This window comes from Sporosarcina sp. P7 (genome assembly GCF_002743425.1).
In the GTDB taxonomy this organism is placed as follows: domain Bacteria; phylum Bacillota; class Bacilli; order Bacillales_A; family Planococcaceae; genus Sporosarcina.
Genome location: NZ_PDZF01000003.1, coordinates 173014 through 224039, shown reverse-complemented (window position 1 = coordinate 224039; position 51026 = coordinate 173014). Strand labels below are relative to the sequence as shown.

Below are 51026 nucleotides of genomic sequence, written 5' to 3'. Positions count from 1 at the left end.
AAAGGAAACTATCTGGAACGCCTATTGCGTACAGAAACAATCAGGTTGCATGATAGATAAGAGATTACATACGGATTGTAGAGTACTTCTTCATGTGCGTTTTATCGAGTGTCTACTTGACAGGGGGTAAGTCAAATTTATGAGCGGATAGCGTGGAAGTATGAGCGCTTGACCATATTGTGAGCGTTTCCTTCTGAAAATTGATGGAGCAGTCGCCTCGATCGACATTGAGCGGTTAACTAGGAACATAGAGCAGATGCCGAGATATATTGAGCGATTAAATGGATGGATAGAGCGCGTTCAGGAATTCATTGATCGGTTGAGGAAATGTATGAGCGGATAGCGTGGAAGTATGAGCGCTCAGCCATACATATAAACGACTTCAATTAACGAAAACGGTGCTCTCCCCATCCTCCACGCATAAAAAAGAGGAACCCGTCACGGATTCCCCTCCCTTTATTCATTACAAATCATCAAAGCCGTTCAAATCACTAGTCTTCACATATTGACGGCTCGTTTGTTCGAAGAAGTCCGTTTTCGTATCGTCGAAGTTATCGACGTACGCACGGATCCACTTCATTGGATTATCTGTGAACTCTGGATAGATTTCGCTTAAGCCAAGCATGCGTAACATTTTATTGGCGCGATACTTCACGTAGCCTTCCATCTCATCCAACTCAAGGCCATCGATCCCTGCTAATACATAGCGACTCCAGATGACTTCTTGCTCGACGGAGTGGTGGAATTGGTCATAGATCCATTCCGTGAACTCGTCTGTGTTGTACTCTGGATTTTCAGCTAAAGCTGCACGGAAGATATCGCTGATGGCTTTACCGTGCTGTAGTTCGTCACGGTTGATGTACGAAATCATTGTGGAGGTGCCGACCATTTTTTGATGGCGTGCTAAGTTATAGAAGAATGCGAAGCCACTGTAGAAAAATAGGCCTTCTAGTAATGTCGTATACACCATCGCTTTTAGAACCGTTTCAATTGTCGGGTTCTCCGCAAATTCATTGTAGACATCTACAATTCGTTCATTTCGCTTCATTAATACTTCGTCTGTACGCCCCATTTCAAAGGCTTCCATTTGCTTGTCCAAGTTCGTGACTGATGAAAGTACGTACGCATAGCTGTGATTATGCTCACTTTCCTGGTCTGCAATGGTCGCGAGAATCGACTTGACGGAAGGATCCGTTGTGAAGTCGGCGATTTTCATTGCGATGACAGTTTGTGGACCATCAAGTGTAGCCAGTAGGCCGATAATTTTTAGGAATGCGGATTGTTCTTCTTGCGTCAGGCTCGAGAACTGCTTGACGTCTTGCGTCATGTCAACTTCATTCGCTGTCCAGAACAGGGAACGGATTCGCTGACGTAATGTATAGAAATGGGGATGCGCGAGGTCGTTCCAGTTTAGAATGCCGCTTGCTTCCCCACCGAAAATAGCTGTTGCCTTGTTCGGGTTTGCAGGATTTAATACTTTTACTCTTGTAAGTGTCGCCAATGTTCGAGCACTCCTTTCGTCCAATTCGTAACGGTTTTTTCTTGTATGCCGCGTGGGCTTTGCTCAATCTTTAATGGTTCAAAAGGTGAATGATAGAATTTCGCCAGCTTGTCTGCGGCTTTGCAAAATAATTCATCACCGCCAAACTGGGTATCCCCTGTTCCAAAGACATAGACGAGCTCGGGTTTATAGCCGATGTCCGCCACGAAATCTTTGACTTCATCCGGTGTTGCACCTTTTTCCCATGTGAATGAACCGATACAAAACGCGTCGTATTTTTTAATATCAGGGAGGACACCGATGCCGATACGATGAGTATCGACTTCGACGCCTTCACTTTGGAGACTTTCTGTAATCAATTCCGCTACTTCCTGCGTGTTGCCGCTCCAGGAAGCATAGGCGATTAAGAATGACACCACTCACACTCCTCAATTTCCGCTGCAGTTGAACGCATATAGTACGTGGTTTTCATGCCCGATTTCCATGCCTGCAAGTGCAAATCCAAAATCACAGATGCGCGGATCGAGTTCGGTACATAAATATTGAATGAAATCGACTGATCGATATGCTGCTGACGAGCGGCGTTTTGCTTGATCGACCAACGCTGGTCGACGATGTAAGCTGAACGACGGTAGATGTCATACGTGTTGTGATTCAAATCCGGTGCAATGACCGGTAATTTATAGTCTTTCTTCTCTTCATGGTAAAACGGCTTGAATACTGGGTCGATTGACGCTGTTGAGCCTGCGATAACCGATGTCGAACTGTTCGGTGCGACTGCCATTAAATAGCCGTTACGCATACCGTTCATTGCCACATCCATGCGCAGTTCACGCCATTTATTTGAATCGTATTCGCGTTGCTCAAAGTATTCACCCGTTTGCCAGTCCGATCCATCAAATAATGGATACGCGCCTTTTTCTATTGATAATTCCATTGAGGCTTTAATTGTCAAATACGCAATATTTTCATATAGCTTGTCTGCGAAATCCACCGCTTCGTCCGATTCCCACTGAATGTTTTTCAACGCGAGTAAATGGTGCCAGCCGAATGTGCCGAGTCCAATTCCACGATAGCGTGCATTGGTGCGTTGCGCTTGTACAACTGGGATTTGGTTCTGATCGATGACGTTGTCGAGCATACGCACTTGAATTTTGATCAAACGGTCTAGCACGTCTGCCGTTACTGCTCTTCCAAGGTTAATCGATGACAGGTTACATACGACGAAATCACCTGGCTTTGTGCGTGTGACGACCATATCGTCTTCTAGTGTTACGGATTCATGTGTACTTGCTGACATATTTTGCAGTATTTCAGTCCTCTTCTTCAATTAAGCTCGCAAAGCTTAATCCGCAATTAATTGCTGCTGCATGTCACCATGCAGAGGAGACTATATCATCATCCCCAGCACGACCTGGTAGGATGCTCCGCTTTTCCCTTTATGAATTATCCCTGTTTTTCATCAGGGCCTCGCTTGAGGGGTACTCTACTCGCTTCTTCACTAGTGCTATTTCAACTAGCTATGCTTTCGATAGTCGTTAGGCATTTACTCAACTATAATATGATGGTCTGGAAAGTTACGGGAATACATACGGTTTCTCATAGCATGTGTAGAAATGCCATGAGCTAATGCCGCCTTTGCAATACTTTCATATACCACGTCATGGACTTGGCATTTATAAGCAGCATGTTTGTTGGTTGGTCTTAGTGATTTCGGGACAATTCTCTTACAGCTAGGAAAGTTATCACAGTCTAATCTATACGAAATTGTTGTACAATTAAGGGAAAGTGCAACAGATGCTGCAGTTATTGATGAATATTCAATTCCATCTATTATGATTGCTTTTGAGTTCTTCTTTTTGACTGCTTCAATCATCCTTTTGGTTTTTGGTTTCCCGTACTGATGATTTGAAGCGCCTGTCATTTGTTTCACTCTTAAACTGCGGATATGCTCTTTGTTTGGGTTTGTTGTAAAACAATCTCCGCCAATAGATGTCATTTTAATATTATAATATTCCTTTGATTCTACAGCATTTCGTTTAGAAATATAATATTCCTCAAGTTGATTCAACTCTATATCTGAGTATGCCTCAACCAGAATTACCCTGCTAAACTTTTCCTTACCATACTTTTTAAAAGCCCTTTTCAAATAAAGACCTGAACCCAAATATGTTTCCCAATTATTTATCCGACCGTAAATACATTTTCCAATGTATTTCATATTATTAACTGTATTTGTAGTCTCGTAAACAAAACCAAATGGCTTTTCCACAAATATCATCTCCTATAGAACAAATGTTCTTTATTTGATGATACTACAAAAGTTGAGATTTAGCACGGGATTGTCTTACTAAATAAGAGTTCCCCCGTTTAACGGAGTTTTCGACAGCCATTACTGACTGAAGGTGCTATTGTTAACACAAATTACTAGAATATATAATACCTTCATGCTTATTCGGATTCATGCGGTTTACTTCGTCGCGATAGAACATAAATGGTGTTCCTGTCTCGAGCTGGCTACGCAGAATACGTTTCATGATTTCAATCGCTGAAACCGTCTCTCGTGATAAATCTTCATTACGGACGCATTCTTCATACTTCTCGCGGAATGTTCCTTGTCCTTTTGTTTCATCATAGAAGTCTTCCAATGAATAGCCCATTTTCGTGCGGACTTCATGTGGATCGAATAAATGCCAGTCTTCACGGGACTCGACTTTCTCCATGAACAAGTCTGGCAAGCAAACGCCTGTGAAAATGTCATGTGCACGTAAACGGTCATCGCCGTTATTGAGCTTGAGATCAAGGAATGTGAAGATATCTTGATGCCATACGTCGAGATAAACGGCTACGGCACCTTGACGTTGACCGAGTTGATCGACACTGACTGCCGTATTGTTCAGCTGTTTGATCCATGGAAGAACACCGCTTGACGCGCCTTCGAAACCGCGAATCGATGCACCACGAGAACGAACTTTCCCCATATAGACGCCGATGCCGCCACCAAATTTCGACAAGTTTGCGATATCGGTGTTGCTGTTGTAGATCCCTTGTAAGGAATCATCCACTGTATCGATAAAGCAACTGGATAGCTGACCGTGCATCTTGCCTGCATTCGATAATGTAGGTGTCGCTACTGTCATGTATAAATTGCTCATCGCCCAGTATGCTTCGCCAACTTTATGAATGCGGTCTACTGTTTCGTCTTGCATTAGTGTCATCGCGATGATCAACCAGCGCTCTTGCGGCAGCTCCACTGGCTGTTTCTTAAAGTTTACGGTTACGTATCGGTCTACCAATGTTTTCAAACCGATATATGTGAATAATAGATCACGGGAAGGATCGAGTAGCTTACCGATTTCCTGAAGCTCATCTCGGCTGTACTTCTCTGTCAGAACAGGTGTATATAAACCTTGTTCCACCAAGCGTTCTACATTTTTCGCAAAGTCGGTATAAGCATCCGCCCCACGCAATGCTTGTTGCTTTGCATAGACGTCGAATAAATAAATTCGTGCCGCTACAAACGTCCAATACGTATTTGCTTCATCAATACGGCTTAAAGACTCCAGCACCATCGCGTTCGTCCATTCAGTTGCCGTGCTAGCCGGGTGGCGCTCCTGGAATTTCTCACTCGCTTCGATTAACGGCTCCATTTGTTTCTTGCCGAATTCTTCTTGTAAGTTTTCCAACACTTGATTAAGTCCCTTAGTTTCTTGAATAATAGCCATGATATCCGCTCCCTTTAGTTAATTAATTCGGTTATGTACTAAATAAAAAAAACTCCCAATAAAATCGGGAGTCGTCAATTGACGCTTAGTAGATCGCGGAAAGTTTTAGGCAGACTGAAATAAGACTGCTTTGTGCTTTCACTCTCCAACCCCGAAGAATGTTTTGCTGAGATGACTGGCAGGTCTACTGGCTGGCACATCGTTCTTCCATCTTTCCTTCCCGCCGAAGCAGTGGTTTTATAAGATAGTCGTCCGTGCCCTCAGTTGCGGGGGCAGCTCCGTTAGTGGCGGATTCCCTTTTAAACGTGGTGGGTACCAATTCATCTATTTGCTGTCACACACTATATATAGTGTGTTGATTCATATATAACCCTAACATGTTGTGTTCAAACATGCAAAACAAAAATCGAACCGAAGTTCAGAATCCTTCTTCTGAACTACGATTCGATTTTTGTTATTCAGTATTTTATAGTATATCAAACTTTTTCCTTCTTGACTAAATGGTTTGTGTGAATGCTTTAAACTTAGAAGTGTGTGGAGAAGGGATTTCCGCTACAATCCTAATTTATACATGGTAATAAGTTAAAGATTAAAAATCATATCCCTCACATCCACAAACCACCTCTATTACAAACGATCTTCTGCTTTTTCTGCTGTTTCTTCCCAACATTCCGCGCCTTTTAATTCAGGGATGCTGGCTGATTTGAAGACAGGATTTCTGCCGGCTTTACGTTGTTTAGTGAAGTCGTCCAGTACTTTAAAGGCAATTTTACCAAGTAGTAGAATGACGATTAAGTTAATGATGGCCATTAGTCCCATAAATAGGTCGGCCATATCCCATACAACTTGTACTTTTGCGATTGCACCGAAGTATACCATGACCAGTACGAGAACTTGATAGATTCGTTTCCATACGATGTTGGCATGAATGAATTCAATATTTGTTTCGCCATAATAATAGTTACCGATGATAGAACTGAAGGCGAAGAACATGATAGCACCGGCAATGAAGTACGGTGCCCATGCGCCTACTTGTACAGCCATGGAGTTTTGTGTCAAGATGATACCGTTTGTTTCACCTGTTTGATACAATCCGCCAAGCAAAATGATGAATGCGGTCGCAGAACAGATGATGATGGTATCGAAAAACACACCTAGACTTTGTACCAATCCTTGTTTTGCCGGATGCGATACGTTCGCTGTAGCAGCCGCGTTTGGCACACTACCCATACCTGCTTCATTGGAGAAGAGACCGCGACGTACACCTTGCATCATGGCCATCCCGATTCCGCCACCCATGACTTCTTTAATTCCGAAAGCATGCTCGAATATCAATACCATAATGCCTGGAACTTCAGAAATATTCATAATCACGATATATAATGCTACCAAAATATAGAAGGTCGCCATGATGGGTACGATGGTTTGTGTTACTTTTACAATCCGTTTGACACCACCGAAGACGATAATCCCTGTTAATAGCATTAAGCCAACCCCGACACTCCAGTTCGGAATGCCGAATACTTCAGTGAATGACTGACTGATGGTGTTGGATTGTACTGCGTTAAATATGAATCCGAAACTCATCGTCAGTAAAATCGCGAAGACAATTCCGAGTTTCCGCCAGCCTAGTGCTTTTTGCATGTAATACGCCGGCCCTCCGCGGAATGTGTCACCATCTTTCACTTTATACACTTGCGCCAATGTACTTTCGATGAATCCAGTCGCCATGCCGATTACGGCGATCACCCACATCCAGAATACCGCACCAGGCCCACCAATTCCGATCGCTAGGGCTACCCCAGCTACGTTACCTGTTCCTACGCGCGACGCGGCACTAATTGTGAATGCCTGGAACGGCGATACCCCGTCATTGTTATCCTTCTTCTCTACAATCAGGCGGAACATCTCACCAAATAAGCGCACTTGTACAAATTTCGTGCGAATCGTGAAATATAAACCCGCCGCCAATAAAAGTCCAATTAAAACATATGTCCAAATGAAATTAGTCACCGGCCCTACAAGCCAGTCAATCGCGTCTTGAAACATCTGACCACCTCCTTGTGATTCTATACCCTACTCGCCTACTAGCTATGCATGGTATAAGAAAAAACTATTTTCTACTGTCTATGTTGCAGGACAATTGACGCTTTGTTCTCCAATAACTTTGCTGCTTGTGCCATCAATTCAGCTAACGATTTCTCTCCATCGTCTAATGAATACAATTCGGTGAACCACTCAAGTAGTTCCTGACGCGCCGCTTCTTCAATCGCCCCTGAAATGACGATGACCGGAACATTCTCTACTCTCGCAAGCTTGGCAATCCCCATTAATGCCTTGCCTGCAAGCGTCTGCCGATCTGTCTTCCCTTCCCCTGTGACGATGAAATCTGCTGAAGATAGTTGCTTTGCGAAATCCATCGCTTCGAGCACGACATCAATTCCACTTTTAAGATTAGCGCCACAATACGCAAGTAATGCCCCTGCACTTCCACCAGCCGCCCCCGCACCGCGCAGCTCATGCAATCGCACGCCTGTCTGCCTTTCCGTCATGTCCGCCAGATGACGTAACCCTTCATCCAGACGCAGAACCATCTCTGCATCCGCCCCTTTTTGCGGACCGAAAACAAATGACGCACCCTGCTCACCGACAAACGGATTTTCTACGTCGGACGCAATGCGAATGTCCGTCTCCAGCAAACGTTTATCCAGTTGCGAGATATCAATTTCATCGATTATTGACAGCGTTGAGCCATTCATCTGCACTACCTGTTCGTCGGCTAAAAAACGAACGCCTAGTGCTTCGAGCAAGCCTGTTCCCCCATCATTCGTCGCACTCCCGCCAAGTCCAATAATCATTTTCCTGTAACCTGCATCAAGCGCATGACGAATTAATTGCCCTGTACCAAATGTTGACGCTTTCATTGGATCGAGTTCATGATCCGCAAGCAACAGCAAACCGGACGCTTGTGCCATTTCAATGACCGCTGTCTCGCCGTCACCAAGCACACCAAAGTGCGCATCCATTGCGCGACCAAGCGGATCTTGCACAGACACGGTTCGCAACGTCCCCCCAGTTGACGACATGAGGACAGACAGCGTCCCCTCACCACCATCCGCAACCGGTAAACGGACGACTTCTGCGTGCGGATATACTTTTTTTACGCCACTATATATAGCGTCGGCCGCTTCTTCTGCATGCAAGCTTCCCTTAAATGCATCAGGCGCAATAACAATTTTCACGGCTCTCACTCCCTTTATTCGTATTCTAGCAGATTATGCGGGAAAAGTTACCATAAATTATTGGATGGCTACTATATTTTTATCATGAAAGCTTTCAGATGTGGATGTGTGTACGCTCAATGTTTGCAGGTATCCGATCATACTTCAGCGGAGTGCGCTCTATGTGTTCGTCCATCCACTCTATTGCGACGCGTATCCGATCATAGACCCCGGTAAGACGCTCTATACGACCGTGTATCCGCTCAATGTCTACGGATATCCGATCATACTTCGAGACAGAGCGTTCTATGAGTCTACCCATCCGCTCTACTAGCCACGCAACATGTTTTAAATGCCGCATTTTTAGGGAACACTGCGTATAAAAGGAAAGGAGTGAGTAATAGATGGCTGTGTTGCAAGTGAAAAACTGGACGAACCGAAAAAGTTATCAGAAGAGAAATCTATGGGCGGGTATATTATTCGGACTCGGGTTCGTGGCGTTTTTAGATGAGACAGTATTCCACCAGCTACTTCATTGGCATAAGTTTTATGATAAATCTACGGTGGCGGTTGGATTGGTATCGGATGGTTTGTTTCATGCATTTAGTTGGTTTGCGACAGTGGGAGGGTTGTATTTAGTGGCGGATTTGCGCAGAAGGCATGCGTTATGGCATAAGATGTTCTGGGGTGGCAAGTTACTCGGGGGCGGTGCGTTCCAACTGTATGACGGGACCATTCAACACAAGGTCATGCGCATACATCAGATCCGATATCACGTGGACATTGTTCCGTATGATATCGTTTGGAACGTTACTGCGATTTTGATGATTGCGGCAGGTTTGTTGCTCATCAAGTCCGCGCAACGGAATGCACGCTCGGCGGAAAGGCTGATGCCTCATGCCACATGATTCCTATATCAGTGCAACCGATTGGTTATTTGGGATGCTTGCGTTGCTCGCCATCGTATTCTACGGGGGCGCTGTCTTTCATTCCAACCGGCAAAGCCGCTTGCGTAAATGGCCACGAAAACGGATCGTGTTATGGATTGCGGGTGTACTCGCTTCAGCAAGTGCTGTTGTCGGACCGCTTGCCGAACTGTCACATGATTTCTTCACGTGGCATATGTTGGGACATCTCTTGCTCGGTATGATCGGTCCCCTTCTGTTGGCGCTCGCCGCTCCCATAACATTATTGCTCCGGACATTACCCGTTCGACAGGCAAGAATGGTAAGCTCCTTGCTAAGAAGCCGACTTGCGGGGTTCTATACACATCCCGTCACTGCCTCCATTTTAAATATCGGCGGACTTTGGCTGTTATACACGACAGGCTTGTTTGCGGCCATGCACCATCATCTTTGGCTCCATGTCTTGATCCACATGCATGTGTTCGTTGCGGGATATCTATTTACCATTTCTCTTTTATACACCGATCCTGTATCTCGTCGGTACAGTTACCGCTTCCGCACTGTAGTCTTTATTGCGGCTCTTGCGGGACACGGAATTCTATCAAAATTCCTATACGCCTATCCGCCTGCCGGTGTACCCATTGAAGAAGCGCGCACAGGGGCCATGCTTATGTATTATGGAGGTGATGCGGTGGATCTCGTGTTGATCATCCTTTTGTTCAGGAGCTGGTATCATTGGGCCAAACGTCAACAGACCCACATTCCGTCCACTTCAGACGGTCATGTGTATATGAATGAAACGACACAAAACGCACCCGCTGGCTAATGGGTGCGTTTTATATTTTCTATTCATTTCATGAGTCCGGTATACCTGTCACAATGGTCCCTTGGGCAGCGGCACACAACTTCCCGATAGTGAACATTTCATTTTGCGTCATGCTCTCCCCTTATAGACTGTAGGCCTTCACTTGGAATGAAGCGAATATTTTTCATACGCCAATCACTATTACGATCTAGGTGCAAATAATATGACAGACACACCAATTAGGCAAATACCGGCTCCTATGAAATCATACAAATCAGGAGTTTTTTTATCAATTCCCCATCCCCATAATACGGATAGAAAGATGAACACGCCTCCATATGCCGCATAGACTCTGCCAAAGGTTGGAAAGGTCTGAAATGTGACCACTACGCCATATAAAATTAAGGCAATGCCGCCGAATAATCCAAACATTGCAGATTTCCCTTCGCGCAACCATAGCCAAATTAAATAACCTCCACCGATTTCCGCTAAGCCGGCCAGCAGAAATATCACCACGACCTTCAACATCAGTAAACCTCCATTTACTCACTTCGGATCATCCAACATATAATTGTTCACATACACAAGTCTATTTCTTGAAAACTAGTATTAACTATATCATGATTCAGACAACTTAAAAAAGCTAACTATATTCTGAACAGATGAACTTGGCGTGAAGCTAATTAAACATGACGACTTTACTTTCGTTTGTTGCTCATACATAAAAAGGGTCTGCAACGTAACACATAAAAACCAAAATAGAAAAAGGCTTATCGAAGTTCGATAAGCCAGTTCACCGTATCTTCCATTATTTCGCCAAAGCGATCTCAATATGCGCTAAATGATGCGCTTCATGCCAAGCCAGTTTCGCTACTTTTGTCGCTACGGCAATCTCGCCGTTTACTTCATGAGTAAATGTTCGTTGTAGTTGCTCTTCCGTCAGACTATTGCCTAACGCTACAATACGCTCATTGATCCCTTCAAGCATCTTAATGGAAGGCTCAACTGGTAGCTCATTGTCAGGTAGTACAGCCCATTTCTCTTGATCAAATGCGGGTACTGTTGGATGGTCGTCTGTTAACGCAAGCTTTAATCGCTGATACATAATCAACTGCGAGTCTGCAATATGATGTACCAATTGACGAACTGTCCATGCACCTGCGCGATACGTTTTAGTTAGCTCTTCGTCAGTCAATGAATCTACAGTTCCCCTTAATCGGGTAGTATATGTTTCAATTTCTTGTAACCACTTTTGAATATCTTCCAACGTCACCTGTTCAGGAACGTGTAATTTTCCGATCGGAAATTGATTATCCATAACGAACCCCCCTCTTCATTGCCTTCATTATCCCATAAACTATCTAATTATTCTACGAATTGCATAGCACTACTTTTTTTAAAAACTCTACTGACTGTATTGACCCTCACGTTACGTTACACTTTATACTACATAGTAAGGAGGTGTTGATAATGAAAATGAAGGTAAAGGAAGTCGCGGATTTAGTCGGTATTAGCGTACGCACACTTCATCATTACGATGCAATCGGATTGCTGACACCCGAGGAGACAACAGACAATGGTTATCGCTATTACTCCGAACGGAACCTTGAGACTTTGCAGCAAATACTATTTTTCAGAGAACTAGAATTTCCTCTTAAAGAAATAAAGAACATTCTCAGCGAACCGTCATTTGACCGCCAGCAAGCTCTTCAGCTACATCGAAAACTATTGCTTGAGAAACGCGAACGGATCGATCAAATGATTGCGACTATTGATAAAACTACACAGTATATAAAAGGAGAGAGGGACATGTCGAACGAAGAGAAGTTTCAAGGATTTAATTTTAATCACAATCCCTATGAAGAAGAGGCTCGAAAATTATGGGGAGCAAAAGCGGTTGAACAATCGAATACCGCATTCGAAAACAAAGCAGTCGGTGAAAAAATGAATGACATCTACCGGAAATTAGCACATCTTACAAACACACCGCCTGAATCCGCTGAAGCACAAACAGCTATTACAGAATGGTATGAGTTCTTGAATACACACACTGGCCATCACTACACATTGGAAGCATTCAAAGGTTTGGGGCATATGTATATAGCAGACGAACGCTTCACGACGAATATCGATCAATTCGGTGCAGGTTTGGCACAATTTATGAGCGAAGCGATGACGTTTTTTGCAGATCATAACAAAAACTAAACATCCTGTTGCATGCTGTTTATCAATCAATAAATAGGGCTACCTCCACATTTCGGGTAGCCCTCATCCCTGTCTATTCACCGATGTTTCCGCGCTGCTTTCATCATGTAACTGACGACTATGACAAAAATCAACGCACCGACAATAGTAGGGACGACATGAAAGTCACCTAAACGCGGTCCCCAACTGCCAAATAAATTGCCTCCAATCCACGCACCGATGATACCTGTAATCACATTCCCCACCACACCGCCTGGGACACTTTTACCAATGATCAGACTAGCAAACCAACCCATCACACCACCAATTATTAAATATAAAAGGATACTCATTTCACACGCCCCTTCTCTTATTTTCACGCGTTTTTATTACGTACATTTCGAACATAATAGTGAAGTGAAAAAGTGATATCTTATTAACAATCTATTCTTCGTTACAGCATACTATTCGACAAATGAAAGTCTGTGTAGGTGCATGTATGCGAAAAGTCCATTCTCATGTTATAGAAACACTGAAATCTCTTTTCATAATCGATATGACGGAATGAGTCCCTTTTTATACAAGAACGCTACACCATTCAAAAACGAACTCGGGACTTTCTTCCAAAAGAATCGTTTTTGATAAAATTGACGATGGGCTTTTTTCAAATTACTCCACTGTTTGCAGTCTTTTTTCTGTCTGTACCGCGCCACATCAATCAGCTTCACTCGATTGTCAGGCGTGATCAATATATTGCGTAAATGAATGTCTGAAGGATTCAAACCTGCGTCGGTTGCTAACGATAAGGCATAGTCGATTTCTTCTATATGAGCTTCTGTAATCAAACGCCCATTTGTTAGGCAATCAAAAAGTGTATCTCCTTCCACGTAATCCATCACTAAGTAATTCGCACCTGCCTCATAAATACGTGGAAAGTACTGAATATCCTTGAGCGATCGATAAATCTCCGCTTCTTCCTTCGCAATATACTCAAAGTTTGAAAAGAATACCTTCATCGCCTTGTTCGAGAATTTGATTCGAAATACAAACGCACTCCTTCCTGTTCCGACGAGCTGCATAGACGGATGAAAGTCTATCAGACGATTCTTTTTATTCACGACAATCGACTGGACAAGTTCTTGATATATACTCAAAGTGTAACCTCCTATAATTTTCAAAAACAAAAGAGACATCAAAACCAATTAGTGGCTTAGATGTCTCTGTTACAATCACAAAAGACCTCACCAAATAATTGGTAAGGTCTCGCAAACAACGTTAGTTGCCAGTAAAGCCGAGGACATCCATCCTGTGTTGACGACTTTTACTGTCATAGCTACTCCCCTTAACGGAAGTGTTCGTATACATGTATAGGCTCACTATAAATTGAACCGATTTAGATGTCAACTAACTAAGCATGCATAGGTATTCATTGACACATTGTGATAAAACAACCAATTACTTTTCTGCTGAACCCCTTATTCCATCAAACGTTTCACTAGTGCACCTTAAACTGTTTCTTCTCATCTTGCAGGTTGACTGCTAAATTTACTTTTTACCATACCGATCAAAGCAGGCAGAACAGATAAAAAGATAATCGCAAGTAACACCGTGGAAAAGTTCTCTTTAATAATAGGAATATTACCGAATAAATACCCTAGCATCGTGCACAGACCTACCCAAAAAGCTGCCCCGACGACATTATAGAAAGCAAAGTACCGGTAATTCATGCGGCTCGCGCCCGCAACGAACGGAGCGAACGTCCGGACAAACGGCATAAAACGGGCAATCAGGATGGTTTTCCCGCCGTGTTTATTAAAGAACGCCTCCGCAGCTGTCATTTTCTCTTGGTTTATGACTTTCCCTAGCCAACTGCCAGGAGAAATCGACATGCCCACTTTACGTCCAATATGGTAGTTCACTGTATCGCCTATGACCGCCGCAACGAAGAAGACCGCGACAAGCAACCAAATATTAAAAGCATCTAGCGCCGCAAATGCACCGCCTGCGAAAAGTAAGGAATCTCCAGGTAGAAACGGAAAAATAACGATTCCAGTTTCAATGAAAACGATTAAAAATAAGATGACGTACGACCAGCCGCCAAATATTTGAATAATATCGACTAGATGCTCGTCAATGTGCAAGATAAAGCTGATCAGACCTTGAATGAGGTTCATGTAAAGGCTCCTTTTTTGAAAAAATGACTTCGACGCTACACAAGTTTGGATACCATGCGTATACACACTATCTATACACCTTACGTCCGGCACAAGGTATTTATCCTTGAAAAGCGCCAAGCTTGTAAAATAAATAAGATTCTCTTCCCATTTGAAAGCAAACAGGGAATGGATAATAAGCGGTTGCGTCTACTTATGAGACTTATTAAATATACCATGGATTCCCGTAAGTTCATCCAACTTATTATATTTTCCATACAATTGAATCCCAGATACGCTACACACGAACCCGATCAACGTATCGGATGACTAGGCTAGCAACGAGCACACTAAAAATCAAATGACTTACCGTCCAGTATAACCACGCCATGCCGTCATCCGCTGCTGGCGGCTGATCGGTTAGCAAGGTAAGGAAATACAATACGCCGCTCCCCGCTGTATATACCACAACATACGGCCACATGTTATATTGCCATTTGAAAAATTTTAATAAGTAAAACAGCCCCAACACGCTGGCAATACAAAAGACGAAGTGAAAGACGATGCCGAACCAAGCGACGTGCGAAAAGACATGAATGATGGGGAAATAATCTACATTGTACAGCAAAATATACGCTTCATTTCCTGTTACAGTCCATATGACAAGCATGAGTAGCGCCAACACGGCACCACCGGCAATTCCTATGCCGATCAACTGAAAAAATTGCTTCATCTGCTCCCCCTCTTTTCGTTAAGGTATTTGGTTATCTATTCCCTCGCATTTTCTAAATAAACGACCCTATTCCATAGTCTTCTATACTACAAATCTACAGTCTAGAGGCACTACTACGTGCCATACCATCACAAAAGAGACCTCACCCAAAACGGTAAGGTCTCACAAAAAGAGTTGAGTTGTCAGTGGCACCAACCAGCTACTAGTAGGATGTAATACATAGCAGATGCAAATCATGGACGAGCATGTCGACATGTTCTTTCTTAGTAGACCAGCTGGTACAAAAACGAACCGCACTATGGCTAGCGTCGACTTTTTCCCAGAAGGTGAATGAATATTTTTTGCTCAACTCCGTCATGACATACTCCGGCAATATCGGGAATTGCTGATTAGTTGTCGAATCATAACGTAATGCAAACCCGTTCTCTACAAATGCTTGTCGAAGGATCAACGCCATGTCCACCGCATGTTTCGAAACTTCATAGTACAAACCATCTTCAAACAACGTTTCAAACTGGATGCCTAACAGTCTCCCTTTAGCAAGCAAGCCGCCACGTTGTTTAATGAAATATCGAAAATCTTTTTTCAATGAATTATTGGTAATGACAACTGCTTCACCAAACAATGCACCAATTTTCGTTCCGCCAATATAGAACACATCACATAGTCGTGCATAATCTGCTAACGTAATATCATTATCAACCGAAGCCAACCCATACCCAAGTCGGGCACCGTCCAGTATTAATGGCAATCCGCATTCCCCACATACTTTACTCAAAGCTTCCAATTCCGCTTTAGTATAAGTCGTTCCATTTTCAGTAGGGTTCGAAATGTACACGAGACCCGGCTGTACACTGTGCTCTGGACTCGCATCATTCCAATGGGCATCCACTAGCTCTTTCACTTGCTCCGCTGAAATTTTCCCGTCCTCGCTAGGTACAGTCAGTACTTTATGTCCCGTAGATTCAATAGCGCCTGTTTCATGTGTCGCGATATGACCACTCTCCGCAGCGACTGCGCCTTGGTAAGGACGTAAAATCGACGCGATGATAGTAGTATTTGTTTGGGTTCCCCCTACTAAAAAGTGAACATCCGCCTCTTGCGCTTCACACGCTTTACGAATATACTCTCTAGCTTTTTCGCAATGTTCATCCATACCGTATCCTGGAGTTTGTTCTTCATTTGTTTCAATTAATCGTTGCAAAATTCGCGTATGCGCGCCTTCCGTATAATCATTTTCAAATCGTATCATCGTTGTCCATCTCCAAATATGCCTGATTTTTTCTGCAAGTATACCATAGAATGATGGATTTCTGTTGCATCTTATATTGTTCTTACAATGATGAATTTTCCGTTTTTTATTCCGCAAACAGCTGTTGTAGTTCACTGTCATCTTGTAATTTTTCTTGAATAAAAACTTTCAATTCTTCTTCATTCGTAAAGTCGTTTAACTCTTTCCCATACCAGTCTTGTAATTTCGTTTTATGAATTGTATAGGCATAGTCTCCAAATTTAAAGCTAGCCCACTCCGCATTATCGATGAGCGCGAATAAATAACTAGCATTGTAAACCGCTGTCTCTTTATATTCACTTTCCCCTATCGCCGCGTCCATATTTTCATACTTGATCGTCATACCATATGGTTCTGTTTTGGTTTCAAGCGACACTTCCTCAAACTTTTCGGCATAACGCAGTTGGCCAATTATATGGATGACTGCACTGTTATCACCAATAAATGATCCTTTGTATTGGAATACATCTTCACTTCGTTGATCGGTAGTGGAACTGCATCCAGTTAAGAAAAGTATTAGTATTAATGAAGACAAAAAGTATTTTATGAAGTTTTTCATTGGAGTCTCCTTCCTTAATATGTTTTACTCTATCGCTCAATGATCATGACGATAGACGTTATTTGGGTTTTCAAGGATTCCCATTCTATTTTACGCTATAACTATTCCGTCTTCCAAATCATTTATCCATTTACAGTAAAAAAAGAGGGAAGTAATACTACTTCCTCTCTTCTAATCGATTGTTTAGATTTTTATGTTGCTTGCCAACTTTTCTCCATAACGTGGTGCCCTTTTAGAAAAAGCACGTCTACCAAGTGATAAATGGTGCGGATCCTGGTGGGGCGTTTCGTATCATATCAACTAGAGGGAAAAACAGCGTGAATACTATGCCACCAATATTAAACAAACTAATTATGGACTCTAAATTAATCTCTCTCTCCCCTTTTTCAATATCTGTTAACTGGTCCGTTAGTTCAATAAGAAAAGCGATTCTTATTAAAGAATCGCATAAAACGGCAGTTTCCTTATGCTTGATATTTCTTAATCAAATGAACAAATGCATCAACGAATGTTTGTAAGAATTGAACAGTTCCTTGATCTTTCACTTTGTCGTTTTCATCCAATAAAGCTGCAGCATTACTAATATAAGCTTCCGGTTGTTGAACTACTGGCATATTTAAGGGTACAAGGATTTGACGTAAATGATGATTTGCACCAAATCCACCCAAATTACCAGGTGATTGGCTGATAACCGCTGCCGGTTTACCATTTCATACACTCGCTCCATAAGGATGTGAACCTACGTCTAATGCATTACTTAATACAGCAGGTACAGAACGGTTATATTCAGGCGTTACAAATACAATAGCGTCAAATTCCTTTATTGTGTTACGAAATGAAGTATATTCTGCTGGAACATTATTTTCCCCATCTACATCCTGATTATAAATATTAAAGAAAAAAATACTTCCCCCATGATATATATCTTTTCAGCTGCTTCTCCTATATAAGTAATCGTGGCATAAACATTAAGGTCTTTCTCGACATGTATTGATACTTTGAAATCATCCACCTGTTTAGGCTCAATAATAATCGGTTTACCACTTACATTTTCTTCATTAGTGTTATTGGTTACACATCCGTATAGTCCGAAAATAGAAGTTATGGAGACAACGACAAATAATCTTCCAATTATTCCCGACCCCTTTTATGATTAGACGTGATACTAGTCGGTTCGTTTCAAATTTAATCATACTAATCTGGCCCTATTTAGACTAAATCATCTTCCACAACTGCACTCATTTGCATGTAAACCTTTTAATTATCTAAATCATCATCAGTAAATGACTTTTTATTTACTACAGGCTCGGTTGTTCTTTCTATTGACTGTCCCACTACAGACTTGTTAATTCCTTCTTTGACTGCTTTATAGATCACTAGATAAAGAATGAATAATCCTATAATCCAGAGAATAATCATCCCAAAAACCTGGCTTGCCATTAACTCTCACTCCATTCTTTATACAAAGCTTCCCCGCTGCTGGTACGGTGTTTATTCAACAACTGCTTCCATTTGCTGAACCCTGAACTTATAATTCTTGAATCATTTCTACTCTGTTCCCAAACGGATCTCTAAATTCAAATCGGTCATAACCTGGAATTGGTACGCCTTCAATGATTTGAATAGTATGTTGTTCTAACACGCCTTTCCAATGTAAGAGATCCTCTACCAGATAAGCTACATGCGCTTTTGTCGTTAAGCGGTTAAAACCGTCTTCTGTGCCTACGTGAACCTCTCTGTCTCCGACTTTCAACCAGAATCCTCCACGACCAGTAAGTGAATCTGGCTTTTCTACTTCTTTCAATCCCAATACATCACAATAAAAATTCTTACCTTCCTCTTCCGCATTTTTCGGAATTGTGATCTGCGCATGATGCAATCCAAGAATCATTTACCTCTCCCCCTTTGTATTGAAAACTTTACCTATCAAACAATCCGGCCAAATTACTAGATCGTTCACGCCCCTATATCAGACAACCATTTACGAAGTTTTGCTTTAGGGTAATATATTTTATTATTTATAACTACGCGCGGTATGTTTGGATATTCTTGAATCAAGTGTTTCGCATCTTCTTTGGAAATCCCCATGAAGTAATGAACATTATTTTCCCTTATCAATTCGTGTTCATCATCATCGCTAAAGATTTCGCTGATACTATCTTTAGCATTCGGATTTTTAAAATTTTTGAGCCCATCTCCTACAAAATATCCAGCTGCAGCAATTCCTAATCCAATCCAAATCAAATCAAATTCCATATCATTATCTCCCAATTTTCCAACATACTGTATGTAAGTAAGTGGTCCTTATATAGATCAAACGCAATTCCTTACTATAAAATCGCACTCGATTCTATAGTAATCTCTGATCATATAATGATTTCCAATCCACTTCTGTTTTCTGCTACACCAAATTCGATAAAATTATTTTGTGCTTCTTGTAACGACGGCTCGTTAGCTCCGCCAGTATAGTCTGGATCAGCAAATTGAATGTTATCGTCTTCCCAAAAACAAATACCGCAAATATCGAAAGTGCCGGATGGCTTTTCATCTAATGTTTTATATCCATAACTGGGACATGTATATTTTCCACCATTCCAACACTTTTTCAGCTTTAACAATCTCGTATGATAATTGACTATAACTATCCTTTTCTATTCAATTGAAGGAGTGTTCAATAATTTGACCCGATCCCCTGTTAAGCAATCGCGTTACGAATATGGAAATGATAGTACCTCTACTTTTCATTGAATTCCAAAGAAATCTTGTCTATTTGTATATTGGGGTTTACAGCTAACAATGAATGTATAAGTTCACTTTCATTTTTGGGAGATATATTTATCACATCATATTTGCCAAAAAGAATATCCAACCTGTCAACGGATAGAGCAGGCGCTGTAAATGGACTTTTTGTTCTGCTGATTTTTTTGATCTCTTTGATTTGTACTTTACTTTTATACGGACCAAATTTTAATTTCAGCAATTCCCCCTCAACCTTATAACCTGTTCCAAACCAAATCCATATTAATAAAGCTAGAATGGATGCACCTATGATATATCCAGGTACACTTTTATAAGTGATTATTTGCCAGCCAACAGGTTCTCCACCGAAAATGTAAGTTAAAATCATGAAAAGAATAAAACCCCAAATGATTAAGAAAAACCAAATGTCTTTCTTGGTTGGAAAATACTTATTCAGTTATCGTCCCCGTTTGCTTTACAGATACCACTAAAATTCACGCCTCTGTATTAGTATCTATCTCACTTTTTCTAACGTCCGAAATGGTCTTTACGGCCACAATTAAAAAGAGAGCAATAAACCCCACTTTGAATCCTATTGACCAATTCCATATGAAAGCCGAGAAAGCGACTCCAAATGTTAATGCTAAATGGTATAAAACTTTATAAGATCTTTTTGAAAAAACATCTATTACAAAAAACATAATGAATAGAATCATGAATATATTTCTTAAAACTTCAAACAGAGCGTCCCAATCCATCGTTTAACCTCCTTCACAAAATGGCCCGATTATGGAAAATCCTTATTCAGTTATCGCACCTATTATTGAAAAGTAATTATAATTTCACTGTCCAAATTTTATAGATAATTTGACCATTTATTTCCGTTTTTTCTATACAAACATCAATTTGGATATTGTTATAAGCAGCCCATTGAGGAAAAAGAGTTGTTAAATATTTAATTACCTTTTCATCAGGTGTTGTATATCCTACATTATTTTTATTACTTAAATAGGCAACAAAATCTGGATATAATCCTTCTGTCCATTCTTTAACTTCAAACTCCGAATCAAAAATACGGTTATCTTCTTTATGGCTTCCATTTATCCATTTAACATTCTCCATTGAATACACTTCATTCCCAAGTTTCTCAAAATCTATTATGCTAACCTGTCCCTATAGTTTAATAAGAAAAAGGTTCTTAACTCCTTATTGAAGTAAAGCGCTCGATTGAAGAATCACCTAACACAAGTTATCCTACAAACTATATTAAATTGGCCGGTTCCTTGTATAAGTTGTATGATAATCACATCCTTTTCTAGCTCATCAAATTCATATCAAAAGCACAGCCACTTCACAACAACATCTACTTCACATTTCCTTAAACTGATTTGACACATGAACCAGAACATACTTTTTCGTCCACATTTGCGTCGTAACGAGCAAGGTCTCACCTTCTTTTTCAAAGAAAAGGCCTGAACCCTCTTTTGCTTTAAATGCCCACCCTCTAGAGCCGATCATTTCTTTAATCGTTTCATCAGCTATTGAAATACCTTTGTTCTGGCTTCTTGTGATATACCACGCGGAGTCTTCCTCTGCAGCAATTTCTACAATCTTTCGATCAGAATCAGTCAATTGTCTGATGACTTCTTTCGCCGATAGATTTTCTATTGGTAGAGAAGGATAATAGGATTTATTCACAACGATCCACACAGACACCATAACTACAAGTACCGCCACGATCATGCCAATCCATTTCACACGCGCTCACCCATTCCCACAAACTGTCGATACACATACACCACGCTGTGTCATTCACTTCTTCCCAACTGAAGTTCTAGCCTCAACCATCTTGCTCCGACTTTTCCCGTTCCTCTCGTTCAAGAATATATCTCTCGTATGCATCCTTCACGCCATCGTACGCATCGACTGGGACGGTATGTTGATGTATTTCCTTCAACAACCAAAACGACCTGAAAATCACTCCGACGATGATGGCAGCTAACATATACCAACCTATAGGTCCCGTAAACGCCAAAATTCCTAAAATCCCCGCTACTAAAATACACCCTACCAACTTCATACCATCTCTCCTCGTACTCCGCATGTAGCGACAGATTTGCCGCCACTATGATTTCTTCTGTGTCATAATCCAATCAACTGGAAATGTGTTTCTTCATCATTTTTAAAAATTTGCATATATTCATACGTTCGATCCAATGTAATGTTGTATAACTTATACTCGTCTTCTGTCGGTTCATCATTCTCCTGCAAGTATATCTGGATAGAGTCCTCATCCGTTTTAATCTCCATATCGCCAAATCCTTTGCCATTTTCCAGGAAATCTCTATTTAGATACAAATATCGTTTTACTTCTGTTTCATTGAACATATAGATGCCATTTCCCTCAGGCTCTTCAGAAGTTTCTATACCGTCAATGAAACTTTTCACATCTGCATTCACTTGGGCGATGGTCACATCAGAATAGGATAATTGCTTCTCGCCACACCCTACCAACACACCCACAACTATCAGCAACACGAATAATTTCCTCATTTTATATACGTCCCCTTTCAAGTTAATTCCATAAGCATTGCATAAACACTTCCAATGAATATACCACCACTTCCAAATATTACATACCGGTTAGGTACTATTCTACAATAAAAATTAGCGATATATGCAATAATTCACAATTGTTCATACGTATATGATAAAATGGAATAGAGTGACATTCTCTTTCTTAAATAGAACACTATTGTTTAGTATAAGGAGGAATTGCAAATGACTAAAGATGACAGACAAGAGATTATCAGAAAGAATGAAATGCGGTCGAAGGAAATTTCCAAAATGATTGGCGAAGGCGGAATCGGTGCGGAAAAGTATTACGATATTAGGAAAAAAACATCTACTGAAGATACTCCAGAAGAACACAAAGAGAATGTATCTGACGACAATAAATAATCTAGTTGCTTACTGCACAATTCCATAGTACAACCAACGCGCTGCTTTCCTATTTCATGGGGAGTGGCGCGTTATTTTGCAGGAACACATAAAAGAATTCCGTAGTACACTACGGGGTTCGGTAGGTAGGGAGAAAACACGAAAACGTAACCCTATTAACAATCCATTTAGCGTATGATTTGTAACCGAATTGATAGTAGAAAAAGCAAGAAAAAATGCTTAGGCATAGAAGCCTGAGCATTTTTTTATTCAACAATCGCACCTGATTGTTGCATTGTCCCTAGTATTTATAATACAAAGTTACCCTCCCGTAGGAGCGACACAAATAACTTGTACCTTACATTTTTTTAGATTTGATTTTCTTACAATCTTGATTTGCCCGCCGTTACATGGCGCAATGCGGACAATAATGGGCTGCCCATTTTCATCTCTGCTCCAAACTAATGTAGGACATTTTTTTAATTTGCCTGCATCATCGATATATGTGAACCGATGAGCAAGTAGTTCCAGTTCGCTTAGAGTAGCGATACGAAAAGGATCTCCTAAACTCTGACAATATTTAACTGCTTGGCGAAAACATCTGTTTATTTGAGTGTAATTATAAACTATATTAGTAGCAGCATCATAACCCTCTGAAGCAAAAAAATCTCTGAATTCTTGACATTGACTTCCTTCACACCGGGTTAATTGTTGTGGACATTTCTTTTTACACTTACAACGGCAACCTGCTTTTTTCTTTTTGCACATACTATTTCACCCCCTACATTTACTATATTGATAAAGGTAGACAAGGGATTGTATGTATATATCAGAAAGTGCAAAATAAATCATTAGAACGCTTAGACAAATGTTTTCCTAAAAATTTATACTACTACTGAATATGGGGGCGCTAAATTTTATTAAAGAATCGCGCCCAATTGCAGATGTCCTTTTTTATTTAATCTCTTTTTACATTTATAGTTATGTGAGTGACTGGCACTCGACGACAAGATACCCGCTACATTAAAAGTGGTTGGTTTAAATAACCCCTAAGTGGATGGTCCCCGAAAATGCTTTGTATTATAGAATTATACTGTATAGAATGAAGAAATGTATTTCTAAAAAGGAGGAAGGCGTAAAGGTGTTCCTTATTGCATCAATGATTCTCGTGGTCATTATTTTAGCGGTCGGACTAATTATGACCATATCCACTGCTAATTCTATGAATAAAGATTATAGTAGTAAAAAAAGTTTTTCCAATTTGCTGTGGATTTATGTTTTATCACTCCCAGTTATTGTTATATTGACTCTTGTATCTATATTTATATTTTATTAACATCGGTGGACGGTTCAGGTCCCGTGAAAAGGCATATGTTTTCGAGTCTCAGGAACCGTCTAAGTCCACTGAAAAAGTTCGTATTTCACTAATACATTCTGTAGATTCTTCCCTGTAGGTTCCTTGACCGCGGGGTGGATTATTCATCATCGTTCCCTGAATTATGTGGTTGACGTTACAGTACGACAACGACACAATTCTAGGGAGCAAATGTGGCAGCCAAACATTCATTGGCATTCTTCAAACATTATCCCCTGTAACTTCTTAGCGCGTAGGCGAACCTTGAAATGCCTTCTTGTATGGAAGCTCCGTTACCTTTACCATAAGTAAATCGTACGTATCCATTCTTTGAACCCATTAGTCTTCCAGGTACAAATGAAACGCCATTTTTCATAGATTCTTCAAGTAACTTATATTCATCCATTTCGTGGTGTATTTTACACCATAAATGAATTCCGCCTTGTGGCACTACATATGTAACTTCATTTTTAGTTAAACTGTCCAATGCTAAAATTAACGCATCTCTACGCTCCTTCAGTTGGATCCTTAAATTTGAAACATGTTTATCAAATTGAGGGGAATCTAGAAATTGATTTGCTATCCATTGTGGAAAAACACTATGACCGAAGTCTATTTGCTGTTTGCCGTCTGATAAACGCGTAATCACTTTTTCTGGTCCAATAATCCAACCAATGCGTAATCCTGATGCAACCACTTTTGATAAGGAACTAATGTATAGAACATTTTCATTATCATCCATTGACTTTAACGTGGGTCCAATGTCCCCATCGAATGACGTCAAATTATACGGATCATCCTCAATTATGGGAATACCGTACGTTGAGGATAATTCCACTATTCTCTTTCGACGTTCTAGCGACATTTTTGTGCCAGTAGGATTTTGATAATCAGGATTTAAAAAAAGCATACGAATTCGATGTTTTCTTTGTAAAGCTACAATATCATCAGGATTTAAGCCATATTGATCAACTGGGAGTAATAGCGTTTTAATACCAAACGATTGAAAGATCGGTAAAGAGAATGCGTAGGATGGATCTTCAATAGCAACTGTATCACCTGGTTTTAACAGGCACTGAACGATTAGGTGGATGGCTTGCTGAGCGCCCGATGTAATCAGTATGGAGTTTGGCTCAACTTCCATATTTTTATAGGTTTTTACATGTTGACAAATGGTCTCCCGTAATTCCACATCGCCTAAAGGATGATCGTACCCTAAATTCCCATCAAACGTATAATCCTTAAGAATCCTAGCGAATTGGGCGTTAGTTTGTAAATCTGCTGCAAGTTCCCCGCTTGATAGGTTAATCATTCCTTCTTGCTCCGTTTCATTACGAAGTTTCTGTACAAGAGGAAGATTCGGAAGAAATGATCCATCCTCCACATATCTACCCCAATTCGGGACCCTTTTATGAGTTAGTCCCCATATATCCGTATTGATATACGTGCCGCTTCCTTTTTTTCTGACAATTAATCCACTCGCCTCTAACTCATCATAAGCCGTCACAACTGTACTCCGATTGATCTGTAACTTTTTTGCTAACTCACGTTCAGATGGCAATGGCTGGTCCTGAGATAAATCTCCCGATATAATCCCATTCTCTATTTGTTCCGCAAGTTGCCTATACATCGGTTTTTTTATTGAACGGTCTAGCATAAATTGCATTAAACTCCACCCTCTATTTATATGTTTTCAATATACTAAATTTCGTCGTATGCTCGTAGTGAATTAGTACATGTTAGTATATCATCCCTTACCAGCTGTATCTCTATAGAAGTGGTAAAGATGATCTTGGCCATTTCAACTACATCTGTATCATCATTTGTAGGTAACTTTCGAAGTTCAATCTAATTCTCCCCCACTATGGTTCGTTACTCCGTTCTTATTCCCCTTCGTTACACGTGGTATTTGGTTCTACATGAACGTGAACATCATATACATCATTTTTTTCTTTTAGTTTTTTTTCAACTAATGTGGAAATGTCATGTGCTTGTTTGAGACTTAAGGTTGGTTGAACCAGAATTACAATATCAACTACTGCATTATTACCGTAATACCTACCTTTAATTTCTTTAATTTTTTGAACATCTTTTATGGTTTGAATGGTTTTTTTATAAATTTCAATTTGATTTTCATCAAAACCATCACTTAAATCATGAGAAGCCTCTCTGAAAATATCCCATGCTGTTTTACAAATAAGGAATCCTACTGCTAATGCAGTCAAAGTATCAAGCCATGGCATATTTAACTGTGAACCGAATATGCCTATAGCAGTTCCGATACTGACCCAGGCGTCTGAAATATTGTCTTTGGCAGCAGCCATGACAGCTTGGCTGTTTATTTTTAATGCTAATTTTTTATTGTATCGATAAACAAAGTACATGACTATAAAGGAGAAGATACCGACATATCCTGCCATGATATCTGGCGATTCCTTTCCTCCCTGGAAAAAGGAAGTGGCTGTGCTAATTAAAACTTGTATACCCACTGCCATCATAATGAAAGAGGCCACAAGCGATGCAATTGTTTCACTTTTCCAATGGCCATATTTATGATTTTTATCTGCGGGTTTCCTCGATAATTTTAGTCCGATCAAGACAGCAATCGATGCTATAATATCCGTTGTATTATTTAAACCATCTGCCTTAAGGGCTTCAGAGTCGCTCAGATACCCTATAAATAATTTTAAAACGGATAGACATATATAAGCGACTATACTGAGATAGGCTCCTCTTTCACCTAATTTCAGATTATGATACCTTTGCTCTTCCAAAAAAATTCAACTCCTTATCATAGAGATTTATCAGAGACGATGTTACACAGGATGAAAACTCGCCTTCAGACAACATGAACCTATGATTACGTCTAGCCAAAGGTTCATTTTTTTGAAGAAGTATATTTTATTGATACATTTCTTTTTTCAGCTTCCCACAATCTGGCGTCCCCAGTATCTTACATAAGCGCGCCCCATTTTTGAAGATATAGCTAATGCTACTCGAACTTTGGAGGCTCACTTAGCCATGATTTCAGATATTCAATGAACTTTTTCGTAGATGGAGCAAGGGTTTTAAAAGATGAAACCGCAATACCAATTGTTCGATAATTTTCTCCCTCTAGTTTAAGGGCTCGAACATTAGTTGGAATCCGATGTAAAACCATTTCAGGAAGTATACTAATTCCCATACCATTTCCGACCATTGCAATAATTGCCTGGTCATCTGTCAGTTCAAATTTTATATTAGCTGTAACATGGTGTTCTTTTAAAATTCTTATTAAATCGTTATCACTCCCTTTTTTCGACTTGATGAGAGGCTCCCCTTTAATCATTTCAAAACTAATTTCATTTTGATCGGCAAGAGGGTGCTCGTTTGAAAGGATACAGAGCAATCGATCTTTTCTTAAGGGAATTACTTCAAAGTGTTGCGAAGTCGGTAGGGACACAAACCCAAAATCAACTAAGCCAGTTGCGATCCAATGCTCGACATCGTCATAGTCCCCTTCCATCAATTTGATTTCGATCGAAGGATAATGGTCAGTAAATTTTTTTAAGATTTCAGGTAACCAGTGTACAGACACGCTAGAAATTGTTCCAATACGTACTGTACCAATTTCCAACCCATTGATACTGGCTATTTCTTGACCCAACTCTTCGTTCCATTTTAGTATTTCACGTATGTATGTTAATATGCGCTCTCCGTTACTGGTCAATTGAATACCTGAACGGTCTCGATTGAGTAAGGTAAATCCCCATTCTGATTCAAGGCTGGCTATAGCATGACTCACAGCCGATTGGCTTAAACCGATTGTTTCGCCCGCTTTTGTTAGGCTCCCTAATTCCACCACGGTACTGAATATCTCAAACTTCACTAAAGACACTTTGACCCCTCCTCTTGCATGAAAATCATTCATGTCATTCTTCACAAACATTCATTTTTCTAATCTTCAGTTTACAGCTATACTTATAAACAATCAATTCGTGATGGGATAGGTGATCAAAATGAATCGGAATACGTCGTCCGGGGTAGTACATAGGATAGGATCGGATACTCAATTAAAGGCAAATTTCATGATGCTGATTGTGACGATGCTTTGGGGTTCATCCTATTTGTTTACAAAAATAGGTCTTGATTCTATTCAAGAGTTTAACCTGATAGCACTACGTTTTGGCATAGCCTTTATATTAGCCGGCGCTGTATTTTACAAGCGGTTAATACGTATAGATCTCAAAACAGTGTTTTATGGATTTCTACTAGGGTCCATCTTATTCGTATTATTTACGGTTGTTACGATCGGATTAAAATTCACATCTATTTCAAATGCAGGATTTTTATTTAGTCTATCCGTTGTATTTGTTCCATTGTTACTAGCCATCCTATTTAGAAAAAAACCTGAAAACAAAGTGATTTTTGGTGTGGGTATCTCCATAACTGGGATTGCTCTATTGACGTTAACTAATGAATTGACGATCAATTCCGGGGACTTCCTCATCATTTTAGGTGCACTATTTTATGCCATTCTCATCATTGTGACAGACAAGTTGACGAAAAACGTTGATTCGATCGCACTCGGGATTTTACAACTCGGCTTTACTGGGGCATGGGGGCTTCTATTTTCATTATTTCTCGAAAAGCCACATCTTCCTGACACAACCAAGTCATGGGTTTCTATACTGGCTTTAAGCATACTTTGCAGTGCAATTGGATTTATTGGCCAAGCATGCGCACAAAAGTATACTACACCAACGCATACAGGTCTTATCTTTTCATTAGAACCCGTTTTTGCAGCATTATTTGCTTTTATTTTCGTACAGGAAACACTACAAGCTACAGGATATGTAGGGGCAATTCTTATTTTAATTGGTATCTTAACCGCTAAGTTTACTGTTAAACGGCCTTTCAGAAAAAGATTCAACCAAACAGTTGATGGTTCTGAATTCTAGCCAACTATCCACGATCAACATGGTAAAGGGTATTCAAAGGCATGTAATTATTCATTGCAAGGGTCCGGCTAGCCTCCTTAGTGTATTGGGAGATGTTAGCATTCACGTAAATACGCAACTTTGCTTAGGTTTCTTTCTTCATCAAATGTCCCTTTAAAAGAAAAATAAGCGCTATTCTTTATTACAGAATAGCGCTCGTTTGTTGAATAACTAATGAGCTTTTATTAACTGATAGTAACTTACAAGCGTTAATATTTCTTATGTGCATACATTCTTGCCATTGTTAAACTAAATTAATAAGGCACTGAAATTATAATTAGTTCCATTTAATACCTGATTGTGCAATCAACAACTCTTATCCTGAAAAAAATTGGGGGAATTGTTTCACAATCGCATTAGTTAGTGTGTCCGCCATTTGTAAAGCTTCTGCCTCAATTTTGTTAAACACATCAATACTTGATTGAATATTGTTTTGGAGTATAAGTACTGCTTCCTGTTTAGTAAGAGCCAGATGCTCGAAAAACATTGCTTGTAATTTATCTTTTGAAATAAAAGGATTTATTTTACTTAGAAATTCAGCAATTTCTTCTCCATTTTCGTGCCATCTTCGATCTATAGCTGCTACAGCTCTCTGATCACCGGCTTTTGCAGCTTTGACAAGTTCCGCGGCAATTACCAGGTGCTCCCTTATTAATTTGCTGTACATGTCGGCTATTTTATCTCCATAGTAAGGTCTCAATAAATTTCCATTATCTGTAGCGTTTTGGAGTAGACGTGCGGTAACAGCATCTATATCAGGTGAATTAAAAGCAATGCTATTTATTATCATTCTTGTCCAGTATACGTGTTGTAACCAAACTAAACGCATGGAATTATTTAAACTATCTTTCCGTTGATTATAAATAGGTTTGTCACCCCATCCCTCATGACATTGAGGATTATGGTCAAATTTACAATTCGCTCCACATTGACAATAAGGGTTTAAACAATTACGTTGATAATAAGGGTAACCGCCGTAATACCCCTGATTATTTTGCCACATCTTTCATCCCTCCAGAACCTTTAGTTCTCATTAAATTACTATATGTAATATAATTCAATTAGGTGTTTGTCCTTCCGAGTTGAATGATTCACTTTCGTAAATCAGCAATTTTTAATTTGAAACTTTTTCGGGATTGCTTTACAATCGCATCAGTTATTGTGTCCGCCATTTGTAAAGTTTGCGCCTCAATTTTGTTAAACGCAGCAATACTTGATTAAACATTGATTCGGAGTATAAGTACTACTTCCTGTGTAGTAATATCCACGTGCTTAAAAACATTTCCTGGAATTCATCTTTTGAAATAAAAGGGTTTATTCTACTCAGATATTCGGCAATTTCTTCACAATTTTCGTACCATCTTCTCGTTATAGCTTCCACAGCTTTCTGATTGCCAGCTTTTGCAGCTTTGACAAGTTCCACAGCAATTAACAGGTGCTCCCTTATTAATTTGCTGTATCTCTCGGCTACTCTATTTCCATAGAAAGGCTTTAATAAGCCTTATTTCCACAATCTGGCCCGATTGTTGAAAAAGCCGACTTCTAATATCTCTATTTTTTCACAAAATTATTTTTCCTCTTCAATGGTATCAGTTATTTCAAATACAATGTTCGATACTTCTATTAGCCGTGCAATTAGCAGAGACACATAAATTTCTGTATTGCTATTTATTGGTTTACCAATTGCGTTGTTATTTTTTGCTGATAACCGCTTTAAGCAGTGTTATAGGTACAAAAATAAGGACACCAATTCATATGCGAATTGTGTCCCCTATTGGTATCTATTTACTATTTTCTCCCCGTAGTATACGTGCAATATCTCACATGCAACATATTAGTATTCACGTAAATACGCAACTTTGCCTAGGTTTCTTCCTTCATCAAATGTCCCTTTAAAAGAAAAATAAGCGCTATCCTTTATTACAGAATAGCGCCCGAAAATCTACTGCCTCTTCTTGATTAATTACATAAGCATCGTTTGATCGAATTTTCTTAGCCATTAAACTTTATCCTTTTTGTTTTTTACACTTTTATCAAGATCTCCTTGTTGAAAGATCCAATCAGCAATGTCATATATGACTTGCCTGTCGACATGTTGAGAGACTTTATACTCTTTTTTCGCCTTTCGTACCTCACCTTAAACAGAAGGCATAAAGGCATGATTTAGGTTTGGATAAAGTTTATACGAAACGTTCGGCTTATCTTCCAATATTTTTTTATACCCATTAAAATCCTTTTGCACCGAGAGATGAAAATCTTTCTCTCCTTGCAGAATGAATAGGGGTTTATTTAATGCCGTCAGATAATTAGTAGAAGGATGTTCGCCCATTTCTTTGAAATAGTAGGCTCTAACATGTTTCCCAAAAACTTTAGTTGATTTTGCATCTTCATCACTTAGATTGTATATGTTCTCAAACTTTGATGATAATGCTGCAATTTGTTTTCTGGCAATGCCTTTCAAAAACTTATTCAAGGAATTCAAAACTTCGTTATTTTGGTCCATTAGAATATCTTCAAATTTGCGTGGAGACCCGCCCATAATAATGATTCCAGCAAAGTACCCGCCCTCTGCATCTATTCTCGGGGCTAGCATTCCTCCTAAACTATGACCAATAATAAAAATTTTATTTGAATCAATACGTGAGTCCCTTCGCAAAAGATCAGCAGCGAGAATAGCATCATCTATGCATTCTTCTTTTACCGACAGTGTACTATCACTTCTCATTTCTTTTCCATATACAAATGTTCTTTTATCGTATCGCAATACTGCAATTCCTTTTTCCGACAAACCCTCAGCAAGATCCTTAAATGGATAGACGTTCCCGATTTTTTCATCCATATTGCTTGGACCAGAACCATGAACCAATACAACAGCAGGAAATAATCCGTTTATTTCTTTAGGAATGGTCAAGATTCCGTTCAATTGATGTGCAGTTTCTGAACCTATAATAACATTTTCATCAGCCACTTTGTTCACCCCCATAATTGATTGCTACACTACACTAACTATTAATATCAATAAAAAATTACGACGAAATACACCCATTTTTGAATAAAAAATCATCAGGTAATGCCCCCCTTCTATCGGTCAAATTCAACAATCCGACTCGATTGTGGGAAATCCTTATTCAGTTATCACGCCCGTAAATTAAAAACGAATACTTTATACTTTCATTTGTTTTTTTGGCAAGAAAACGAATAATTTAAATTCAAAAAGCCCCCTTGTAATTCAGGTATCCCATCTACTTCATAACATTCTTCGCTCGCAAGACGGATTTCCTTATTGTTGAAATACGATTGGGTAGTAATTAAAATTGTCATCATTACAAAAGACAAAGTGCTTAGTAGTATAATTCCTTTAGTTCTGTTTTTCATATTATCGCTCCTCGTACAAGCACGGATTTGCTACTACAAATATTTCACAATCTGACCCAATTTACAGCATGCCGTTATTCGATTACCACGCCCGATTGTTGAATAATTTCCAGTATTTAATTGCGTTTAGAACAATCTGTACAATAAATTTGGCTCTCATTTTTCAAATACGCTTTTATTTCTACCATGCCGACATATTGTGGAACTTTCATTTCCACATAGATTTCTTCACCAGGTTTAACCTCTCGATTGCAAGTAGAACAATATAACGTACGCTTGAACAATTGACTGCCTCCCTTTACTACAAAATGGTCCTATTGTGGAAAGGACGCAAATCCTTCGTCAAGAATTGCGACCGGTTGTTGAAGATCGATATTGAACTAAAGCAACCTTAGTTGAAAATGAAGTGATATAAAACCTTATTCTGTTAATTCCCAAGCTGGATTCCAAACTACTTCCCACAAATGCCCGTCTGGGTCTTGGAAGTATCCGGAGTACCCTCCCCAAAAGGTATCGTGTGCCGGAACAGTAATAAATGCACCTGCTTTCTCCGCCTGTTCCATTACCATATCGACCTCTTCTTTACTTCCAACATTATGACCAATCGTAAATTCGGTAGGACTTTTTGGTGTCTGATTTATGCTTGTGTCATAGGCTATATTCTTACGATTCCAAATGGCGAGTTTTACGCCTGATTGTAAATTGAAAAATGCAACTGCACCATACTCAAATTCTTGGCCTACTATTCCTTCCGTTGGTAATCCGAGTCCTTCCTGATAGAACTTCAATGACCTTTCCAAATCATCTACACCCAATGTTATAACCGAAATCCGTGGTTTCATCTAATGCCTCCTAAAAAATTATTTTGTACGTTTTTATATATGGGGTCTAATAAATAAAATATTTTGCGTTGTTATTTTTTGCTGATTACCGCTTTAAGCATGGATATAGGTACAAAAATAAGGACGCTAATTCATATGCGAATCGCGTCCCCAATTGGTATGCTATTTACTGTTTTCTCTCCGTGTTCTGAATCCGTTCACAGTACACGAAAGTCTTTTTTACAATATATACTTATCGATCTTCAATACCAATTCTGCGATTTCCGGCTTACTGACTTGATCGTCAGCTCCAACACTATCTCCTTTATGCTTCAAGTCATCTGTGATGAGTGAAGAGAAGATGATAATCGGCAGTCCCGCAAGTTGAGGCGTTTCACGAATTCGTTTTGTGAAATGGTGTCCGTCCATTTGTGGCATCTCGATATCCGTGATGACCAACTGGACTTCCTCTTTCACATCAACACCATCCGCCACTAGCGTTTCCAAATAATCAAACGCATCTTTGCCGTTTTCATAAAAGTCGAGATTCGCGTAGCCTGCTTCATTGAGCGTGTCATACAATAACTTACGCAATAACGGGGAATCTTCCGCAATCAAAATGCGTTTATTTGATCGTTCACGCTTCCCAAGCTTCTTCACTTGCTCCAAGTTAATACCTGCGTCTGGATTAATATCCATAATGATCTTTTCGAAATCAAGCAACAGCAACATATCGCCATCGAGCTTGATGACGCCAATCACCTGAGAGTTTTCCGCTGCATAAATGCCAGAAGGTTTCTCAATTTGATTCCAAGAAATACGGTGGATCTGCGTCACGTTATGTACGCGGAAAACGACCGTTTGTTTATTGAATGATGCGACGATATACTTTGCATCTTCTGGATGGCTTGAAGGGGCCATTCCTAAAATTTTCTCCATACTGACGACGGGCAATACTTCGCCACGCAACTGAATAATTCCTTCCACCGCAAAATGTGCATGGGGAATCGGCGTGATTTTCAATGGCATGATAATTTCCTTCACTTTGATCACGTTAATGCCATAACGGTTCCCTTGCATCTCAAATCCGACAATCTCCAGCTCATTTGTGCCACTTTCCAATAAAATTCCTGAATCATTGGACACGCTCTTCCACCCTCTCAGACAATATGGTCAATTGCTAATATATGTATTCCAAGAATATATGATTCATTGGTGCGATAGAACTAGTATATCACACCAATTGACTATCAATCTATGGGTATATAAATAAATCTAGTAATGAGTTCGAGTTAAGGATGTACGAAACCTCGCGTATTTGACTCTGCCAGCCAGCTTTCGAGTTGTGGAACGGTCAAGGGTTTCGAGAAATAGTATCCTTGGAAAGTCAAATCAGACTTCAAACCAAGCAGAAATTCCACTTGTTCTTCTTTCTCTACGCCTTCGACGACTATTGTCAGATCCATCGAGCATCCGATCGCTATGATGGCATTCAGCACTGCACTGTTCTTCGCTGGCGCGGGTACTCTGTCTGTAAAGGACTTATCGATTTTCAGCGTCGTAATCGGCATCTGCTGTAAAAAGGACAACGACGACACGCCAGTCCCGAAATCATCAAGCGCGATCGAAAATCCATAGCGCCTGAATCGTTTCATAGCCGCAATAGCCTGGTTAGTGGATTTCGCCGTACTCGTTTCCGTTAGCTCCAGTTCAATACGACTTGGATCGAATCGATACGCAGTGGTTTCTTTCCATAACAGATCGAGTAAATGTGGTTCTGTCACGTATTCGCCAGGAATGTTAATGGCTACTTGCGGTACATGAATACTTTGCGAATCCCAGTTATGAATCTGTCTGCACACTTCGCGAATAACCCAGTCCGTCACTTCTCCCATTCGCCCTTCTTGCTCTAGGATCGGAATGAACGTCGTTGGGGGGATCGCGCCAAGTTTCGGGTGCGTCCAACGAAGCAATGCTTCCACACCGACAAACTCATGGCTAGCCCCTTTTACTTTCGGTTGATAGACGAGATAGATCTGTCTTTCATCCAACGCTTTGGAAATATCGCGCAAGACATCTTGCTCATACGACATTCCGTGGGTCACTGGATCGAACGTCACCAATCCCCACTCATGTGAAGCTGCCGCTTGTTCCACAACCATCAATGCTTCTTTATACAACGTCTTCACAGATTTGTTTTGATCAGCCTTAGCTAATCCACATGCATAGCGCATCTCTTGGTTTTTAATAGATAATAATTGATCCATATCACGCTGCATGAGGACTAAGTTTTTATAAAAGTCTACGGTACGTCCCGTAGATTCCACACAAAATAGATAACGATTTCCGCTGACACGATATAACTGTGCATAGGAAGGTTTCCACTTCGCAAACAACTCACCGATTTGCTGCAAGATCTTATCTCCTTCTGAGTAGCCGTATAATTGATTGATACGTGGCAGATCAGGGAAATTCCAAATCGCAACATCTCCCGCTGCGACTTCATCGGTCAAACAACGTTCCCAATTCCGGCGATTCGGCAGTTTTGTCAAGACATCGAAATACTTCAGCCAATAATCGACATAGCCGTCAATATAGGAGATCAATAACATGCCGATAAGCAAAAGCCCAGAGCCAACACCGATCAAAATATTCATCACTTGCATATGCATAACAGACTCACTTAACGCTTGTCCTTCTTCTACATAATACGTAGTAGCGAGTATGCCTAGATAATGCATAGAAAGTGTCCCGACTGTCAGGGAAAATGTCGCAAGTACTTTTGATAGCGAAATACGTTCTAGATTGCTGATTTCCCGCAATGCGAGATATGCAAGCAATCCAGCAATCACGTTCCCCGCTATAAGTAATTTCCAATCGTAGACGATTACAGCATCCACCTTCATCGCTTTCATACCTATAAAGTGCATAGCGGTCGTACCTTGCGCAATCAACGCTGCCCCTACTGCATGACGCCAACAAGCTTTCATCGGACTACATACAAGCTGGAACGCAAGTAATGTCGCAAAGAAAATGGGCAATATACAAACGAATGCCCACCCATAATGCACATGCACTTCAATCGGCAACAAGAGTGAATTCATCGCAAGAAAATGGGTTGCCCAAATCCCAAACGATAATGCCAGTGAAGCCAATAAGAGCCATACTTCCCGCTTAAAGAAACTTGGCTTTAGCATACGATCATATAATACGAGTGTGGTATAGGAAGAGAACGCTATCACCAAAAATGATGCGAGTATCATTTTCGGTGAAAAGGAACCGATTAATTGTGTATAGTCTTGGTAGTCTGGTGTCGAAAACATCCGTTCCACCTCCTTACCCCGTTAGATAGGGAAATTCATACTTTATCATGATTCTAAGTACTCACAGCTAACATTGTACAAAATGAGTTGCTTACTACTTATTATTTACTATTCGACAATACTAGTCAATCAATTTTGTATATATTCTGGACATTTAGCAATCTAATCCACTAGTAATGCGGTAAGTGTATAGGGTTTTCCGTTAACCCGATGGCAAAATCTCTTTGGTTATCACAGTTTGTAAGGGATTATGGTAGAATAAAGCAAATTACAGAACTAAAGGAGAGATACAAATGCCCATCTACAATAAACTCGTTCGCGACCTCATCCCGGAGATCATCGAAGCGGATGGAAAAACTTGCGTGACCCGCATATTGAATGATTCACAATATATAGCTGAAATAAATAACAAGATGCATGAAGAACTGGCGGAGTACGAGGAAGCGAGTTATATTGGTATAGAGGCATTTAAAAAGAAAGTCGGTAAAATATATGAAAGATTCTACTCTTCAGACCAATAAAAAGACATCCAATTTTTCTAAAATTGGATGTCTTTTTATTGAGTAGATTATCACTTGGAATTTACGGTTTTTGTCCAACGAACTGGATGACATGGGACAGTCCTTTATGGAGGTCGCCTTCATGGCGTATGACCTCTCCAACGAAAAAATGAATGATTCGCCAATCACTGAATGCGTCCAGAAAGTCTTCCGGTCGGTAGAGAAAATCCAGCTCTTTGGGGCCTCCGCTTTGATAAGGGATTTGGTCTTGTGAATAGACTTCCGCTATAAAATACCCTCCAGGCTTTACGGCTTCTTTGACTCCATGAAGGGTTTTCAGTCGGACTTCTCCTGGGAAGTGGCCAAAAATATTCACAATTCCATCCCATTGATTCTGCTGCCACTGTGCTTCTGCCAGATCGATCAGTTGCGTGTTCACCTGGACACCTTGTTTTGCTGCCAACTTTTTCAACTTATCCAATCCGGATTCGGCATTGTCCCATGCCGTGACGTGCAGCCCCTGTCTGGCCAGGAAGACAGCGTTTCTTCCTTCCCCTTCCGCGATGGTCAAGACCTCCCCAGATAAATTCCCCTGCATATCCTTTAGAAATACATTCGGTTCGGTCCCATAGATGTATTTCTTGTCTTTAAAGCGTTCATTCCAGTTCACCATTGTACTGCCTCCTTAGTTTTGGAGTGAATTCTGCAACTCCCAACAACGGTGGGTTTGCAATCGGTATTGGGCAAGCAAGTCCTTTTGCATCAAATGATTTATCTGTCTAAATCATTTAAAACCCTCTATACTGCGCAGTTGTTCGGGCCCGTCTCCATTTCCTTCGCTTCTTCAGGCGGTGGATTAATCTTGCCCATATTTGTCTGTCGGATTTCTTCATATGCATTCGGCTGATCTTTCAGACCTTCCGTTACCCGCTTGATAAACTTTTCTTCATCTTTTATCTGCAGTCCCTCATTGTTCTGATAAAGAACAGACAGTTTCGCTGACACACTGCCGTCTTCATTGAGCTCACTGACGTCCGAGTAATGAGCCGGAAGCACAAGCAGGTCATCAGCCAATTTTTTGTAGCGGCTGTAGAGGGTTTCGTACAGATCTTCTGCCCAGTCGCCCGCTTTACCGGCAAGATCCGGGCGGCCAATGGATTCTACAAACAGAATGTCACCCGTGAGCAAGTACTGATCATCGACCACGAATGTCGTACTGCCGATTGTATGCCCGGGAGAGTATACAGCTTCAATCTCTGCGCTGCCGACTTGAAATTTCATCCCATCAACGACTGGTTCAAATTTAAAAACCACTTCTTCCGCATCATCCGGCGGCAAATAATAGGTAGCATCCACTGAGTTCGCCAGTTTTTTACCGCCTGAAATATGGTCCGCATGCAAATGCGTATCAATGACATGTGTTATCTTCAGACCTTTTTCCCGCGCAAACTCTTCGTAGGTTTCTATCATCCGGCTAGCGTCAATAATTGCCGCTTCCCCGTCGGATTCGATCATATAGGATAAGCATCCTTTGCCAAGTCGCACGAATTGATAAAGAGCGCCTCCGGGCAATTCACCAATTTTGACTGCTTCCAGCTGTTCACTCCAGGCTGCCATGCCGCCTTCAATCGAGTAGACATTGTCAAAGCCCTGTTCTTGCAAATAGGAAGCCGCTTTTTGGGAATTGTTCCCCCTTGCACACACTGTATACACGTTCTGGTCTTTCGGCAAATCCTCCAGACTCGTTGAATTGGGATCACTCAGCTCCCTGAAAGGAATGTTGACGTATTTGACTTGATCTCCTTCAATCTGCCAGTCAGCCGCCTCGTCTTTGCTGCGTACATCCAGCACATAAACCGGTTCTTTCTGAAACACCTGATTCGCCACTTTCTTTGGTGATACTGATTTAATTTCCATAAATAATTCCTCCATTCCATAAACTCTTATTTACCGTCCGAGGTATACTGTACGGTAAAAAAATCAGCTTAAACTGTCTTATCAATACAGCCAATCAATCTCTTTTCAATATCCACCGCAATTTCCTTCAGCGAGTCGTTATTAACCATTTCTATCAGCGCACTCGGTTTCGGCATGCCTATTTTTGTTGTACCCTCTTCTTCAAAGATAACAATTTTGCATGGAAGGAAATACCCAACGAGCAGATCTTCGGATAGTACGCGGTTTGCTTCCTGCGGGTTGCAGACTTCAAGAATCGTATATGGTATATCGAAATCAGTGCCTTTTTCCTGCAGTTTCGCAGTCAAATCGAAATTCCAGAGCACACCGAATTTTTCGTCCTTCAGATTCGCTTCCAGATCCTTCACCGCTTCATCCTTGCTCTTGCTTGTTTCCACTGTGTAATCAAACATTTGTATTGCTCCTCTCTTGTGTACTCATTCTTTTCTTAAACTTCCCGTATTAATCCCGCCAAAACATTTCTTCTGGAAATAAGCCTTTACTACTTAGTAAAAATAACAAAGAACAAAAGCGGTCATCGTTTTATTTGCTATTTTATTTTCCAAAACAATTAGCCATTGAAATCGGGAAATAAACACTACCAAAAGCAAACAAAGACGCAAAACCATCCAGTAGAAGTTCTAGACGTATCCGATTCTTTTGAAGTATGCGGATGAGCTAAGTGAATTGGAGTGGATCTTCGAGAGGAAAGATTTTATTTGAAGATGGTGTGTTTGGTTGGGTATGGGAGATTTATGAGTATCGATTGCATTGGTATTTTGAGAGGAAGAGTTCTGTTTAACACACAAAAAAGTTGTAGCCATTGCGCAACTTTTTTGCGAGTCGGATCTAGGCTACAACCCTTTAACTACCTACGCAAAGAGTTGTCTTTGAAATGTTTAATTTTCTAAATAGGAATATTTTAATATAAATGAAATGAAATGAAATGAAACCTAAAACTAACCTCTTTAACAATTATATCTCCTCCTGTAAACATACCCTTTCAACATCTTACAGCTAAGTGTAGTACCTTGTAGTTATAATGATAAAGAGCTCTTAACAATAGGTTGCTACTATCATTTTACTTTTAAAAACAGAAATGTTAAAATCCACACAAATAAGTAGCAACTACATCTCTTCTATCAAAAATAGAGCAATGGGTTAACTAAAGTGTTAATTTATCCATTGCTCTATCATTTATTTAAATTTTATCTATTTAAACGCTCTAACTTTTTGCTTTTCTTTAATGCCGCACCTAAACGATGCAATGCTTCCTCTAATGCGTCTGTTGGCAATGCTAAGTTAATCCGCTCAAAGCCGTTGCCTTCTTCGCCAAAGATGTACCCTGACGTCGTAAAAAACGCGGCATCCTTTTGCAAAAATGATTCAAGTTCTTCTTGATCCAAACCTAAAGCATTAAAATCTAGCCATTGCACATAAGTCCCTTCAATCAATGGTGCTTTGATTTGTGGGAAATATTCCTTAAAGTAGTCATGTACTAAATGTTGGTTGGTATCAATCACCTTTAACAACTCATCAAGCCAAGCTTCTGATTTTGTATAGGCTAATTCATAAGCCTTATACCCTAAAATACCAACCATATTCCCAGTTTCTACTGCCAATTCTTGATTGAATTGTTCACGAATTTTTTTATTTGAAATAATGATACTAGAAGCCATCATCCCCGCCAAGTTGAAGGACTTGGAAGCTGCTGTACAAGTAATTAACTTATCTGTCAACTCTTCATTAACCGTTGCAAGCACCGTATGTTGATGTCCTGGCATGATAAAATCATACCAAATTTCATCTGAAATCACATATAAATCATGCTTCACAGCAATGCCTGCTAATTTTTCTAACTCTTCCTTTTTCCAAACTCGACCCACAGGGTTATGCGGGCTACAAAATAACAATATTTTGTTGTTCGGATCTGCTGCAGCTTTTTCAAAAGCCTCAAAGTCAATCGTATAATCGTCATTATTCTTTAGTAACGGTACATTTACTTCCGTACGCTCATTATCCTCAATTGCCATACTAAACGGATAATAAACGGGACGAAAATTGATGACTCCATCTCCCTTTTTTGAAAACATACGAATTGCTGTATAAAAAGCGGATACAATCCCTTGAGTGGGAACAATCCATTCCTTTTCAATTTCCCATTGATGTCGTCTTTTTTGCCAGTCCACTACAGCCGTTAAAAAGGATTCATAAGGACCTGTATAACCAAGCACTGCTTCATCTAGATATTCCCTTAATCCTTCTATCACTTCAGGTGGGTTTTTAAACTCCATATCAGCATCTGACAATGGGATAACATCTTCACTCACATCTGGATTCAACTTATACATTTGCTCCCATTTCAATGCACCTTTATCTTTTCGGTTCACTCTTGTTGTAAAATCGTATCCCATTTCTAACACTTCCTTATATAGATTGTACTTTTTATACCTTTTCTTCCTATCTTAATCGTCTATTCACAAGAATCATATATTATTTAGTTAGAAAATCTACTGCAAATTTAGACGTTGCCAAAACTCCGTTAATTAGCGCATTTTCATCTATATCAAATTGATTATTATGATGCTCTGCACCACTTCCGTACCCTTCATTACGAACACCTATAAGAGCAAAAAGCGTAGGTGCTATTGTTCTATACTCACTAAAGGTTTCAGTCGCATACCAGATTACATCATGTATGACAGAACCTGGCATCATTTCTTCATTACCAGAAATCGCTAGTTCCGCTAGTTTTTCATCATTTATAACCGGATCCCCACCAATTTCGAGATTTTCTCCAAATTCAACGGTACAATTATGTGCCTGTGCAGTAAATTCTGCAATTTTCTTTACTATATCCAAAGCCTTTCTGCCTTCTTCCACATCAAAAAATCGGAGAGAACCCCGAATATTCACCTTATCTGGAATGATATTATCTATCTCACCACCATGGATTTGCGTCAATCCGAGTGTAACCGTTTTTGTGACGTCAATTTGATTCGCCCATGCATTTGTAAGTCCAGTTAAAATATTGGCTGCTGCAAAAATTGGATTAATGGACAGATCCGGACGTGAACCGTGACCACTTTTCCCATGTACAGTGAAATTAACTAATTTACCTCCGGCCATTCTTGGACCTGCATCAACACATACCGAACCACTGTCCATAAATGCTGTTAAGTGGTTGCCGTAAATGGCATCGATTCCTCGATTATCTAAGTGTTGAACCATCGCCTCAATACCGGATGCAATTTCCTCCCCTTCTTCAAAAATAAAGTAAACTTCACCACTCAAATTATGCTTCATTTCTGTTAGTATTTTCATTGTGGAAAGTACAATAGCCATATGACCATCATGTCCACATGCATGCATAACTCCTGGATTTTTAGAGAAATACTTTCTTGGTCCAGCAAGATTCTGCGGATTTTCTTCAATAGGAAGTGCATCAATATCTGTTCTAATTCCTAATGTCTTACCTGGTTTTCCTGTATCAAATAAAACGGTGAAACCAGTGCTGCCGGGTACTTCTTCAACTTCCAATCCTAATTCCTTTATTGTATCTTTTAAAAATTTAACTGTTTCGTCTTCCTCAGAACTTAGTTCTGGATATTCGTACAAATACTTACGAATGCGAATGGTTTCTGCTTCTAATTCTTTCGCTCTGTTTTTTATGAATGCATTCATTTCTGTCATTGTCGTCATGTTATCGCCCTTCCCTCATTCATCTAAGATCATATAAGTGAATCCATTTTATCGTGACAAAAAACAGCTACATCAGGATAATATGTGGTTAAGAAAGCCACAACGAAACCACATATCATACTGACGTGAAGGTAAACTCGTATGATGAAATGGATTAAAGTGTATATTAAACATGCATTTGTACTCGTTTACTTTTCATCCTATTTATTCGCCACCAGTCCAGCCGACAATAGTTAGTATATATAGAATGACAAAGCTCATTAGCATGAAGATTACTACTGCCGGGAAAACCCAACGTACCCATTTTGTAAAGGGTACACCTGCCATTACACAAGAACCGATTGTCCAACCAAGCTCTGGAGATATTAGATTTGTGAAACCATCACCAAACTGGAAAGCTTGAATTGCTAACTGATTTGGTAGACCCAGCGTGTTGGCAATTGGTTCAATGATTGGAACAAGAATCGCTGCCTTACTTGTAGCTGATGGTATAAGCGGATTAAGTATAGCGACAACTAGACTTATTCCAATTGTAGCAAAACTTTGGTTTAGCTCCATTAATGGCTTTGTCAACGTAAAAACAATCGTATCTATGATATTTCCTTCCGTTAAAACCAGTGACATAACACGAGCTAAACCGATAATAAAGGCAATAAAAGCTATAGAAGCAATTCCTTTAGAAAAGTTTTCACCAATATCATCAAAGGACATACGAGTCAATAGTCCAATAACGATAGCAGCTAATATAGCAATAACAATGAAAAAGTGGTAAAGATTTTCTCCTCCAAATACAGAATAAGAGATGATCACTAAAAAATGAGCAATAAAAACCAATAGTGCCAAAACACTTGTTAATTTAAGTTTTTCTTCTTTTATTACATCGTCTCCATTTTGATTACCTAATTGGTGTGCTCTCCATCCATTACTATACATTAGAGAAGATTTTTCATTATTTTCAATTTTTTTGATATAACGCATAAGATAAATTAAGCCAACAATCATAAATAAGTTCACAGAAATGAACCGAAATCCGATTCCGGAATAAGGTGTAACACCAATCATCAATTGAGATATAAAATGGCCTTGAGGTCCAGTTGCGAATCCAATTAAGGTCGGAAAAGTTGTAATACCGATAGCAACAAGTGGATCCAGTTTCAACTTCCTGGCAAATATGACACCAATTGGTACTAAAGCAATCAGTGAATCACTACCAGCAAGTGCACCAATATAAACCATCATTATAAACATTGCGCTAACTAAAATACCCTTCCCTTTATCTTGTAATTTAAAAATAGCCCAGTTCAAAATATTATCTATCGCACCAGATGCGAGTAGTACAGCAATTGTTGCACCCGATACTAAAACAAGATAAATAGTGATGCTAGACTCATTCAATCCATCCAATATTAACATCATCATCCTCCAGGGACTTACAGATGTTTGATGTCCAAGGAATTCAAACTGATTTCCTAAAATAGTCCCATCCTCATCCGTCGCAAAATTACCTGCTGGGATGATATATGTTGCAATACTGCCCAATAATAATATCCCCATCATTATCCAAAATAAATGTGGCAACTGGAACTTTTTCTTATTAATAATTAGATTTTCATCTGCCTTAAATTGCTTTTCCATAATGAGAATCCCCCTTTTTAATTTAGATGTATTCTTATCATTTAAAGGATATATTCTAAAACAATTTCACTTGGAAGCCTTATATGTTTACATCACTTAAGCACTAAAATTTTATACCCATCTCAAAAAACTTCTAATCGGGAACTGGTCGAAAGCGCTTACATATCTTTCATTCAAGTTTAATTATGTCAAGATGTAGTATTTCTCTTCAAATGAATACTACATCTTTTAACCAATTAACTTCTTATAGTATTTTCATTCTTTTGAAATACTGGCACATCTATTTCAATATTCTTCGGATATTTAATTCCAGCCCCTGTATTTAGTACAACGACTTGTCCATCTTCTTTAATCCAACCATCTTCCCGAAGGTGCAGCGGCAAATGCTAACGTACCTTCGGGACAGACAAATGCCCCCCTCTGAAGAAGCGATAAAACTTAATTCTTTCATTAGAGCGCCGTTACTTATAGCTATTGCACAGCGGTTTGTTTTTTCAATACCTTCCACTAATTCTTGCAATTCACGAAGTCCTTTATAAATGCCGATATAGCTATAAGTCATTTATTAACGAATGGCAATCGATTCAATTTCAACCAAAGCGTTTTTGGGAAGTTCTTTGACTCCTACCATGGCTCTAGCTGGTTTACTATCACCGAAGTACTTATCGTATACTTCATTTACTTCTACTACTTTATCTAATGAAGTAAGGTAGACTGTATTTTTCACAACATTTTTTGCAGATAAACCGGCGGCTATCAAAATCGATTCTATATTTTCCAGACACTGCTCTGCCTGTTCCACGATATCTTCATTCATTTTATTGTTAGTTGTGTTAATAGGTAATTGACCCGAAATGAATAAAATATTATCCCTTTCTACTGCTTGTGAGTAGGCACCTACTGCTGCTGGAGCATTATCGGTATGAATCTTCTTGAACATATTAATCATCTCCCAAACTATTATTAAAACTTTGCTCCATACGAACTTTCTGAAGGTAGTTGTAAATAGTGAACTTCGACACTCCTAGAACACTAGCGATATATTCAGTAGCACCTTTAATTAAGAATGTATCCTTCGACTCTAATTCCCTAATGACTTCTATTTTTTCTTCAGTATCCAACAGTGCAGGAGCTTTAAAGTGTTTTTCAAGTGCTTGCCTTGTCATTGATTGGATCACTTCATGTACATCGGTATAAAAGTTTTCATTTCTTTGCACGTCCTCTTTGAAACTAATAATTTCTTGAACTTCACCTCCCAGTTGAATTAATAAACTAATATCAAAATTGATGCATAACGCTCCTATTACCCTATCGTGAGAGTCTTTCAAAAATACAGTTGATGATTTCATAACGGAACCTTTTCCAGATACTGTTTTGTAGTTCGCAAAATCTTCCCCATGCCCATTTTTTAATTGCTGTAACACTAAATCCGTGATTGGTGAACCAACATCCCGACCTGTCACTGATCCAGCCAAGTGGATAAGCGATTTTTCCAGACTACTAAAATCGTGTACAGCAACTTCGCACTTCGATCCAAACATCTCGACTAAAATATCAGCAGTGCGAATCGCGTGATCAAAAACTAATTTATTTTCTTTTTCCAATTCCATCCACTCCCACCTCTCGTTATCTAGGTAAAGCAACTATTCGGATAACTATAAAATCAATATTATCAGACTGTTATTTTAATTACAACAAATTTTTAACCATTAAAATTTTGTTGTAACTTAAATCTTTTTATAGGTTATAAAGTTTATGGCTATCTGACAAATCAACAAATGAGAGTTTGGCGCATTTATCACAGTAATTTTAAATACTATGAAATGGCTGTTTTAACAGAACTTCGCGAGTATTTTCGGACAGGAGATGTTTCTATTGTTAGGTAGCAAGTTCACATTCACTACGTCCACTTATCCAATAAAAATAAAGCCGATGATTCCTTAGCGTAGGAAAAATCGGATTGGTGGTTGTTTTTAATAACTTTTTGAACGCAATTAAAATACCATGGTTATGTGCTGAAGGTGAAATGTTAATTTGTACATCATTTTTTGTTTGAAAAGACATATGTATTCTCCATGCTTCTTTAGTTAACATAACGTCACTTCTAGGTAGTTGATCCAGACAGACAAGCCCTTGTAACACTTCAGTTCCCCCCTATGGCCCTTCCCTTTCGTTATGTGTGAAATATACATCGTTAAATTAACGGGCTTTTGGTGAATGACAGACCTGTCTAACTGAATAGCTATGCAGATTGACCTCAACGATGAGTAGATGAAAAACCCTCGCGGAAAGTCATGGGGAAGTTCATTCGAATTTATCCATAATTAGCATGTGAATCCTTTTTATAAGTTACGACATTCCTCTAATACCTATGTCTATATTCTATACGCCGTCAATACGGACCCATGTTTCATTCTTATATGCACGTACAGGTACCAGGTCCCTACACAATTAGGGTGTCAGTTACTTTTAAAAAACGTACTATCAGATATACCAGACCCGAAAATATGTTGCGATAAATAATATTCAACAAACAAGCATTTTTGACTGTATCCGTATCAACTCGTATATACTACATACAAAAGAGAAAAGGAGCGAAACGAATGATTAATAAAATCGGTCAAATTATGTTATATGTACACAATCAAGACGAGGCAGTGGACTTTTGGACGAAAAAGGTTGGATTTACTGTGATTTCCGATGAGGATAACGGTCAAGGTATGAGATGGATTGAAATCGCTCCAACCAAAGAAGCGGAAACGAGTATAGTCCTTCACAACAAGGAAATGATTGCTGAGATGCAGCCGGAATTGAATCTTGGCACTCCTTCTTTACTGTTTTTCTCAGAAGATCTCGAAACGTTACATAGTACCTTGTCAAATGAAGATATTACGGTGGGAGAGATAGTCGATATGCCTTCGGGGAGGGTATTTAACTTTGCCGATAGCGAACAAAATTATTTTGCGGTTATGGAAAAGAGTAAATAACCGCTAGAAGTGTGTTAGGTTAACATACTATGTGTTGCATTCGCTTCAATTCGTGTACATGGGAACCGCTTGCGATTGTCGGATCAGTTCGGAAACTAAAACGTAGTTGGTTGGGACACGTCCGAATGCAGGTAGGATTCATTCTAATTCAACAAACTGGATATTTCCTTAAACAAAAAAAACGCCACGGCATCTATATACCACGGCGTTTCATTTCTTCTTCAAGCAGTTCAATAAATGCTTGATCTACACGTACCTCCTCTGCGCGCTCATAAACTTCGAGCAATGCTGCGTTTGATAAGTTTAGCATAAGATCCCTACTTTCTTGTATATGAATTTTATTTGTTTACCATACCCCTTACTAAAGAAGTTAAACCATTATGTACATAATCGTATCAGTTTTTTCACTCATTATGTTGCTCGGAGCACTCCGGCTTCAAAGCAGATCAACGTGTTCCAAACACCATTCCTTTTACATAAACTAGTAATAACGCACTAAATATACCAAGAAACTGATTATTTAAGATTCTTTTAATACATTATCTGCTATAATTCAATTAACTTTTCAATATATTAAAAGGAGTGGTACATATCACACACTTCGTCGATGAAGGCAAAAATTTGGAACTGACTAAAGGCATAGAATCGTTACAAGTGGGTCATGTGGTATATACGTACACAGACAGTAACAAGTATATAGAACACGCTACTTCCTATATAGCTGAAGGATTGGATAAAAATCACGTCATTCTGTATGTGGATCAACCAACGACTTTCGCTTCCGTTAAAGAAAACCTTCAAAATAGCGGTTATTCGGAAGAGCAAATGGATAACATTTATTTTGTTGATACCGACTTAGCATATGAAACGCATAAAGATTTTAATGCGGAGGCTGTGTTAAAGAATTTACATGACTTCTTTGAACCACATGTGAAGGAAGGTAACGTGCTTCGCGGATGGGGATTGGTGACTTGGCGTCCTCAAAATATAAAAACGTTAGTTCCTTCGGTCGCATTACATGAACAAAACTTTGACGAATTATTCTCTAGAGTAGCGGATATCACACGGAATTATATCAATGTGTGTGCGTATGATAGTGTATCTTTATCCAGTTCACTCTTGATTGAACTTTTGCAAACCCATGAATACCATATGACGGATACGCATTTCTTGCCTTCGCATTTATATAAAAAAGAGTCTCATCACTTTACAAGAATTTCCAAACAACTGCAGTTTGAAAATGAACTACGAAATCATGATACGCGTAGAGATAAATTACACATCACGGGAAAATTGGCTACCATTATTGCTCATGAACTTCGCACTTCCCTTACTGTCATGCAAGGTCGTTTACAACTATTGGATTTAACTGACGGCAATCGTAGTGAAGCAGGTCAACTACAACTGGACGGGATCAAAATAGAATTACAGGAAATCGAACAAATCGCTTCTAAATTCGTGTCTTTAGCTGAAACACATGTAGTCAATCAAAAGGTGATCAATATTACGGAATTAATCGAAGGTGTTAAGGTCCGGATGGAGTCGGATATGGACATGAAAACCATTGAGATACATGTACAATCGGAAAACGACCAGATGACCATTTTTGGTGATGAATTAAAAATCAGACAAGTGTTTATTAATTTAATCAAAAATGCAATTGAGGCTATGGAAACCGGAACCATCATAATTGATGTGAAAGACGATGTGGACCACGTGATGATCGACGTTACTGATAACGGTCCAGGTATCCCTGATGTTATTCTACGTCAAATCGGTGAACCATTCATGTCATCGAAAGTAGATGGAACAGGGCTAGGATTATTGATCTGTGAAAAAATCATTAGAGATCATAACGGGAACTTAGTACTTCAAACGGAAATAGGAAAAGGGACGACCTTTACAGTGAGTTTGCCGAAATCATCACTAGGCTTATCACGTTGAATGCGTCTCCTTACGAAAAAGAAGCAGAAGCCATTTAAGGCTCTCGCTTCTTTTTTTGTATCTTCTTGAATGGTTTAAAGTTGATATGTTTAAATCAGTACATTTAACAAAATACTTAACGTAATAATACTAAGTAGCGTAGAAAACAACGTGATCATGGAAACGAGTTCTGGCTCGGTATCAAATTCAATCGCATACATCGTCGTGGTGGCCGCTGTAGGCATTGCGGAAATGATGATGAGGACTGTCCCTACTAGAGGATCCACCCCCACAAACAGCACGAAAACGAAAGCCAGTACAGGTGCTACGACCATTTTCAATGCGACGCCTGAAATGACAACTTGCCAATTTGGCTTCTTACTAATCACTGTTCCTAGTTGCATACCGAGCATGATCATCATCACGGGAATCGCGGCATCCCCGACCATGGACGTCGCAGACATAATCGATTCCGGTACAGAAATCTTGAAGTACTGGAAGAGGAAAGCGAAAATCGCAGCATACGTTGTCGGCATTTTGAAGACCATTTTTATGGATCGACCTATCCCACTCGTACTGCGTGACGCAAAATACACACCGAAGAAATTATTTTGCAGTGATTGAATCACCATGATGAAGATGGCATACGGCAGCGCTTTTTCTCCTAAGCTAAATAACACGACTGGCAAACCATAGTTTCCCGAATTCATGAAACCTGTGGCCAGTATGGAGGCACTTTCAATCTTTTTATCCCATTTAAAGATTTTCGCAATGATTTTGTTTAGTAAAACCATCGCATAAAATAGTGAAAACATATAAATCAGGATGGTCATATAGCTCGCATTGAAATCCGCCTGATATAAGGAAGTAAAAACAAGGGCTGGCGTTAGTATGTAGATCGAAAGTGAAGAAATTGATTTGATATGTAAGTCTTTGACTCGTTGTAAAATGAATCCCACTGCGAATACTGAAATAATCGGTAAAATAACTGTGAAAAATAATCCCATTTATACACCTCTAACGATTCTATCATTTTTATTACAGGGCTTTGATAAACTACAAAGCTCCCTCATAGATTCCATACTAATCGTAATCCAGTAGATTGTCTCTATATATGGAATTTTAATTGTGCTTACATGTGCAAAACTATAAATAAAAGAAGTTACCGTTTTTGCATGGGTAACTTCTTTTGCGTTTTGGGTTAATTTGCAACTGGTCAGCTACCGAACATTACGTTTTACGAATCGAAATGGCTTCTTCATGCGTTTCATGGATATAGTTTGCAATCATCTCTTGCTCCCCTGCCAATTCAGTCAACGTGGCATTTAACTCTTCTACCGCTGCTGTGCTTTGCTCAACTACCGCCGCAAATTCTACTGTGTGTTCACGTATCGTTAATGTTCGATCTGTAATAATGTCAAATTCACTTATAAATTTAGTTAGCTCATTTTGCAATGCAGCCATTACTTGATGCAACACGCCAAATGATGCACTGGATTCGTCCGCCACACGGTTTTGCATCGTCAGCCGCTGCAAGCCTTCTTCTAATTTTCCAACCGCAATCGTATTCGTACTATTTAACTCCACAAGATTTGTATCGATTTTCTTTAGCGTCTCATCTGTCAATCTAGCCAGTTTCCGAATTTCATCCGCCACTACCGCAAAGCCTTTACCATGTTCGCCCGCACGCGCTGCTTCAATCGATGCATTTAACG

General features: G+C 39.7%; 52 protein-coding genes, 4 pseudogenes and 1 riboswitch (1 of these 57 running past the window's edge). Of the genes and pseudogenes, 8 read left to right on the top strand and 48 right to left on the bottom strand.

What is annotated here, in order from left to right; genetic code table 11:
• Nucleotides 1-463 precede the first annotated feature (463 nt).
• From CSV60_RS05385 to CSV60_RS05355, 7 genes and pseudogenes are all read right to left on the bottom strand, one after another.
• Complete coding sequence (locus tag CSV60_RS05385; RefSeq protein WP_099636228.1) at nucleotides 464-1501, bottom strand: ribonucleotide-diphosphate reductase subunit beta; 1038 nt, start codon at nucleotides 1499-1501, stop codon at nucleotides 464-466.
• Complete coding sequence (locus CSV60_RS05380; RefSeq protein WP_099636227.1) at nucleotides 1480-1917, bottom strand: flavodoxin; 438 nt, start codon at nucleotides 1915-1917, stop codon at nucleotides 1480-1482. Before CSV60_RS05380 ends, CSV60_RS05385 begins: the two co-directional genes overlap by 22 nt.
• Nucleotides 1905-2819 (bottom strand): annotated as a pseudogene (locus tag CSV60_RS05375) (ribonucleoside-diphosphate reductase subunit alpha); the annotation flags it as partial. The gene CSV60_RS05380 and the pseudogene CSV60_RS05375, both read right to left, overlap by 13 nt.
• A gap of 228 nt (nucleotides 2820-3047) precedes the next feature.
• A complete protein-coding gene (locus tag CSV60_RS05370; RefSeq protein WP_099636226.1) occupies nucleotides 3048-3773 on the bottom strand; it encodes a GIY-YIG nuclease family protein in 726 nt (241 codons plus the stop codon).
• A 145-nt stretch (nucleotides 3774-3918) separates the two neighbouring features.
• Nucleotides 3919-5226 (bottom strand): annotated as a pseudogene (locus CSV60_RS05365) (ribonucleotide reductase N-terminal alpha domain-containing protein); the annotation flags it as partial.
• Between the two features lie 160 nt (nucleotides 5227-5386).
• Nucleotides 5387-5561: riboswitch (cobalamin riboswitch) on the bottom strand.
• Nucleotides 5562-5853: 292 nt separating this feature from the next.
• A complete protein-coding gene (locus CSV60_RS05360) occupies nucleotides 5854-7275 on the bottom strand; it encodes an alanine/glycine:cation symporter family protein (RefSeq protein WP_099636224.1) in 1422 nt (473 codons plus the stop codon).
• Between the two features lie 71 nt (nucleotides 7276-7346).
• Nucleotides 7347-8468, bottom strand: coding sequence for a glycerate kinase (locus tag CSV60_RS05355; protein WP_099636223.1), 1122 nt, complete (start codon nucleotides 8466-8468; stop codon nucleotides 7347-7349).
• 383 nt (nucleotides 8469-8851) lie between these two features.
• Here CSV60_RS05355 and CSV60_RS05350 point away from each other — a divergent pair, with 383 nt between their 5' ends.
• Nucleotides 8852-9355 (top strand): DUF2243 domain-containing protein, encoded by a 504-nt coding sequence (locus CSV60_RS05350; RefSeq protein ID WP_099636222.1) that lies wholly within the window; start codon nucleotides 8852-8854, stop codon nucleotides 9353-9355.
• On the top strand, nucleotides 9345-10178 hold the full coding sequence (locus CSV60_RS05345) for a cytochrome c oxidase assembly protein (protein ID WP_099636221.1): 834 nt from the start codon (nucleotides 9345-9347) through the stop codon (nucleotides 10176-10178). The genes CSV60_RS05350 and CSV60_RS05345 overlap by 11 nt, the downstream gene beginning before the upstream one ends.
• Nucleotides 10179-10358: 180 nt before the next feature.
• On the opposite strand, the gene CSV60_RS05340 is transcribed toward CSV60_RS05345, so the two are convergent.
• Nucleotides 10359-10685 carry a YnfA family protein gene (locus CSV60_RS05340; RefSeq protein ID WP_099636220.1) on the bottom strand — a complete coding sequence of 109 codons (327 nt, stop codon included), beginning with the start codon at nucleotides 10683-10685 and terminating at the stop codon, nucleotides 10359-10361.
• A 280-nt stretch (nucleotides 10686-10965) separates the two neighbouring features.
• Entirely contained in the window at nucleotides 10966-11475 is a 510-nt protein-coding gene (locus CSV60_RS05335; RefSeq protein ID WP_099632119.1) for a YfiT family bacillithiol transferase, read from the bottom strand.
• Between the two features lie 152 nt (nucleotides 11476-11627).
• Between CSV60_RS05335 and CSV60_RS05330 the strand changes: the two genes are divergently transcribed.
• Entirely contained in the window at nucleotides 11628-12362 is a 735-nt protein-coding gene (locus CSV60_RS05330; protein WP_099636219.1) for a MerR family transcriptional regulator, read from the top strand.
• Nucleotides 12363-12439: 77 nt separating this feature from the next.
• On the opposite strand, the gene CSV60_RS05325 is transcribed toward CSV60_RS05330, so the two are convergent.
• From CSV60_RS05325 to CSV60_RS05245, 17 genes and pseudogenes are all read right to left on the bottom strand, one after another.
• Complete coding sequence (locus tag CSV60_RS05325) at nucleotides 12440-12694, bottom strand: GlsB/YeaQ/YmgE family stress response membrane protein (RefSeq protein ID WP_099636218.1); 255 nt, start codon at nucleotides 12692-12694, stop codon at nucleotides 12440-12442.
• Nucleotides 12695-12886: 192 nt separating this feature from the next.
• A complete protein-coding gene (locus CSV60_RS05320; protein ID WP_099632122.1) occupies nucleotides 12887-13495 on the bottom strand; it encodes an RIO1 family regulatory kinase/ATPase domain-containing protein in 609 nt (202 codons plus the stop codon).
• Between the two features lie 366 nt (nucleotides 13496-13861).
• The gene (locus CSV60_RS05315) at nucleotides 13862-14515 is read right to left on the bottom strand and encodes a DedA family protein (RefSeq protein WP_099632123.1); all 654 of its coding nucleotides are present in this window, start codon (nucleotides 14513-14515) and stop codon (nucleotides 13862-13864) included.
• 277 nt (nucleotides 14516-14792) lie between these two features.
• Nucleotides 14793-15227, bottom strand: a complete 435-nt coding sequence (locus tag CSV60_RS05310; RefSeq protein WP_099636217.1) for a hypothetical protein — start codon at nucleotides 15225-15227, stop codon at nucleotides 14793-14795.
• A gap of 202 nt (nucleotides 15228-15429) precedes the next feature.
• Nucleotides 15430-16479 (bottom strand): threonine aldolase family protein, encoded by a 1050-nt coding sequence (locus CSV60_RS05305; RefSeq protein ID WP_099636216.1) that lies wholly within the window; start codon nucleotides 16477-16479, stop codon nucleotides 15430-15432.
• A gap of 106 nt (nucleotides 16480-16585) precedes the next feature.
• Nucleotides 16586-17077 carry a DUF4825 domain-containing protein gene (locus tag CSV60_RS05300; RefSeq protein WP_099636215.1) on the bottom strand — a complete coding sequence of 164 codons (492 nt, stop codon included), beginning with the start codon at nucleotides 17075-17077 and terminating at the stop codon, nucleotides 16586-16588.
• A gap of 464 nt (nucleotides 17078-17541) precedes the next feature.
• A pseudogene (locus CSV60_RS16115) lies at nucleotides 17542-17967 on the bottom strand (NADPH-dependent FMN reductase).
• A 367-nt stretch (nucleotides 17968-18334) separates the two neighbouring features.
• Nucleotides 18335-18517: a hypothetical protein gene (locus CSV60_RS05290; protein ID WP_099628984.1), complete on the bottom strand. Its 183-nt coding sequence runs from the start codon at nucleotides 18515-18517 to the stop codon at nucleotides 18335-18337.
• Between the two features lie 88 nt (nucleotides 18518-18605).
• The gene (locus CSV60_RS05285) at nucleotides 18606-18968 is read right to left on the bottom strand and encodes a VOC family protein (protein ID WP_099636214.1); all 363 of its coding nucleotides are present in this window, start codon (nucleotides 18966-18968) and stop codon (nucleotides 18606-18608) included.
• 65 nt (nucleotides 18969-19033) lie between these two features.
• Entirely contained in the window at nucleotides 19034-19333 is a 300-nt protein-coding gene (locus CSV60_RS05280; protein WP_099632130.1) for a DNA-binding protein, read from the bottom strand.
• A 110-nt stretch (nucleotides 19334-19443) separates the two neighbouring features.
• Nucleotides 19444-19686, bottom strand: a complete 243-nt coding sequence (locus CSV60_RS05275) for a CPCC family cysteine-rich protein (protein ID WP_099632191.1) — start codon at nucleotides 19684-19686, stop codon at nucleotides 19444-19446.
• A 125-nt stretch (nucleotides 19687-19811) separates the two neighbouring features.
• A complete protein-coding gene (locus CSV60_RS05270; protein ID WP_099636213.1) occupies nucleotides 19812-20204 on the bottom strand; it encodes a PH domain-containing protein in 393 nt (130 codons plus the stop codon).
• A gap of 106 nt (nucleotides 20205-20310) precedes the next feature.
• A complete protein-coding gene (locus CSV60_RS05265) occupies nucleotides 20311-20574 on the bottom strand; it encodes a hypothetical protein (protein ID WP_099636212.1) in 264 nt (87 codons plus the stop codon).
• Between the two features lie 76 nt (nucleotides 20575-20650).
• The gene (locus CSV60_RS05260) at nucleotides 20651-20938 is read right to left on the bottom strand and encodes a hypothetical protein (protein WP_099636211.1); all 288 of its coding nucleotides are present in this window, start codon (nucleotides 20936-20938) and stop codon (nucleotides 20651-20653) included.
• Between the two features lie 246 nt (nucleotides 20939-21184).
• Nucleotides 21185-21574 carry a hypothetical protein gene (locus CSV60_RS05255; protein ID WP_099636210.1) on the bottom strand — a complete coding sequence of 130 codons (390 nt, stop codon included), beginning with the start codon at nucleotides 21572-21574 and terminating at the stop codon, nucleotides 21185-21187.
• 82 nt (nucleotides 21575-21656) lie between these two features.
• Entirely contained in the window at nucleotides 21657-21896 is a 240-nt protein-coding gene (locus CSV60_RS05250; protein ID WP_099636209.1) for an ATP-dependent Lon protease, read from the bottom strand.
• A gap of 62 nt (nucleotides 21897-21958) precedes the next feature.
• Complete coding sequence (locus tag CSV60_RS05245) at nucleotides 21959-22369, bottom strand: hypothetical protein (RefSeq protein ID WP_099636208.1); 411 nt, start codon at nucleotides 22367-22369, stop codon at nucleotides 21959-21961.
• 228 nt (nucleotides 22370-22597) lie between these two features.
• Between CSV60_RS05245 and CSV60_RS05240 the strand changes: the two genes are divergently transcribed.
• Entirely contained in the window at nucleotides 22598-22777 is a 180-nt protein-coding gene (locus CSV60_RS05240; RefSeq protein ID WP_099636207.1) for a hypothetical protein, read from the top strand.
• A gap of 300 nt (nucleotides 22778-23077) precedes the next feature.
• On the opposite strand, the gene CSV60_RS05235 is transcribed toward CSV60_RS05240, so the two are convergent.
• The 4 genes from CSV60_RS05235 to CSV60_RS05215 all read right to left on the bottom strand — a co-directional run bounded on the left by CSV60_RS05235 (nucleotide 23078) and on the right by CSV60_RS05215 (nucleotide 27987).
• Entirely contained in the window at nucleotides 23078-23524 is a 447-nt protein-coding gene (locus CSV60_RS05235; protein WP_099636206.1) for a hypothetical protein, read from the bottom strand.
• A gap of 815 nt (nucleotides 23525-24339) precedes the next feature.
• Entirely contained in the window at nucleotides 24340-25776 is a 1437-nt protein-coding gene (pdxR, locus tag CSV60_RS05225) for a MocR-like pyridoxine biosynthesis transcription factor PdxR (RefSeq protein WP_099636204.1), read from the bottom strand.
• Between the two features lie 217 nt (nucleotides 25777-25993).
• The gene (locus CSV60_RS05220) at nucleotides 25994-26884 is read right to left on the bottom strand and encodes a cation diffusion facilitator family transporter (RefSeq protein ID WP_099632142.1); all 891 of its coding nucleotides are present in this window, start codon (nucleotides 26882-26884) and stop codon (nucleotides 25994-25996) included.
• 218 nt (nucleotides 26885-27102) lie between these two features.
• Complete coding sequence (locus CSV60_RS05215) at nucleotides 27103-27987, bottom strand: LysR family transcriptional regulator (protein ID WP_099632143.1); 885 nt, start codon at nucleotides 27985-27987, stop codon at nucleotides 27103-27105.
• Between the two features lie 121 nt (nucleotides 27988-28108).
• Between CSV60_RS05215 and CSV60_RS05210 the strand changes: the two genes are divergently transcribed.
• On the top strand, nucleotides 28109-29050 hold the full coding sequence (locus tag CSV60_RS05210) for a DMT family transporter (protein ID WP_099636203.1): 942 nt from the start codon (nucleotides 28109-28111) through the stop codon (nucleotides 29048-29050).
• Between the two features lie 355 nt (nucleotides 29051-29405).
• Here the strand turns inward: CSV60_RS05210 and CSV60_RS05205 are convergent, their stop codons facing one another.
• The 6 genes from CSV60_RS05205 to CSV60_RS05170 form a co-directional block, all read right to left on the bottom strand.
• Nucleotides 29406-30092 (bottom strand): acetylglutamate kinase, encoded by a 687-nt coding sequence (locus CSV60_RS05205; protein WP_099636202.1) that lies wholly within the window; start codon nucleotides 30090-30092, stop codon nucleotides 29406-29408.
• 1134 nt (nucleotides 30093-31226) lie between these two features.
• Nucleotides 31227-32057, bottom strand: a complete 831-nt coding sequence (locus CSV60_RS05195) for an alpha/beta hydrolase family protein (protein ID WP_233189535.1) — start codon at nucleotides 32055-32057, stop codon at nucleotides 31227-31229.
• A 523-nt stretch (nucleotides 32058-32580) separates the two neighbouring features.
• Nucleotides 32581-32748: a Fe3+ hydroxamate ABC transporter substrate-binding protein gene (locus tag CSV60_RS05185; RefSeq protein ID WP_099636199.1), complete on the bottom strand. Its 168-nt coding sequence runs from the start codon at nucleotides 32746-32748 to the stop codon at nucleotides 32581-32583.
• A 135-nt stretch (nucleotides 32749-32883) separates the two neighbouring features.
• Complete coding sequence (locus tag CSV60_RS05180; RefSeq protein WP_099636198.1) at nucleotides 32884-33306, bottom strand: VOC family protein; 423 nt, start codon at nucleotides 33304-33306, stop codon at nucleotides 32884-32886.
• Nucleotides 33307-33525: 219 nt separating this feature from the next.
• On the bottom strand, nucleotides 33526-34431 hold the full coding sequence (locus CSV60_RS05175) for a chemotaxis protein (RefSeq protein ID WP_099632148.1): 906 nt from the start codon (nucleotides 34429-34431) through the stop codon (nucleotides 33526-33528).
• Between the two features lie 146 nt (nucleotides 34432-34577).
• Nucleotides 34578-36608: a bifunctional diguanylate cyclase/phosphodiesterase gene (locus CSV60_RS05170; RefSeq protein WP_099636197.1), complete on the bottom strand. Its 2031-nt coding sequence runs from the start codon at nucleotides 36606-36608 to the stop codon at nucleotides 34578-34580.
• Nucleotides 36609-36901: 293 nt separating this feature from the next.
• On the opposite strand from CSV60_RS05170, the pseudogene CSV60_RS05165 reads away from it, so the two are divergent.
• Nucleotides 36902-37054: pseudogene (locus CSV60_RS05165) on the top strand (nucleoside triphosphate pyrophosphohydrolase); the annotation flags it as partial.
• 136 nt (nucleotides 37055-37190) lie between these two features.
• On the opposite strand, the gene CSV60_RS05160 reads toward CSV60_RS05165, so the two are convergent.
• From CSV60_RS05160 to CSV60_RS05120, 9 genes are all read right to left on the bottom strand, one after another.
• Nucleotides 37191-37781, bottom strand: a complete 591-nt coding sequence (locus CSV60_RS05160; RefSeq protein ID WP_099636195.1) for a class I SAM-dependent methyltransferase — start codon at nucleotides 37779-37781, stop codon at nucleotides 37191-37193.
• Nucleotides 37782-37906: 125 nt separating this feature from the next.
• Complete coding sequence (locus CSV60_RS05155) at nucleotides 37907-39025, bottom strand: MBL fold metallo-hydrolase (RefSeq protein ID WP_099636194.1); 1119 nt, start codon at nucleotides 39023-39025, stop codon at nucleotides 37907-37909.
• Nucleotides 39026-39093: 68 nt separating this feature from the next.
• Complete coding sequence (locus tag CSV60_RS05150; protein ID WP_099636193.1) at nucleotides 39094-39477, bottom strand: DUF302 domain-containing protein; 384 nt, start codon at nucleotides 39475-39477, stop codon at nucleotides 39094-39096.
• A 795-nt stretch (nucleotides 39478-40272) separates the two neighbouring features.
• Nucleotides 40273-41478 (bottom strand): MalY/PatB family protein, encoded by a 1206-nt coding sequence (locus CSV60_RS05145; RefSeq protein ID WP_099632154.1) that lies wholly within the window; start codon nucleotides 41476-41478, stop codon nucleotides 40273-40275.
• A gap of 79 nt (nucleotides 41479-41557) precedes the next feature.
• Entirely contained in the window at nucleotides 41558-42766 is a 1209-nt protein-coding gene (locus tag CSV60_RS05140) for an amidohydrolase (protein WP_199175236.1), read from the bottom strand.
• A 204-nt stretch (nucleotides 42767-42970) separates the two neighbouring features.
• Entirely contained in the window at nucleotides 42971-44401 is a 1431-nt protein-coding gene (locus CSV60_RS05135) for a TRAP transporter large permease subunit (RefSeq protein WP_199175235.1), read from the bottom strand.
• A 565-nt stretch (nucleotides 44402-44966) separates the two neighbouring features.
• Entirely contained in the window at nucleotides 44967-45341 is a 375-nt protein-coding gene (locus CSV60_RS05130; protein ID WP_099636192.1) for a Rid family detoxifying hydrolase, read from the bottom strand.
• 1 nt (nucleotide 45342) lies between these two features.
• Entirely contained in the window at nucleotides 45343-46011 is a 669-nt protein-coding gene (locus CSV60_RS05125) for a helix-turn-helix transcriptional regulator (RefSeq protein WP_099636191.1), read from the bottom strand.
• Between the two features lie 268 nt (nucleotides 46012-46279).
• Complete coding sequence (locus CSV60_RS05120) at nucleotides 46280-46543, bottom strand: hypothetical protein (protein WP_099636190.1); 264 nt, start codon at nucleotides 46541-46543, stop codon at nucleotides 46280-46282.
• A gap of 461 nt (nucleotides 46544-47004) precedes the next feature.
• On the opposite strand from CSV60_RS05120, the gene CSV60_RS05115 reads away from it, so the two are divergent.
• Nucleotides 47005-47388 (top strand): VOC family protein, encoded by a 384-nt coding sequence (locus CSV60_RS05115; protein ID WP_099636189.1) that lies wholly within the window; start codon nucleotides 47005-47007, stop codon nucleotides 47386-47388.
• Nucleotides 47389-47581: 193 nt separating this feature from the next.
• Here the strand turns inward: CSV60_RS05115 and sda are convergent, their stop codons facing one another.
• Nucleotides 47582-47698 carry a sporulation histidine kinase inhibitor Sda gene (sda, locus tag CSV60_RS05110; protein WP_099636188.1) on the bottom strand — a complete coding sequence of 39 codons (117 nt, stop codon included), beginning with the start codon at nucleotides 47696-47698 and terminating at the stop codon, nucleotides 47582-47584.
• Nucleotides 47699-48009: 311 nt separating this feature from the next.
• On the opposite strand from sda, the gene CSV60_RS05105 reads away from it, so the two are divergent.
• A complete protein-coding gene (locus CSV60_RS05105; RefSeq protein WP_143565317.1) occupies nucleotides 48010-49332 on the top strand; it encodes an ATP-binding protein in 1323 nt (440 codons plus the stop codon).
• Between the two features lie 89 nt (nucleotides 49333-49421).
• Here the strand turns inward: CSV60_RS05105 and CSV60_RS05100 are convergent, their stop codons facing one another.
• Both CSV60_RS05100 and CSV60_RS05095 read right to left on the bottom strand, forming a co-directional pair.
• Nucleotides 49422-50318, bottom strand: coding sequence for an AEC family transporter (locus tag CSV60_RS05100; protein ID WP_099636186.1), 897 nt, complete (start codon nucleotides 50316-50318; stop codon nucleotides 49422-49424).
• A 223-nt stretch (nucleotides 50319-50541) separates the two neighbouring features.
• On the bottom strand, nucleotides 50542-51026 hold the final stretch of the coding sequence (locus CSV60_RS05095) for a methyl-accepting chemotaxis protein (RefSeq protein WP_099636185.1). The gene runs 985 nt beyond the window's last position; the window shows 485 of its 1470 coding nt (coding positions 986-1470); the start codon falls outside the window, past its right edge — the gene reads right to left on this strand; it ends in the stop codon at nucleotides 50542-50544.

Bases quoted from the DNA above. Each gene is read 5' to 3' on its own strand.
- CSV60_RS05360 (WP_099636224.1), bottom strand. From the start codon at position 7,275: ATGTTTCAAGACGCGATTGACTGGCTTGTAGGGCCGGTGACTAATTTC.
- CSV60_RS05350 (WP_099636222.1), top strand. From the start codon at position 8,852: ATGGCTGTGTTGCAAGTGAAAAACTGGACGAACCGAAAAAGTTATCAG.
- CSV60_RS05345 (WP_099636221.1), top strand. From the start codon at position 9,345: ATGCCACATGATTCCTATATCAGTGCAACCGATTGGTTATTTGGGATG.
- CSV60_RS05340 (WP_099636220.1), bottom strand. From the start codon at position 10,685: ATGTTGAAGGTCGTGGTGATATTTCTGCTGGCCGGCTTAGCGGAAATC.
- CSV60_RS05335 (WP_099632119.1), bottom strand. From the start codon at position 11,475: ATGGATAATCAATTTCCGATCGGAAAATTACACGTTCCTGAACAGGTG.
- CSV60_RS05330 (WP_099636219.1), top strand. From the start codon at position 11,628: ATGAAAATGAAGGTAAAGGAAGTCGCGGATTTAGTCGGTATTAGCGTA.
- CSV60_RS05325 (WP_099636218.1), bottom strand. From the start codon at position 12,694: ATGAGTATCCTTTTATATTTAATAATTGGTGGTGTGATGGGTTGGTTT.
- CSV60_RS05315 (WP_099632123.1), bottom strand. From the start codon at position 14,515: ATGAACCTCATTCAAGGTCTGATCAGCTTTATCTTGCACATTGACGAG.
- CSV60_RS05310 (WP_099636217.1), bottom strand. From the start codon at position 15,227: ATGAAGCAATTTTTTCAGTTGATCGGCATAGGAATTGCCGGTGGTGCC.
- CSV60_RS05305 (WP_099636216.1), bottom strand. From the start codon at position 16,479: ATGATACGATTTGAAAATGATTATACGGAAGGCGCGCATACGCGAATT.
- CSV60_RS05300 (WP_099636215.1), bottom strand. From the start codon at position 17,077: ATGAAAAACTTCATAAAATACTTTTTGTCTTCATTAATACTAATACTT.
- CSV60_RS05290 (WP_099628984.1), bottom strand. From the start codon at position 18,517: ATGGCAAGCCAGGTTTTTGGGATGATTATTCTCTGGATTATAGGATTA.
- CSV60_RS05285 (WP_099636214.1), bottom strand. From the start codon at position 18,968: ATGATTCTTGGATTGCATCATGCGCAGATCACAATTCCGAAAAATGCG.
- CSV60_RS05280 (WP_099632130.1), bottom strand. From the start codon at position 19,333: ATGGAATTTGATTTGATTTGGATTGGATTAGGAATTGCTGCAGCTGGA.
- CSV60_RS05270 (WP_099636213.1), bottom strand. From the start codon at position 20,204: ATGATTTTAACTTACATTTTCGGTGGAGAACCTGTTGGCTGGCAAATA.
- CSV60_RS05265 (WP_099636212.1), bottom strand. From the start codon at position 20,574: ATGGATTGGGACGCTCTGTTTGAAGTTTTAAGAAATATATTCATGATT.
- CSV60_RS05260 (WP_099636211.1), bottom strand. From the start codon at position 20,938: ATGGAGAATGTTAAATGGATAAATGGAAGCCATAAAGAAGATAACCGT.
- CSV60_RS05250 (WP_099636209.1), bottom strand. From the start codon at position 21,896: ATGAAGTTGGTAGGGTGTATTTTAGTAGCGGGGATTTTAGGAATTTTG.
- CSV60_RS05245 (WP_099636208.1), bottom strand. From the start codon at position 22,369: ATGAGGAAATTATTCGTGTTGCTGATAGTTGTGGGTGTGTTGGTAGGG.
- CSV60_RS05240 (WP_099636207.1), top strand. From the start codon at position 22,598: ATGACTAAAGATGACAGACAAGAGATTATCAGAAAGAATGAAATGCGG.
- CSV60_RS05235 (WP_099636206.1), bottom strand. From the start codon at position 23,524: ATGTGCAAAAAGAAAAAAGCAGGTTGCCGTTGTAAGTGTAAAAAGAAA.
- pdxR (WP_099636204.1), bottom strand. From the start codon at position 25,776: ATGCAATTTATGCTAGACCGTTCAATAAAAAAACCGATGTATAGGCAA.
- CSV60_RS05210 (WP_099636203.1), top strand. From the start codon at position 28,109: ATGAATCGGAATACGTCGTCCGGGGTAGTACATAGGATAGGATCGGAT.
- CSV60_RS05205 (WP_099636202.1), bottom strand. From the start codon at position 30,092: ATGTGGCAAAATAATCAGGGGTATTACGGCGGTTACCCTTATTATCAA.
- CSV60_RS05180 (WP_099636198.1), bottom strand. From the start codon at position 33,306: ATGAAACCACGGATTTCGGTTATAACATTGGGTGTAGATGATTTGGAA.
- CSV60_RS05170 (WP_099636197.1), bottom strand. From the start codon at position 36,608: ATGTTTTCGACACCAGACTACCAAGACTATACACAATTAATCGGTTCC.
- CSV60_RS05160 (WP_099636195.1), bottom strand. From the start codon at position 37,781: ATGGTGAACTGGAATGAACGCTTTAAAGACAAGAAATACATCTATGGG.
- CSV60_RS05155 (WP_099636194.1), bottom strand. From the start codon at position 39,025: ATGGAAATTAAATCAGTATCACCAAAGAAAGTGGCGAATCAGGTGTTT.
- CSV60_RS05150 (WP_099636193.1), bottom strand. From the start codon at position 39,477: ATGTTTGATTACACAGTGGAAACAAGCAAGAGCAAGGATGAAGCGGTG.
- CSV60_RS05145 (WP_099632154.1), bottom strand. From the start codon at position 41,478: ATGGGATACGATTTTACAACAAGAGTGAACCGAAAAGATAAAGGTGCA.
- CSV60_RS05140 (WP_199175236.1), bottom strand. From the start codon at position 42,766: ATGACGACAATGACAGAAATGAATGCATTCATAAAAAACAGAGCGAAA.
- CSV60_RS05135 (WP_199175235.1), bottom strand. From the start codon at position 44,401: ATGGAAAAGCAATTTAAGGCAGATGAAAATCTAATTATTAATAAGAAA.
- CSV60_RS05130 (WP_099636192.1), bottom strand. From the start codon at position 45,341: ATGTTCAAGAAGATTCATACCGATAATGCTCCAGCAGCAGTAGGTGCC.
- CSV60_RS05125 (WP_099636191.1), bottom strand. From the start codon at position 46,011: ATGGAATTGGAAAAAGAAAATAAATTAGTTTTTGATCACGCGATTCGC.
- CSV60_RS05115 (WP_099636189.1), top strand. From the start codon at position 47,005: ATGATTAATAAAATCGGTCAAATTATGTTATATGTACACAATCAAGAC.
- sda (WP_099636188.1), bottom strand. From the start codon at position 47,698: ATGCTAAACTTATCAAACGCAGCATTGCTCGAAGTTTATGAGCGCGCA.
- CSV60_RS05100 (WP_099636186.1), bottom strand. From the start codon at position 50,318: ATGGGATTATTTTTCACAGTTATTTTACCGATTATTTCAGTATTCGCA.